The sequence below is a fragment of the Asaia prunellae JCM 25354 genome, from assembly GCF_000613885.1.
Classification (GTDB): Bacteria; Pseudomonadota; Alphaproteobacteria; order Acetobacterales; family Acetobacteraceae; genus Asaia; species Asaia prunellae.
Genome location: NZ_BAJV01000011.1, coordinates 57,672 through 115,342, shown reverse-complemented (window position 1 = coordinate 115,342; position 57,671 = coordinate 57,672). Strand labels below are relative to the sequence as shown.

General features: G+C 56.3%; 48 protein-coding genes and 11 pseudogenes (2 of these 59 cut by a window edge). 26 read left to right on the top strand and 33 right to left on the bottom strand.

Going from position 1 to position 57,671, the window contains the following annotated elements; translation table 11 throughout:
- Positions 1 to 785: the 3' portion of an arabinose transporter gene (locus JCM25354_RS10725; RefSeq protein ID WP_025886017.1), read on the top strand. 406 nt of this gene lie to the left of the window's left edge; only the last 785 of its 1,191 coding nucleotides appear in the window; its start codon lies off the left edge, out of view; its stop codon occupies positions 783 to 785.
- Between the two features lie 44 nt (positions 786 to 829).
- Here JCM25354_RS10725 and JCM25354_RS10720 read toward each other — a convergent pair whose 3' ends face one another.
- A complete protein-coding gene (locus JCM25354_RS10720; protein ID WP_025886016.1) occupies positions 830 to 1,630 on the bottom strand; it encodes a hypothetical protein in 801 nt (266 codons plus the stop codon).
- Positions 1,631 to 2,088: 458 nt separating this feature from the next.
- On the opposite strand from JCM25354_RS10720, the pseudogene JCM25354_RS18300 reads away from it, so the two are divergent.
- The 11 genes and pseudogenes from JCM25354_RS18300 (at position 2,089) to mtnK (ending at position 14,098) form a co-directional block, all read left to right on the top strand.
- Positions 2,089 to 4,376, top strand: a pseudogene (locus tag JCM25354_RS18300) (TonB-dependent receptor).
- Entirely contained in the window at positions 4,376 to 4,963 is a 588-nt protein-coding gene (locus JCM25354_RS18295) for a phosphotransferase enzyme family protein (protein WP_051537358.1), read from the top strand. Before JCM25354_RS18300 ends, JCM25354_RS18295 begins: the two are co-directional and overlap by 1 nt.
- Positions 4,960 to 5,556, top strand: a complete 597-nt coding sequence (locus JCM25354_RS18290) for a phosphotransferase (RefSeq protein ID WP_084294735.1) — start codon at positions 4,960 to 4,962, stop codon at positions 5,554 to 5,556. Before JCM25354_RS18295 ends, JCM25354_RS18290 begins: the two co-directional genes overlap by 4 nt.
- Positions 5,556 to 6,152, top strand: coding sequence for a nicotinamide riboside transporter PnuC (gene pnuC, locus JCM25354_RS10705; RefSeq protein ID WP_025886015.1), 597 nt, complete (start codon positions 5,556 to 5,558; stop codon positions 6,150 to 6,152). Before JCM25354_RS18290 ends, pnuC begins: the two co-directional genes overlap by 1 nt.
- A gap of 85 nt (positions 6,153 to 6,237) precedes the next feature.
- Positions 6,238 to 6,744, top strand: coding sequence for a GtrA family protein (locus tag JCM25354_RS10700; RefSeq protein ID WP_025886014.1), 507 nt, complete (start codon positions 6,238 to 6,240; stop codon positions 6,742 to 6,744).
- 90 nt (positions 6,745 to 6,834) lie between these two features.
- A complete protein-coding gene (alaS, locus tag JCM25354_RS10695; RefSeq protein ID WP_025886013.1) occupies positions 6,835 to 9,486 on the top strand; it encodes an alanine--tRNA ligase in 2,652 nt (883 codons plus the stop codon).
- A 136-nt stretch (positions 9,487 to 9,622) separates the two neighbouring features.
- Positions 9,623 to 10,297 (top strand): carbonic anhydrase, encoded by a 675-nt coding sequence (locus JCM25354_RS10690; protein WP_025886012.1) that lies wholly within the window; start codon positions 9,623 to 9,625, stop codon positions 10,295 to 10,297.
- Positions 10,266 to 11,141 (top strand): endonuclease/exonuclease/phosphatase family protein, encoded by an 876-nt coding sequence (locus JCM25354_RS10685; RefSeq protein ID WP_243444030.1) that lies wholly within the window; start codon positions 10,266 to 10,268, stop codon positions 11,139 to 11,141. The genes JCM25354_RS10690 and JCM25354_RS10685 overlap by 32 nt, the downstream gene beginning before the upstream one ends.
- An 86-nt stretch (positions 11,142 to 11,227) precedes the next feature.
- Positions 11,228 to 12,208, top strand: coding sequence for an aldo/keto reductase (locus JCM25354_RS10680; protein WP_025886010.1), 981 nt, complete (start codon positions 11,228 to 11,230; stop codon positions 12,206 to 12,208).
- Positions 12,205 to 12,777 (top strand): NUDIX hydrolase, encoded by a 573-nt coding sequence (locus JCM25354_RS18285; RefSeq protein WP_051537357.1) that lies wholly within the window; start codon positions 12,205 to 12,207, stop codon positions 12,775 to 12,777. Before JCM25354_RS10680 ends, JCM25354_RS18285 begins: the two co-directional genes overlap by 4 nt.
- Before the next feature lie 46 nt (positions 12,778 to 12,823).
- Positions 12,824 to 14,098 carry an S-methyl-5-thioribose kinase gene (gene mtnK / locus JCM25354_RS18280; RefSeq protein ID WP_243444027.1) on the top strand — a complete coding sequence of 425 codons (1,275 nt, stop codon included), beginning with the start codon at positions 12,824 to 12,826 and terminating at the stop codon, positions 14,096 to 14,098.
- Between the two features lie 53 nt (positions 14,099 to 14,151).
- Here mtnK and JCM25354_RS10665 read toward each other — a convergent pair whose 3' ends face one another.
- Positions 14,152 to 14,715: a flavin reductase family protein gene (locus tag JCM25354_RS10665; protein ID WP_243444026.1), complete on the bottom strand. Its 564-nt coding sequence runs from the start codon at positions 14,713 to 14,715 to the stop codon at positions 14,152 to 14,154.
- Between the two features lie 129 nt (positions 14,716 to 14,844).
- On the opposite strand from JCM25354_RS10665, the gene JCM25354_RS10660 reads away from it, so the two are divergent.
- The 3 genes and pseudogenes from JCM25354_RS10660 (at position 14,845) to JCM25354_RS10650 (ending at position 17,216) form a co-directional block, all read left to right on the top strand.
- Positions 14,845 to 15,162 carry a DUF2849 domain-containing protein gene (locus tag JCM25354_RS10660; protein WP_025886008.1) on the top strand — a complete coding sequence of 106 codons (318 nt, stop codon included), beginning with the start codon at positions 14,845 to 14,847 and terminating at the stop codon, positions 15,160 to 15,162.
- A pseudogene (locus JCM25354_RS18275) lies at positions 15,159 to 16,828 on the top strand (nitrite/sulfite reductase). The gene JCM25354_RS10660 and the pseudogene JCM25354_RS18275 overlap by 4 nt, the downstream one beginning before the upstream one ends.
- Entirely contained in the window at positions 16,815 to 17,216 is a 402-nt protein-coding gene (locus JCM25354_RS10650) for a DUF934 domain-containing protein (protein ID WP_025886007.1), read from the top strand. Before JCM25354_RS18275 ends, JCM25354_RS10650 begins: the two are co-directional and overlap by 14 nt.
- A 57-nt stretch (positions 17,217 to 17,273) precedes the next feature.
- Here the strand turns inward: JCM25354_RS10650 and JCM25354_RS18270 are convergent, their stop codons facing one another.
- From JCM25354_RS18270 to JCM25354_RS10630, 5 genes and pseudogenes are all read right to left on the bottom strand, one after another.
- Entirely contained in the window at positions 17,274 to 18,554 is a 1,281-nt protein-coding gene (locus JCM25354_RS18270; RefSeq protein WP_051537356.1) for an alginate export family protein, read from the bottom strand.
- Positions 18,555 to 18,567: 13 nt separating this feature from the next.
- Entirely contained in the window at positions 18,568 to 18,783 is a 216-nt protein-coding gene (locus JCM25354_RS21700; protein ID WP_199899943.1) for a hypothetical protein, read from the bottom strand.
- A gap of 30 nt (positions 18,784 to 18,813) precedes the next feature.
- Positions 18,814 to 20,159 (bottom strand): annotated as a pseudogene (gene dctA / locus JCM25354_RS18265) (C4-dicarboxylate transporter DctA).
- A 303-nt stretch (positions 20,160 to 20,462) separates the two neighbouring features.
- The gene (glk, locus tag JCM25354_RS10635) at positions 20,463 to 21,437 is read right to left on the bottom strand and encodes a glucokinase (protein ID WP_025886006.1); all 975 of its coding nucleotides are present in this window, start codon (positions 21,435 to 21,437) and stop codon (positions 20,463 to 20,465) included.
- 127 nt (positions 21,438 to 21,564) lie between these two features.
- Positions 21,565 to 22,371 (bottom strand): SDR family NAD(P)-dependent oxidoreductase, encoded by an 807-nt coding sequence (locus JCM25354_RS10630; protein ID WP_025886005.1) that lies wholly within the window; start codon positions 22,369 to 22,371, stop codon positions 21,565 to 21,567.
- A 238-nt stretch (positions 22,372 to 22,609) separates the two neighbouring features.
- On the opposite strand from JCM25354_RS10630, the gene JCM25354_RS10625 reads away from it, so the two are divergent.
- Positions 22,610 to 23,761, top strand: a complete 1,152-nt coding sequence (locus JCM25354_RS10625; protein ID WP_035447478.1) for a hypothetical protein — start codon at positions 22,610 to 22,612, stop codon at positions 23,759 to 23,761.
- Here the strand turns inward: JCM25354_RS10625 and thiL are convergent, their stop codons facing one another.
- Genes thiL through nrdR form a run of 3 tightly spaced genes read right to left on the bottom strand, consistent with a single transcriptional unit; the run spans position 23,762 to position 25,756 of the window.
- On the bottom strand, positions 23,762 to 24,766 hold the full coding sequence (gene thiL, locus JCM25354_RS18260) for a thiamine-phosphate kinase (protein ID WP_408734993.1): 1,005 nt from the start codon (positions 24,764 to 24,766) through the stop codon (positions 23,762 to 23,764).
- The gene (gene nusB, locus JCM25354_RS10615; RefSeq protein WP_025886003.1) at positions 24,735 to 25,247 is read right to left on the bottom strand and encodes a transcription antitermination factor NusB; all 513 of its coding nucleotides are present in this window, start codon (positions 25,245 to 25,247) and stop codon (positions 24,735 to 24,737) included. The genes thiL and nusB overlap by 32 nt, the downstream gene beginning before the upstream one ends.
- Positions 25,244 to 25,756 carry a transcriptional regulator NrdR gene (gene nrdR / locus JCM25354_RS10610; RefSeq protein ID WP_025886002.1) on the bottom strand — a complete coding sequence of 171 codons (513 nt, stop codon included), beginning with the start codon at positions 25,754 to 25,756 and terminating at the stop codon, positions 25,244 to 25,246. The genes nusB and nrdR overlap by 4 nt, the downstream gene beginning before the upstream one ends.
- 74 nt (positions 25,757 to 25,830) lie before the next feature.
- On the opposite strand from nrdR, the gene JCM25354_RS10605 reads away from it, so the two are divergent.
- The gene (locus tag JCM25354_RS10605; protein WP_159103480.1) at positions 25,831 to 26,313 is read left to right on the top strand and encodes a copper chaperone PCu(A)C; all 483 of its coding nucleotides are present in this window, start codon (positions 25,831 to 25,833) and stop codon (positions 26,311 to 26,313) included.
- A 23-nt stretch (positions 26,314 to 26,336) separates the two neighbouring features.
- On the opposite strand, the gene recQ is transcribed toward JCM25354_RS10605, so the two are convergent.
- The 17 genes and pseudogenes from recQ to JCM25354_RS18235 form a co-directional block, all read right to left on the bottom strand.
- On the bottom strand, positions 26,337 to 28,178 hold the full coding sequence (gene recQ / locus JCM25354_RS10600) for a DNA helicase RecQ (protein ID WP_025886000.1): 1,842 nt from the start codon (positions 28,176 to 28,178) through the stop codon (positions 26,337 to 26,339).
- A gap of 29 nt (positions 28,179 to 28,207) precedes the next feature.
- Positions 28,208 to 28,603, bottom strand: coding sequence for an OmpA family protein (locus tag JCM25354_RS10595; protein WP_025885999.1), 396 nt, complete (start codon positions 28,601 to 28,603; stop codon positions 28,208 to 28,210).
- Between the two features lie 96 nt (positions 28,604 to 28,699).
- Complete coding sequence (gene cydC, locus JCM25354_RS10590) at positions 28,700 to 30,340, bottom strand: thiol reductant ABC exporter subunit CydC (RefSeq protein ID WP_025885998.1); 1,641 nt, start codon at positions 30,338 to 30,340, stop codon at positions 28,700 to 28,702.
- A 58-nt stretch (positions 30,341 to 30,398) separates the two neighbouring features.
- A pseudogene (cydD, locus tag JCM25354_RS18255) lies at positions 30,399 to 32,104 on the bottom strand (thiol reductant ABC exporter subunit CydD).
- 206 nt (positions 32,105 to 32,310) lie between these two features.
- Complete coding sequence (locus JCM25354_RS10580) at positions 32,311 to 32,631, bottom strand: hypothetical protein (protein ID WP_025885997.1); 321 nt, start codon at positions 32,629 to 32,631, stop codon at positions 32,311 to 32,313.
- A gap of 133 nt (positions 32,632 to 32,764) precedes the next feature.
- Positions 32,765 to 33,226, bottom strand: coding sequence for a type II toxin-antitoxin system RatA family toxin (locus tag JCM25354_RS10575; RefSeq protein WP_025885996.1), 462 nt, complete (start codon positions 33,224 to 33,226; stop codon positions 32,765 to 32,767).
- Positions 33,227 to 34,210: a lipoyl synthase gene (gene lipA, locus JCM25354_RS10570; protein ID WP_408734994.1), complete on the bottom strand. Its 984-nt coding sequence runs from the start codon at positions 34,208 to 34,210 to the stop codon at positions 33,227 to 33,229.
- Between the two features lie 8 nt (positions 34,211 to 34,218).
- The gene (lpdA, locus tag JCM25354_RS10565; RefSeq protein ID WP_025885994.1) at positions 34,219 to 35,622 is read right to left on the bottom strand and encodes a dihydrolipoyl dehydrogenase; all 1,404 of its coding nucleotides are present in this window, start codon (positions 35,620 to 35,622) and stop codon (positions 34,219 to 34,221) included.
- A 3-nt stretch (positions 35,623 to 35,625) separates the two neighbouring features.
- The gene (locus tag JCM25354_RS10560; RefSeq protein ID WP_025885993.1) at positions 35,626 to 36,876 is read right to left on the bottom strand and encodes a pyruvate dehydrogenase complex dihydrolipoamide acetyltransferase; all 1,251 of its coding nucleotides are present in this window, start codon (positions 36,874 to 36,876) and stop codon (positions 35,626 to 35,628) included.
- 12 nt (positions 36,877 to 36,888) lie between these two features.
- Positions 36,889 to 38,234 (bottom strand): annotated as a pseudogene (locus JCM25354_RS18250) (pyruvate dehydrogenase complex E1 component subunit beta).
- A 3-nt stretch (positions 38,235 to 38,237) separates the two neighbouring features.
- A pseudogene (gene pdhA, locus JCM25354_RS18245) lies at positions 38,238 to 39,259 on the bottom strand (pyruvate dehydrogenase (acetyl-transferring) E1 component subunit alpha).
- A gap of 104 nt (positions 39,260 to 39,363) precedes the next feature.
- On the bottom strand, positions 39,364 to 40,275 hold the full coding sequence (trpC, locus tag JCM25354_RS10545; RefSeq protein WP_084294732.1) for an indole-3-glycerol phosphate synthase TrpC: 912 nt from the start codon (positions 40,273 to 40,275) through the stop codon (positions 39,364 to 39,366).
- Entirely contained in the window at positions 40,272 to 41,390 is a 1,119-nt protein-coding gene (gene trpD, locus JCM25354_RS10540; protein WP_025885991.1) for an anthranilate phosphoribosyltransferase, read from the bottom strand. The genes trpC and trpD overlap by 4 nt, the downstream gene beginning before the upstream one ends.
- Positions 41,391 to 41,987, bottom strand: coding sequence for an anthranilate synthase component II (locus JCM25354_RS10535; RefSeq protein WP_025885990.1), 597 nt, complete (start codon positions 41,985 to 41,987; stop codon positions 41,391 to 41,393). It lies immediately after the preceding gene.
- A gap of 41 nt (positions 41,988 to 42,028) precedes the next feature.
- Positions 42,029 to 43,499: pseudogene (trpE, locus tag JCM25354_RS18240) on the bottom strand (anthranilate synthase component I).
- Complete coding sequence (locus tag JCM25354_RS20210) at positions 43,496 to 44,143, bottom strand: peptidylprolyl isomerase (RefSeq protein WP_051537354.1); 648 nt, start codon at positions 44,141 to 44,143, stop codon at positions 43,496 to 43,498. Before JCM25354_RS20210 ends, trpE begins: the two are co-directional and overlap by 4 nt.
- Positions 44,140 to 45,414 (bottom strand): peptidylprolyl isomerase, encoded by a 1,275-nt coding sequence (locus tag JCM25354_RS18235; RefSeq protein WP_051537353.1) that lies wholly within the window; start codon positions 45,412 to 45,414, stop codon positions 44,140 to 44,142. The genes JCM25354_RS20210 and JCM25354_RS18235 overlap by 4 nt, the downstream gene beginning before the upstream one ends.
- A 235-nt stretch (positions 45,415 to 45,649) precedes the next feature.
- On the opposite strand from JCM25354_RS18235, the gene tpiA reads away from it, so the two are divergent.
- The 6 genes and pseudogenes from tpiA (at position 45,650) to JCM25354_RS23455 (ending at position 49,796) form a co-directional block, all read left to right on the top strand.
- Positions 45,650 to 46,399 carry a triose-phosphate isomerase gene (gene tpiA / locus JCM25354_RS10515; protein ID WP_035447457.1) on the top strand — a complete coding sequence of 250 codons (750 nt, stop codon included), beginning with the start codon at positions 45,650 to 45,652 and terminating at the stop codon, positions 46,397 to 46,399.
- A 34-nt stretch (positions 46,400 to 46,433) separates the two neighbouring features.
- Positions 46,434 to 46,787: a preprotein translocase subunit SecG gene (secG, locus tag JCM25354_RS10510; RefSeq protein WP_025885988.1), complete on the top strand. Its 354-nt coding sequence runs from the start codon at positions 46,434 to 46,436 to the stop codon at positions 46,785 to 46,787.
- A gap of 92 nt (positions 46,788 to 46,879) precedes the next feature.
- Positions 46,880 to 48,510, top strand: a pseudogene (locus JCM25354_RS18230) (CTP synthase).
- Positions 48,507 to 49,334: a 3-deoxy-8-phosphooctulonate synthase gene (gene kdsA / locus JCM25354_RS10500; protein ID WP_025885987.1), complete on the top strand. Its 828-nt coding sequence runs from the start codon at positions 48,507 to 48,509 to the stop codon at positions 49,332 to 49,334. The pseudogene JCM25354_RS18230 and the gene kdsA overlap by 4 nt, the downstream one beginning before the upstream one ends.
- Positions 49,324 to 49,611, top strand: coding sequence for an OsmC family protein (locus JCM25354_RS23460; RefSeq protein ID WP_369345761.1), 288 nt, complete (start codon positions 49,324 to 49,326; stop codon positions 49,609 to 49,611). Before kdsA ends, JCM25354_RS23460 begins: the two co-directional genes overlap by 11 nt.
- Entirely contained in the window at positions 49,611 to 49,796 is a 186-nt protein-coding gene (locus JCM25354_RS23455) for an OsmC family protein (RefSeq protein WP_369345760.1), read from the top strand. Before JCM25354_RS23460 ends, JCM25354_RS23455 begins: the two co-directional genes overlap by 1 nt.
- On the opposite strand, the gene JCM25354_RS10490 is transcribed toward JCM25354_RS23455, so the two are convergent.
- On the bottom strand, positions 49,784 to 50,272 hold the full coding sequence (locus JCM25354_RS10490; protein ID WP_025885986.1) for a DUF3429 domain-containing protein: 489 nt from the start codon (positions 50,270 to 50,272) through the stop codon (positions 49,784 to 49,786). The genes JCM25354_RS23455 and JCM25354_RS10490 overlap by 13 nt on opposite strands.
- Positions 50,273 to 50,371: 99 nt before the next feature.
- Here JCM25354_RS10490 and eno point away from each other — a divergent pair.
- Positions 50,372 to 51,651, top strand: a pseudogene (gene eno, locus JCM25354_RS18220) (phosphopyruvate hydratase).
- Positions 51,652 to 51,763: 112 nt separating this feature from the next.
- On the top strand, positions 51,764 to 52,093 hold the full coding sequence (locus JCM25354_RS10480) for an FtsB family cell division protein (RefSeq protein WP_025885985.1): 330 nt from the start codon (positions 51,764 to 51,766) through the stop codon (positions 52,091 to 52,093).
- Between the two features lie 136 nt (positions 52,094 to 52,229).
- Here JCM25354_RS10480 and rpmG read toward each other — a convergent pair whose 3' ends face one another.
- On the bottom strand, positions 52,230 to 52,397 hold the full coding sequence (gene rpmG / locus JCM25354_RS10475; RefSeq protein ID WP_023977387.1) for a 50S ribosomal protein L33: 168 nt from the start codon (positions 52,395 to 52,397) through the stop codon (positions 52,230 to 52,232).
- Positions 52,398 to 52,631: 234 nt separating this feature from the next.
- On the opposite strand from rpmG, the gene lexA reads away from it, so the two are divergent.
- Positions 52,632 to 53,348, top strand: coding sequence for a transcriptional repressor LexA (lexA, locus tag JCM25354_RS10470; protein WP_025885984.1), 717 nt, complete (start codon positions 52,632 to 52,634; stop codon positions 53,346 to 53,348).
- 106 nt (positions 53,349 to 53,454) lie between these two features.
- Here lexA and JCM25354_RS10465 read toward each other — a convergent pair whose 3' ends face one another.
- The 4 genes and pseudogenes from JCM25354_RS10465 to JCM25354_RS18210 form a co-directional block, all read right to left on the bottom strand.
- On the bottom strand, positions 53,455 to 54,012 hold the full coding sequence (locus tag JCM25354_RS10465; RefSeq protein WP_243444024.1) for a YdgH/BhsA/McbA family protein: 558 nt from the start codon (positions 54,010 to 54,012) through the stop codon (positions 53,455 to 53,457).
- An 82-nt stretch (positions 54,013 to 54,094) separates the two neighbouring features.
- The gene (pgsA, locus tag JCM25354_RS10460) at positions 54,095 to 54,700 is read right to left on the bottom strand and encodes a CDP-diacylglycerol--glycerol-3-phosphate 3-phosphatidyltransferase (RefSeq protein WP_025885982.1); all 606 of its coding nucleotides are present in this window, start codon (positions 54,698 to 54,700) and stop codon (positions 54,095 to 54,097) included.
- Between the two features lie 99 nt (positions 54,701 to 54,799).
- Positions 54,800 to 56,664: pseudogene (gene uvrC, locus JCM25354_RS18215) on the bottom strand (excinuclease ABC subunit UvrC).
- 327 nt (positions 56,665 to 56,991) lie between these two features.
- A pseudogene (locus JCM25354_RS18210) lies at positions 56,992 to 57,671 on the bottom strand (dipeptidase) (it continues 309 nt past the right edge of the window).

Genomic DNA, 57,671 nt, shown 5'->3' with positions numbered 1-57,671 from the left:
GCCCTCAAGGCGCGGGAAAAGTGCTCACTTGGACGGGGGCAGCCATGTATGGTGCTTTCGCCTTCGGTGGCCCAATCGGGCTCAGCCTTTATCATCTCGCCGGCTTCTCCAGCCTGATGGCCATCTGCATCATATTGCCTCTTGTCGGTCTCGCCATCGTCCAGGGCGTACCCGCGGCCCCCATTCTGGCAGGAAAGCGCGAATCCTTCTGGCCTGTTCTCGGTGTTATTCGCCCCTACGGTATGGTGGTTGCCTTGCAGGGTGTCGGATTCGCCGTGCTGGGTGCGTTTCTCTCGGTCTACTTCCTTGCCGAACACTGGCGTTTCGGCAGTCTGGGCCTGACCTGCTTCGGTCTGGCCTTCGTTGCAGGGCGTATATTCTGCGGCCATCTGCCAGAGCATATGGGCGGTATTCGGGTTGCCATGCTCTCCCTCACGATCGAGGCCCTGGGTCAGGGCTGTATCGCGTTCGCACCCTCGCCGGTTCTGGCTCTGGTGGGAGCAGTGCTGACGGGTGCAGGGTGTTCGCTGATCTACCCTTCGATGGGCGTCGAAGTCGTCAAGCGTGTACCCGCATCTATCCGGGCCACGGCGCTAGGGGGATTTGCTGCGTTTCAGGACCTCTCCTATGCCGTAAGCGGACCAATCGCAGGAACGCTTTCTGACTGTCTGGGCTACAAATCCATCTTCCTGATGGGCATGGCCTGCGCAATAGTCGGCCTTGTTCTCGTTATGACCTTGCAACGACGCGATCTGGCTGCCACTGATAATATTCAATCGAGCTGACAGACGCGTCAGCTGCCTGTCAGCCACTGATCAGGGATCAGGGATCAGACACCGTACTCCAGATGAAAAAGCGCCATATCGAGCTGAGCGTAGCGAGGCCCTCGCTCCGGAACCTCCTCACTATGGGTTTTTTCAGGCTCGGAAGGGGCTGCCGGTTCATTCTTCTGAGGCTCTGTCACGATAGTGTGGGGAATCCCGGTCTCCCCGGAAGTAACCACGTCCTCAGGCGCACGTATCCCTGGCTCGGGCAGAAGAGCGCACAAAGCCAGAAAATCAGTTTCATTCAGAGGCGAAGGTCTTTGGCCCCTGCACCGCTGCACGATCCACCCGGCGAATGAAGCGTCAAGGGCCTTGATCGCCCCATCACGCGTCTTTCCTGCCTGCTCTTGCAAAATCCACTCAATAAAAGTCCGATCTTGTAACGAAACACGGCGCGGCACCGGATCAGCCGGAGTCTTGATCACCCAATCCTCGACATATCGGGCAATATCCAGCTTGGGCGTCCCACCATTTTCCTCAGGATCGAGCTGAGCGCAGCGAGGCCCTCGCTCCGGAACTGCCTCACTATGAGAAGGTTTTTCAGGCTCGGGCAGAAGAGCGCACAGAGCCAGAAAATCAGTTTCATTCAAAGCCGAGGGTCTTTGGCCCCTGCCCCGCTGCACGATCCATCCGGCGAATGAGGCGTCAAGGGCCTTGATCGCCTCATCACGCGTCTTTCCTGCCTGCTCTTGCAGAATCCACTCAATCAAAGTCCGATCTTGTGACGAAACGCGACGCGGCGTCGGATCAGCCGGGGTCTTGATCACCCAGTTCTCGACATATCGGGCAATATCCGGATCGAGCATCCCACCATTCTCCTCAGGTTTCTGGCCTCTCCCTGAAACGCTTTTTTACGGCTGGCAGGGGAGAAATCTTGTTTTTCAGTTACCATGCGATCGTCAGAATTCACCGAAATACAGAAAAACGCCTTGTGCAGATTCTGCGGAACAGTTTTCTCCGAAGACTGGTACTCATCCTACCGACAAAACGAGACACTATCGAGTAGGGCGAGATCCAGAAACACGCGATCCCATCGCTTTCCTGAGAAAGAAGAGAGGGTTTCTGCTTCATCTCACGACAGAAAGAATGGAAATTCGATTGTTTCGATAGCGAGGATATGAGAACTGCTCTCATACAGGGGCGTGCCCTATCGTTTTTTCATAACTGGATCATGACATTGGCACACGCTTTGGCTTGCTCGCATCGATCGGTCAGACGGTTCTGGCTTCTCTCCACGATCTCGACGCTCTACATGATCTCCTGGATGAGCGCAGAGGCAGCTGAAGGATCAGCCAGGCAGAAAAAGAGCGAACATATTACCGTTCGGGCAACTGAACCCGAGAAACGCAATGCCGAACGTGGTGGCGGGCTGATACGGGCTCAGCATGAGATCCGCTCGGTCAGTAGTGTCGATAGTACCTTCATCGCCAAACAGGCTCCCATCGCCACCGCCTATCAGCTGGTATCGCTATTGCCTGGTGCCAATGTCGCAGCGTCGGATGCGATGGGGTTATCACCGCAGACCACAATCTCAGTGCGCGGGTTGAACACGGATTCAATTGGCTATGTGCTGGAAGGCATGCCGCTCAACGATCTGGCTTTCTATTCCGGCTATCCCAGCCAGTTTGCCGATGGCGAGAACTATCGTCAGGTAGCGCTGAGCCAGGGCGCTGCTGATCTGGACAGCCCCGTTCTGAATGCTGCAGGCGGGTTGATGAGTCTGAGCTTTCGCGATCCTGCGCGCAAGGCAGGTGGCATGGTCGAAGCTTCGTATGGCTCCTATAACAGCAACCGTGAGTTCATCCGGTTCGATACCGGTCTGATAGGGCACACAGGATTACGCGGTTTTGTCTCCTATTCTCACACCAGTGCCGAAAACTGGCGTAGCCCCGGTCATGACATGCGGCATCATATCGATTTCAAACTCGTCCGCGATATCGGCGAACAATCGCATGCAGCTCTTGTCGGAAGCTTCAACAGTACAGTCACGAGTTACTACCCGCAGGTTACAAAAGATCTTTTCAGACAATATGGCGTCTCGGCAGGCAATGCTCTGAACAGCCGGTACGATCCACAGAACCCGGACGAGGCTCAGGATTACCAGCGCTTGTGGCGTGCACCCGAGCGCACACTATACATGGGTGCGCCTGTGAACCTGGCCCTGACCGACCACATCACCTTGCGGGCGACACCTTATGCACAAGGCGCTTACGGTAATGTGCCCAGCGGCTCGACACTGCCACTTACGGATCTTTACACGGGTACACAACCACTCAGTGATACGCTTACCCTGCCCAGCACACAGGATGGTCAGGCTCTGGTACGTGCGAATTACACGCAGCGTAGCACCCGCTCCGGCTTCACTTCTGAACTCGTCTGGAAAAAGAGCTGGAACGAGCTCATTCTCGGTTATTGGTTCGACTATGGCGACGATCACGAAGTACAGTCATTCTCCCCGATTAGCACAAACGGAACATCCGCCAACATCTGGGGCAGCGGCACACGTAATTTCGTCAGGCTTTCCAATGGCAGCGTGTATCTGGCGGGCGACAATCATACGATCAGTATGACCAATGCACTGTTCATCGGTGACCGGATGAGTTTTCTTTCGGATCGTATGCTCATCGAACTCGGCTTCAAGGAAGTCATGGTCAACCGGACAGGCACCAACGCCGTACCGGGACCACAATATCATGTCGGCAGCAACAGCGCGGTACCCCTGCCCCGTCTTGGTATGCGTTTTCAGATCACGCCACAGCACCAGTCTTCCTGAATGCCACAACCAATTTTCGTGCCCCTTCTTTCACCGCACTCTACAACGTGTATGATCCTACCAGCGGTGAAACCAGCACAAATGGTGCAACCAGTCTCCGCAACGAATACTCGATTTCCGAGGAACTGGGCTATCGTTATACCGGGCCGCTCGTAACGGGCAGCCTGACCTTCTTCAATTACAATTTCACGAACCGCCAGATCGAAACCCAGATCCAGATCAACAACACACCGATTTCCTCGACCATCAATGCAGGTGGGCAGACTTCACGAGGCATTGACATCGAGCTTGGCCTAAGGCCCTGGCATCATTTTGCACCCTACCTCTCCGGCGAATATCTCCACGCCACGATCGACAATGATATTGCCAGCAATGGCGATCTGCTCCCGACACGAGGCAAGATCGCAGTTCGTAGCCCAAGCCTGCAGGCTTCGGCTGGTCTGACTTATGATGACGGTCATGTTTTCGGGTTTGCCTCAGTGCATTATACCGGTCGGCAGTATTCAACATTCATAAATGACCAACGGATAAGCGATCGTACAACCGGTGATCTTGCAATCGGTTATCGCTTCTCCGACCTCAAGCGCCTCAAGGCGCCCTCTCTGCGCCTCAACCTGATCAACATCACCAATGAACATTATCTTTCAGGCGTGGCGGACCCCACACTGAATGCCAGGAATACCACTGGTCGTTATGGCACAACCATCGCAGGGTCATCTCCTGACTATTATATCGGGGGCGGATTCTCGGCTCTTGCAACTGCAACCGCCGGTTTCTGATGTCAGTAAGGCCAAAGCTCACCTCACCTGGTCAATTCGGGCTTTGGGGCAGAGAGACAAAGCGTGACTGGCCGCTGATCACACAGGACGAGGCATCTCTTGTTCTGGCAGCGTTTGATCTGCCTGATATCACCCCCATCGAATGGCACAGTGCACGACCATTCTCCGCAGTCTCGCGTCTGAGCGATTGCGACGGAAAGAACTGGTTTCTCAAACGTCACCATCGCTTCCTGCGTGATGAATCAGCTCTGGCAGAGGAACATGATCTGATCGCCCACCTTGCCGGACAGGGTCTCTCCGTTGCCTGCCCATTGGAGGCATCATCGGGAAAGACCAGCCTGAGCCTTGGTGAATGGTGCTATGAGTGCTTTCCCGCTCTCGGAGGAAACGATCTTTATCGCGATCGCCTGTCATGGGAACCGTATCTTACGCGTCATCATGCTCAGGAGGCCGGATATGCCCTGGCCTGCCTCCACGAAAAGGCACAAAGCTGGAATGCGCCGTCCCGCTCAACACGCCCCCTCGTCTCGTCGGTGATTCCCCTGCTTGATCGCCACGGCCCGGAAACAGGTCTGAAAGATGGATAGAAGACAATCCGGCCCTCAGGCAGTCTGTCGAGATCCACGGAAATATTGACGATATTCTGGCCACACTGACGCCTTTGTTCCGCAACGCAACAGCCTCTCTGGCCCGTGCCGAGCTGCAATGGGGACATGGCGACTGGTATGGATCAAATCTCATATGGCAAGGACCATCAGGCAAGGAGACAGTTAGTGCCGTCTTCGATTTCAGCATGGCGGACAAGACGACGCGCTGCTTCGATATCGCCGTGGCACTTGAACGAAGCATGATCGACTGGATGAAGCCAAGGCGTACTCTGGCGCATTCACCTCCGTTTTTCAGGACCGAACCAGAACAGATCGTGGCTTTCCTTGCCGGATACGAACGGTCTCATCCTCTCACGATGCAGGAGCGCGAGGATATCGCGGCCTTTCTCCCTCTCGCTCACATCACCTTTGCCTGTTCGGAAATCTGGTACTATCAGGCCCTTCTCAACGCACCTGAACTCGCAAAAACGACCTACGAAACCTATCTTCTGGGTCACGCACAATGGTTTGGCACGGCTGAAGGCAAATCATTGCTCAACCGTATCGTCAAACCAGAGAGAGCCGACATATAATGTCGCCCGTCGAAGCTCTGGCCGTTCTTGTCACCATGACGGGAATATGGCTCATGGCACGCAGGCGCGTTCTGGGATGGCCATGCTCGCTTCTGGCTTCCCTGCTCTATCTGGTCGTGTTTGCAAGATCACGACTCTACGCAGACTCAGCTCTTCAGCTTGTTTTCTGCCTCTTCATTCTCAAAGGCTGGTACGAGTGGCATAAACTGCGTCTGGTGACGGCAGAAATTGTCGTGCAGCGCGCATCTGGTCGTATCCTAATGCGCGATCTCCTGATCGCCGGCTGGTGCAGCCTTACTCTGGGAACATTTCTGAGGCTCTGGACGAGCGATGCTGCTCCCATGACTGACGCCACGCTGAGTGTCCTCAGCGTGGTCGGACAAATCTGGACAGGGAAACGATTCATGGCCTGCTGGCTGCTCTGGATCCTGGTCGATGGCGCCTATATCATGCTGTTCATCGAACGCGGACTATGGCTGAGTGCAGGACTCTATGCAGGACTGATTGTGATCGCCCTGTATGGCTGGCGGAGCTGGCATATCTCGGCAAAGTCCCCTGCCGTCATGGAAAAACCGATACAGCGCCAGCCTGACTGACGCTTAGGCAGCTTGCATCCTGCGGGTGATCGCCCTACCAGCTTGTCGCCAGTTTTCCAGAAACGTGCGAAAGGCAGGGCTCTCAGTGCAGAAGAAAAAGATCTTCTATCCACGGGCACCACAGCAGCTCCTGAGGCAGTTCATGCGCTTCGGTGTGATCGGGGCCATGGGGCTGGTCTGGGATATTTTGCTGGTAACCGTTCTGCGACCGTATATCGGACTGACTGCCGCAACACTTCTTTCCTATTTTGCGGTCGCCAGCCTGAACTGGCTCCTCAACCAGCTCTGGACCTTCAGAAATGTAGCACACAGGGACCATCCCATTCTGCAATGGCTGCGTTTTCTGGCGGCCAACAGCTTCGGATTTCTGCTGAATCGCGGAACGGTCTATACGCTATGCTTTACCGTCCCCTTTTGCGCCCAGCATGTGGCCCTGCCTCTGGCTGCCGGCTCCCTGATGGGGCTGCTGGCGAATTTCAACCTGTCACGCAAGCTTGTTTTCCGCGCAAAAGTGCCCGAGACGCCTCTTGAACTCGCAAAAATGACAGTCGATCTGAATGTCGATCCAACCGACAAGGATCTGGAATCCTGAACCCTCACGCGCAAAACATTCCCTTTACCGTCTCTTTGCTCTAGTGGAGATGCCATCTTCACGCCGCAATCGGGATTTTCTGCTCGCGCCATGACCACTTCGATCCATAACACCACAACAAATGAGCTGCGCAGCGCGTTTCTGAAGTATTTCGGAGACCATGGCCACAAAATCGTTCCGTCGGCCCCTCTGGTGCCGCAGAACGACCCGACCCTGCTTTTTACCAATGCTGGCATGGTGCCGTTCAAGAACGTGTTCACCGGACAGGAAACCCGTCCCTATTCCCGCGCAACGACGGCCCAGAAGGTCGTTCGTGCGGGCGGCAAGCATAACGACCTCGACAATGTCGGTTATACTGCCCGCCATCTGACCTTTTTCGAAATGCTCGGCAATTTCTCCTTTGGCGATTATTTCAAGGCCGAGGCGATCGAATTCGCCTGGAACCTGCTGACCAGGGGCTATGGTCTGCCGAAAGAAAAACTGCTTGCCACAGTCTATGCCGAAGATGAGAAAGCAGCCGGTCTGTGGCGCAAGATCGCAGGCCTGCCTGAAGAGAAAATCATCCGTATTCCGACTTCAGACAATTTCTGGCGCATGGGCGATACCGGCCCCTGCGGTCCCTGTTCGGAAATCTTCTTTGATCACGGCCCCGATGTCTGGGGTGGCCCTCCGGGTTCGCCTGAAGAAGATGGCGATCGCTTTGTCGAGATCTGGAATCTCGTCTTCATGCAATATCTCGAGGGACCTCCGGGCACGCGCGCGCCGCTGCCACGCCCCTCGATCGATACGGGCATGGGGCTAGAACGTTTTGCCGCCGTCATGCAGGGCAAGCGCGATGTGTATGATACTGACGTGCTGCGCAGTCTGGTCGAAGCGACGGCGAATGCACTCAGCACTGACCCAGATGGTGCGCTGCGCGCCAGTCATCGCGTCGTGGCTGACCATCTGCGTTCGACGGCCTTTCTGATTGCCGATGGTGTCATGCCGTCAAAAGACGGTCGCGGCTATGTGCTGCGTCGCATCATGCGTCGCGCCATGCGTCATCTTCAGCGTCTGGGCGCAACCGAACCGGTCTTTTACCGCCTCCTCCCTGCCCTGATCCGTCAGATGGGTTCAGCTTATCCCGAACTCGTGCAGCATCAGTCGCTCATCGCCGAGACCATGAAGGGTGAGGAAGAGCGGTTCACCGCCCTTCTTGAGCGTGGCATGTCGCTGCTTGAGGATGAAACCGCCCGTGTAGCCGAAGGCGGGGCTCTACCGGGTGACGTAGCCTTCAAACTCTATGACACTTTCGGCTTTCCGCTTGATCTGACGCAGGATGCGCTGCGCGAACAGGGCCGTACTGTCGATGTGGCCGGATTCGAAGCCGCCATGGCAGAGCAGCGTGCCCGTGCCCGCGCCGCCTGGGTGGGCTCTGGCGATGCCGCAGCAGAGACAATCTGGTTCGATGCCCGCGAGCGCTTCGGAGCCTCCGAATTTCTTGGCTACAGCTCTGAAAAAGCAGATGCCGAAGTAATCCTGATCGCCAAGGCCGGAATCGAAAGCGAGAACGCCTCAGCTGGCGAGGACGTGGCCATTCTCCTGAACCAGACCCCCTTCTATGGCGAAAGCGGTGGTCAGGTCGGCGATCATGGTGTGCTGCTGGGCGACAAGTTGCGCGTTGAAATTACCGATACCCAGAAGCGCAACGGTGATCTGCTGGTACATTATGGCCGCATTGTCGAAGGCACATTACGCCCCGGTATGTCGGTCACAGCAGAGATCGACCATACACGGCGCCAGGCAGTACGCGGCCATCACTCGGCTACTCATCTGCTTCATGAAGCACTGCGTCGCCAGCTTGGCGACCATGTCGCCCAGAAAGGCAGTCTGAACGCCCCGGAACGCCTGCGTTTTGACGTGTCGCAACCACGCCCGATCACCGCGGAAGAACTGGCGCTGGTCGAACGTGAAGTGAATGCGCGTATCCGCGAAAACAGTGCCGTTGAGACCCGCATCATGACACCGGAAACGGCTGTGGCAGAAGGTGCCATGGCATTGTTCGGGGAAAAATACGGTGACGAAGTGCGCGTGGTCTCGATGGGACTCGGGGACGATTCCCGAAACGCCTATTCAATCGAACTTTGCGGCGGCACCCATGTTGGTCGTACCGGCGAGATCGGCCCCTTCCGCATCGTGTCCGAAAGTGGTGTCTCCGCCGGCGTGCGCCGGATCGAGGCGGTATGCGGTATGGCTGCCGACCGTCTGGCCACCGAGGCAGACGAGCGTTTGCGTCGCATGGCCGATCTCCTGAAATCGACGGTTGCCGAAGCCCCTGACCGTCTTGCGGCTCTGGTTGAGGAACGTCGTTCTCTGGAGCGTCAGGTTTCCGAACTCCAGAAGCGTCTTGCAACCGGTCAGGCCGATTCTGCCAGCGAGACCATCAACGGCATCACTTTCGTACCGCGCGATCTTGGGGATGTCGCCCCACGGGAGCTCAAGAACGTGGCCGAGGCCATTACCAAGCAGATTGGCAGTGGCATCGTGGCTCTCATCTCGACCGCAGAGGGTAAAGGCAGTGTGGTAGTCGCTGTTACCAAGGATCTGAATGATCGTTTCAGCGCGGTCGATCTGGTGCGTCTGGCCGCCGCAGAAATGGGCGGAAAAGGCGGCGGCGGTCGCCCCGACATGGCACAGGCCGGTGGGCCGCAGCCCAATAGTGCCGCCGTGTTCGATTCACTCAGAAAAACGCTTTCTGCCTGATCATTCATGACAAAGGGTGAACCATGCCGTTCAGGCATGGACACCTCATCAAATCCACGGCATCGGAGTCATCTGACTTTCAGGTGTGGCGTAAAGCTCACAGTAAGCCATGCCCTATTCACCAGATGAGGTCTTGATGAAAACTGAAATCGAAAACAGCTTGATCACCCTGCTCAAGGGCGTACAGCATTTCGACGACGAGGTTTATGAGGAGCATCGCGAACTCTTTGAGAGCCTCGCCGATAGCCAGTCACCCTCCACCTTGTTCATCACCTGCTCCGATAGCCGCATCAATCCGAGCATGATCACCCAGACCGCACCGGGTGACCTGTTCATTGTGCGCAATGTCGGCAATATCGTGCCCCCGCATGGTGAGATGCTCGGAGCTGTATCGTCGGCCATCGAATATGCCGTGCTCGTACTCAAGGTGAAGCATATTGTCGTATGCGGGCACTCGAATTGCGGTGCCATGGGCGCACTCTGCGACCTCAACAATCCCAAGTTCGACGCCATGCCGACAGTTCAGCGCTGGTTGCGTAATGCCGAAGCAGCGCGTGCAGCACTGGGACCATTCAAGGCCGAGGATGCCGGTCCGGAAACCGTACGTGAACTCGCCCAGCAGAACGTACTGCTCCAGCTCGCTCATCTGCGCACCCATCCTGCTGTCGTTGGCGCGCTGGCTGCAGGCGAACTCGCTCTGCAGGGCTGGTTCTACGATATCGGCACCGGTCAGGTCGTCGTAATCGATGAGCAGACCCGCAAGGAACGCACAGTGCGTGATGTGCTCGGCGATCTTGGCATTACGGGCTGATCGCCTCCCTTTACTGCTTCTCATCGTCTGGGCACTGTCCCGGACGGTGGAAGCCGCGCCAGTCAAGATCGCGACCTGGAATCTCGACTGGCTGACTCTTCTTCCTACCCCGGGATTACCGCGTGATATTCCGCACCGGTCTTTGCGTGACTGGTCAGAACTTGCCGCAATCGGTCAACGTCTGAATGCTGATATCCTCGCCGTACAGGAAGTCAGCGACCTTGCCGCACTCAGACGGCTCTTTCCCTCTCGAGACAAGACACTGATCCTGAGTCAGGCACCTATTGCCCAGAATATCGGCCTGGTACTCCAGCCCCCGTGGCATATACTGGCTCATGATGAATTACCGGCTTTCGACCGGTCTCCCATTCACGGTGGCCACGCCCTGCGTCCCGGGCTCGATGTCCTGATAGGCAATGGCATTCAGACCCTGCATATACTGGTGGTCCATCTCAAATCAGGCTGCTGGGATCGGCTCTGGAACGAAAACGGTCATTCCTGTCCGATTCTGCGCGAGCAGATCGCCCTTGTTTCCGACTGGATGGCAGCACGTGAGAACAAGGGAGAGGCCTATGTCGTCCTTGGTGATTTCAACAGACGTCTGACCCTGCACGATCCCTATTTCCTGAAAATGACCGGAAGCCTGAAACCGGTCCTGACAACGAGCGGATTTGCCAGTCCCTGCGAGGGTGGAAACTACTTTATCGATCACATTCTGCTTGGTGGGGCAGCACGTGCCTGGCTGGTCAGGGATAGTCTGCGTGTTCTGATCTACCCACCTCGGGATACAGCTCTGACTCTCTCGGATCATTGCCCCGTTTCTGTCAGACTCTCTCTACCCTGACTTCTGGGCACGGCACTTGTTCGAAAAGCGATTTTGCAAGCAGGGACGGCTGATCTAGACTTTACCTGAAAGATGAGGAGACTGGCATGCGTTATCGCTCTCTGGGAAGATCAGGCCTGATCGTGTCAGAACTCGGGCTTGGCTGTAACAATCTGGGCGGTCGCATCGATAATGTCCGATCGAGCCATCTTGTCGATGCCGCAATCGATATGGGCGTTACCCTGTTCGATGTGGCTGATATGTATGGCCGTCGCGACGCCTATCCCGGCGCCTCCGAAGAGGCGCTGGGTAATGCCCTCGTCGGCAAACGGAACAAGGCTGTTCTGGCCACAAAATTCGGCATGAAAATGGTCGATGGACCAGATGAGGCGGGAAACGCCTCAGGCGCGTCGCGTCGCTATATCATGCAGGCAGTCGACGCGAGTCTGAAGCGGCTCAAAACAGACTGGATTGATCTCTACCAGTTGCATTGCCCTGATCCGCGCACCCCGATTGAAGAGACGCTTCATACGCTGGATGATCTCACTCGCGCCGGAAAGATCCGCTATGCAGGCGTATCAAATCTTCCCGCCTGGCAAGTGGCCGATGCCTGCCATATTGCCCGCCGCGACAGACTGGCCGGGATCATTTGCTGTCAGGATGAGCTCTCTCTCATTGAACGCAAGGCCCAAACCGACCTCCTGCCTGCCCTGAGACGTTTCAGCCTTGGACTGCTCCCGTATTTCCCCCTCGCTTCGGGACTGCTGACCGGAAAATACCGACAGGATGCCTCTCCTCCGGAAGGATCCCGCCTCGCCGCCTGGACCTATCTGCAGGAGCGTTACCGTAATCCCTCGGTCTGGACGCTTCTCGACACACTGACGGCTCTTGCGGAACGTCACGGCTGTGGCCTTGCAGATCTTGCTTTCGGCTGGCTGTTACGACACGACGCCACAGGCAGCGTAATTGCTGGCGCCACCTCTGAACTTCAGCTGCAAGCCAATGCCCGTTCATGCGCCCGCAACATGAGTGAAGCTCTTTATGCCGAGCTGGATGAATTGCTTGGCGCCAATGAGGCACTCTCATGAATCCTACCGAACAGAACTGGCATCTCACGCCGCTTTCTGCGGATCTGTCGATCACCTGTCATTCTGCTCCCGCCCTTCTGGACACGGCAGTAGAACAGGGGATCGAAGCTGTCTGGCAGCAAACGCTGCAAAAGCACCCCAGGCTCTATAACGGGCGCGTCTTCTGCCTTTCGGAGCTGAGAGAAAGCTCTCTCTCAGGCTTCTGGTGCGAATATCGTTGGGTTCTGGCGCAAATGCGCTCGCCCGAGCTTGCCACCCGACTGAATTTGCGGTCGCTCGCCGTAACCGCTCTTCTGATCTGTCCCGAAGGAATTGTTCTGGGGCGACGCCATCCGGACTCCCTTTATCTTCCCGGTTTCTGGCAAGGCGTACCTGCCGGAAGCGTCGAGTCCCGTCTGGGAAACGAGGGCGTGGATCTCAAGACGCAACTTCTCACAGAACTGGAAGAGGAAATCGGCCTGACCGGGGAAGTCTCAGTGACGGGGCCCTTCTGGCTTGCGAACACGATACAACCCGGATCGTTGATCTCGGTTTTACCATCCACACGAACCAGAGTTTTGCTGCCATAGAAACTGCATGGCGATGCAACGCCAATGATGAATATGACATGCTGGAATGTCACGACCTGCAGGCGATTACCCTGCTCAAATCGCGCGTTCTACCAACGACACGCGCCCTGCTGAAGCAACTGGTCCCATGAGCGCCTATCGCCCCTTCACAGCCTCGACCCTGATCGCTTATCTCGCGACGCTGCCTTCTGTAAAATCCCGTCTCGGTGGTGAAGCGATCGACTGGACCGCGCGCGAAGTCAGCGACGGCAATCTCAATACAGTCTTCATCGTATCCGGCCTGTCAGGAAGCGTCTGCTGCAAGCAATCCCTGCCCTATGTCCGTGTTGATCCTGCATGGGCCATGCCCCTTGAACGCACATTGTTCGAAGCCCGCTGGATGCAGGCTGTAAGCCCGGCTATCGGCCACCAGATTCCTGAACTCTACCATCTCGATGAAGGGCTTTTTCTGATTGTGATGGAAAATCTTGCGACCCATCACGTGTTGCGTCATGCGCTGATCACCGGAATCGCCCCCGCCGGTTTTGCCGCACGGATCGGTGAGTTTGTGGGACATGCAGGCTACGCGACATCATGGCGCGCCCTTCCCTTCGAGGATGTCCATGCGATACGGGATCTCTTCTCGCGTAATCTGGCACTGACCCGTATTACAGTTGATCTGGTTCTTACCGACCCCTATCGCAGCGAGTGCTCCCGTAATCGCTGGATCAGCCCCGATCTGGACGATCTGGTTACAGCCTTGCAGGAAGACGGCACACTTCATTCAGCCGTAGAGCGTCTGCAGGAACGCTTTCTTGCAAACAGCCAGTCTCTTCTTCATGGCGATCTGCATACAGGATCGGTCATGATCTCGGGAGATGACGTCCGGATCATCGACGGAGAATTTGCGCTTTATGGTCCAATCGGATTCGATCTTGGCATGTTTCTCGCCAATCTGGTCATGAATGCCTATGCTCAACCGGAGCATGAAGACTGGATGCGTGACGAGATCGCCCTGTTCTGGTCAAGCTTCCGGCACGCCTATCTCGAACGATGGGAGACCGGAACAGGACGTGGTGACATGGGCTCGCTTACCGGATCCGCTGCAAGCGCTGCAGAACGCAAGCGTTTCTTGCAGCAGGTCATGCATGACAGTGCCGGATTTGCCGGACTTGAACTGGTAAGACGAACAATCGGTTTTGCTCAGGTTGCCGATTATGAGGCTGCCCGGGACCGGGAGAGTGAAATCGAAGCGCGACGTCGTGCCCTGATCACAGGGCGCAGCCTGATACAGAAGGCTTTTCAGATCGACACGATCGAAGCTCTGTTGGAGCATATCTGAGGAATCGAGCCTGTTTCACAGGCTTGTCTCCCATAGTCTCACATCCTGTCAGCTCAGGCGCGGCGATAGGCCCGGTCAAACCATACAAGCCCCGATGCCTCTTCCTGGGTAAATTCAGCGCAAAGCGGTTCAACAAAGAACACGCTGTGCGTACCGATTTCCTGAGTGAGACTGATCCGGCATTCGAGAGAAACCAGAGCACCCTCAAGCACTGGCATGCCAATCTCTCCCTTACGCCAGGAGCCCGAGGCAAAGCGGGTCTGCATATCAAAACGCGAGCTGCCGAAAAGCGTCGAGAGTTCCTCCTGCTCATGGGCGAGAATATTGATCGCCAGAAGCCCGTTCTGCACCAGATGGGCGTGAGTCGATGCAGTGCGATTCACACACACAAGCAGGGTCGCCGGCTCATCGGATACGCTGCAGACTGCTGAAGCCGTAAAGCCGTGACGCCCGTTTTCGCCATCAGTGGTGATGATCGTTACCGCACTGGCCAGGCGTGCCATGGCATTGCGAAAAATTTCTTTCGACAGGGGTGAGCGATCCTGCATCGATTCAGCTCCACAGAAGTTCAAGGCACCGGTATGCGAGAATTTTACCAGGCTGCAAGAGGCTATCATGCAATTTCCTGCAAAAAGGCGTGGATTAGCGCCTTGCTCCTGACACGGTTTCCTGTGATATAAACACACGATTATCGTGGATAGTTTATAATCCACTCAGTGAAAAGCTCAGACAGGGCGGGAGCGACCATGAAACGGGCGATACGCATAGGCGCTGGCGAGGCACTCGTGCTGACGGCCAACAGATTGCTCGACGGACATATTGTCTGGCGCGACAGCCATGGCCTCTGGCAGCGTTCGATTGTTCATGCCGCCATTTTCTCTCCTGAAACATACGAAGCTGAACTCGAAACTGCCATAAAATCAGCGCAGAGTGATGGTGTGGTCGGTGTCTACGAAGTTGTGGTCCGTCCCGGAATACCAGCTGAGCCTGTCAGTGTGAGAGAGCGAATCAGGGCCTTTGGCCCGACTGTGCACCCGCAATTTGCTACGGAGTTGGACGCATGAATGCGCCTGTCGGCCACTACCAGTATCAGACTGCCGATCGCGAGTTTCTGGCTTCGCGTATTGCTGAATTCGAGGGGCAGGTTCAGCGCCGCCTGAGCGGTGAACTGACCGAAGACGAATTCAAACCCCTGCGTCTAATGAACGGCCTCTATCTCCAGCTTCATGCCTACATGCTGCGCATTGCCATACCTTATGGCGTGCTGGATTCCCGCCAGATGCGTAAACTTGCCCATATTGCACGCCATTATGATCGTAATTACGGGCATTTTACGACCAGACAGAATATCCAGTTCAATTGGATCAAGCTGGAAGAGACACCTGAGATCCTGCGACAGCTTGCCGATGTCGATATGCATGCCATCCAGACCAGCGGTAATTGCATACGTAATGTGACATGCGATCAGTTTGCGGGCGCAGCTGCTGACGAGTTGATGGATCCACGCGTTCACGCTGAGATCCTGCGTCAGTGGTCGACCCTTCATCCCGAGTTCACCTTTCTGCCCCGCAAATTCAAGATCGCGATTTCCGGCAGCCCGCATGACCGTGTGGCGGCTCGCTTCCACGATATCGGTATTCTGGCCCGCCCCGGTGAGCACGGACCGCTCTTTCGCATTTTCGTCGGCGGAGGGCTTGGTCGCACCCCCCTTGTCGGGCACGAACTGTTCGACTCCGTACCCGAAGCCGATCTGCTGATGACACTTGAAGCCGTACTCCGTGTCTATAACGCCTATGGCAGACGTGATAATATCTACAAGGCACGTATCAAGATTCTCGTTCAGGCGCTCGGTATCGAGGGCTACCGCAAGGCAGTCGAACACGAACTTTCCCTGATGAATCCGGCACATTATCGCCTTGCACCCGAGACAGTGGCCGCGATCAGGGCACGTTTTGCAGCGCCTGATCTGACAGCTTCACCCGACGCGGAAGCGCGCCTCAGAAATGACAGACAGGGCAATATCGCATTTGACCGGTGGGTGCGCAGCAATACGCATCCGCATTTTGCACCTGGCCGTATTGCCGTAACGGTCTCGATCAAACCTGCTGGTGGAATCCCCGGTGACGCCACATCAGATCAACTCGACCGGCTGGCGGATCTTGCTGACCAGTTCTCCTTTGGTGAGCTGCGTGTCACCCATCTCCAGAATGTCGTCCTTGCCCATGTAGCACAGGACAAGTTGCTGGAGCTGTGGGAGGTACTCAATGAAATCGGACTGGCCGACGCCAATCATGAACTGATTGGCGATATCGTCGCATGCCCTGGTCTGGATTATTGCGCACTCGCCAATGCACGTTCCATTCCGATCGCCCAGAAACTGAGTGCACGCTTTGGGATAATGCGTTGCAGGAAGAGATCGGCAAACTGCGCATCAATATCTCGGGATGCATCAATGCCTGTGGCCATCATCATGTCGGGCATATCGGCCTGCTTGGTGTTGACAAACGTGGTGAGGAGTTTTTCCAGATCACTCTGGGTGGTCGCGATGATGCACTGTCACGTACCGGTGACATACTCGGGGCGGCCTTGCCGGAAGATGATATGGTTGATGCCATCGCCCGTATCGTCGATCGCTATCTGAGTGTGCGTGAACAGGGCGAGCAGTTTCTCGACACACTGACACGTCTTGGCGACGCCCCCTTCAAGGAAGCGGCTTATGAAACAGTTTGACCTTGCTCCGGCCAGACACCCCGCCCCTGCGAACCTGGAAGTCGTGCCAGTCGCCGAGATGACAGAATCAACCCGTGCCATCCGTCTGACACCGGATTTCGATGTTGAGACGCTGGGTACAGCACTTGACCATCTTGATCTCATCATCGTGACTTTTCCAATATTCCGCGACGGGCGCGGCTTCTCCCAGGCTCGCGCCCTACGCGAATATTACGGGTTTTCTGGGGAAATCCGGGCTGAAGGTCATCTCATCGCGGATCAGGCGCAATTCCTGCGCAGCTGTGGTGTCGATAATGTCCTGCTGGATGACAGAGCTGACACAACCCCCTGGCTGCGAGCCCTTTCACTTTTTCCGGTTACTTACCAGACACGCCTTGGCTTGCGCTGATTCATTTGCGCAAGCCACTTGGCATGGAGCCGGTCGGATCTTGCAGGAAAGATTGGCCTAGAACCGGTAATTTGCCCATCCCGCCACGAAATCCGAGCTGCAATACCCCGCACGTGTCAGTGCCGGTCCAGCCTGGAGATGTTCGTAGCGCCCTGTAAAACTCAACCGGGGCGTCCAGGTCCAGACGCCCTGCACACGGGTCGATTGTGCGACCCGACGGGCATGGGTTTTCTGGGTACCGGCAAAAGCAGAACCGTTGGCGCGATAGACCGCATCGGTCAGACTGGCTCGCCAGGCGAATTGATGTTCGAATGTCAGACGTAGGCTCTCTATCGGAGAGACCGTCACGTTCGGCGCCAGAGCAATCAGGTTGGTCGGCGTCAGAAAGAGCTGATAACTGTAGTAAATATTATTACCAAAGGGCGCATAGGCGTTTCTCAGGGTTCCCTTGCCAAAACCGCCTCCGCCACTGGCATAATCACCATGCAGGCCAAGACGTGGCGCCGTACTCTTGCTGCCCAGACGCCAGGTCTGGGCCAGAAAGACCTGAAACGCTTCTATCTTTCGACTATCATAACGGCCACCCTGATAATTGGCGACCCAGTCAATAGTCAGCCGGTCGATATTTCCCCATAACCGGACACCGTAATAGAGGCGCTCCTCCCGCGCCGCAGCACCGCCCCATAAGGCATGCCTGTTACGCAGGCGCCATATGAAGGGGTCAAGGTACAGCCTGGATTTACCTAGGAAATTTTCCGGGATCACGAGCCCGGCCGTACCGCCGGAAAACCGGATATCACGGTTGAGCACATCGTCGCGAACCCCGCCGCGACCAAGACGCGTATAATGAAAATCAAAGAAATCTCCCCTGATTTTCTTGCCACGTAGCCAGAAACGCGTGCCATTGAGAGCAAAGCGCAGCGTGTTGTTGTCGCGCTGTGACGTCAGGAGATTGGCACCGTCGGTGAACTCCTGACGCCCATAACGTATCCCGGCATGCAGACCAGGAAACGGCGCATCAGCCTCGGCAAAATATTGCTGTAGCACGAGCTTGTTACGCATGCTCGCCGCTGGAACACCGATATTCGGCCCAGAGATACCACCATGAGCCAATTCGCCAAATGCCCGAAAATACCGCGTGATATGAAGGTCGGCACCCCCAACGAGGCGCATGATATCCTGACGCTGTGCTGGCCCTTTTTTCAGATTCGGATTGCCTGTCTGATTCAGACGTAATCTCATTTCGCCGGAGAAGGTCAGATAGATGTTCTGCGCCTTGCTGAGCGGAATGAATTTGAGTCGATCGAGAATATCACGGCGATTTTTGGCGTCGCGCATCTTCGTCCAGTCTTCAGCAGCGTGACAGGTTATAACCCGATGTCGTCAGCCCGTCGCCCGCCGCTGGTGCCGGATAGGCACTGACCGCAGGTTCAGCGGGAGCCCGTGTCTGGGATGGCAATTCGGGAGCCGGATTAAGACCCTGCGCATGACCCGACGACCCGCCAGTCATGATGCAGAACGCAAGCATTGCCACCTTCGGCGCGCTGGACCGTTGGACATACCGCATCCAGTTTTCCATCAGATCAGATCCTGCTCTTCACTCGGCCGTCAAGGACGGCGCGCCGGGATCTTCACCATGACCGCTGAGAGCGTATGCTAGGGCTTTACGGTCCAGTACGCCCTCCCATCGGGCCACAACAATGGTCGCCACTGCGTTGCCTATGAAATTTGTCAGGCTTCGGCACTCGCTCATAAAGCGATCGACACCAAGAATCAGACCAATACCGGCAACCGGAATCGTCGGCAGGATTGAAAGCGTAGCGGCCAGGGTGATGAACCCTGCCCCGGTGACACCTGCTGCCCCTTTTGAGGACAACATCGCCATGCCGAGAAGCAGGGCCTGCTGACCAAGACTGAGATGGATGTCATAGGCCTGAGCAATGAACAATGCCGCAAGCGTCATGTAGATATTCGTACCGTCCAGATTGAAAGAATAACCCATCGGCACGACAAGCCCGACGATGCTTTTGGGGCACCCGGCTCGTTCCATTTTGTTCATGAGGCTCGGCAGAGCACTCTCCGACGACGATGTCCCCAGAACCAGAAGCAGTTCACCCCGCAGATAGGCAATCAGGCGCAGTATCGAAAACCCTGCCATCGCCCGACCAGTCCCAGAACGACCACGACGAAAATGATAGCGGTCAGATAGAAAGTGACGATCAGCGTCGCAAGATCAGCAAGGCTACCTGCCCCGTATGTTCCGACCGTATAGGCCATGGCGCCGAAAGCACCGATCGGAGCGGCTTTCATCAGAATAGAGACAATGCGGAACGCAACTGCCGAGACTTCCTCAAGCACGCCATAGATACGCGCGCCTCGCTCACCCATCAGGGCAAGACCAATTCCTGTCAGAATGGCAACAAAAAGCGCCTGAAGAATATTTCCACTCGTAAATGCGGAAACAAAGGTGTCAGGAATGATATTAAGGACAAAATCCACGACATTACTATCGTGCGCCTTACTTATATATTTATCCAGCTTTTCTGCATGATGACCTGCTTCGCCAATCTTCGCATGAATGCCAGATCCGGGACGGATAACGTTTGCAGTTACGAGGCCAACAACCAGCGCCAGAGTTGAAAAGAAAAGAAAATAGCAAAACGTTTTTCCTGCAACGCGGGCCACGGCCCCCAGGTCGCGCATCCCGGCAATGCCAGTCACAATCGTCAGGAAAATCACCGGGGGAATGATCATTTTGACAAGACGGATGAATCCGTCGCCAAAGGGCTGCAAAGCCTGGCCGGTATGGGGTGCGTAGTGGCCAATCAAAGATCCTGCCACAATGGCCAAGATCACCTGGAAATAGGTGTGATAATAAAAGGGCGTGGCTCTGGCTGTCTTGTGTGCAGGATCCACCAAATCAGTGTCCGGAACGATTTTCATATCTGGCCTTTATGTCCATTCACCTGGTGGAGATACCGGATTACATAATTGTAATTTTTTACGGTATAAACAAGGTTTGTGGCTTTGCACAAGTACTCTTGCCCGCTTAACATCAAGACGCGTTCAAAAGAACTATTGTCTCGCCTGACTCTGCCTCACGCAGTTATGAACAACCTGCCAAATAAAAAGAGCCCGACCTATAGCCGGGCTCTTCACACATACTGAATAGCTGTGTTTTCAGAAACTCTCGAATTTTTTTTGTCATATTCCCTTGTTATTAGGATGACACAAAATATTCTGTCCTCAGAGCTCCGGATGCTCGGAGGCGAAAGCGGCCGCAGCCCCGAACAGGCCGGGCTGGGGATGGGTTATAATTTTCACAGGCATATCGCTCATCATGGTCTCAAACCGACCCTTGGCGATAAAACGCTCTGCAAAACCGGAATGCGGCAATCTGTCAGCCACACGCAGTCCAAGCCCGCCCGCAATCACCACCCCTTGCGCGCGATGGGCCAGAGCCAGATCACCTGCAACAGCGCCAAGAGAAAGGAAGAAGCGTTCCAGTGCGGCAGCTGCCATAGAATCCCGCCCCTCCATCGCCATTTCCCACAAGGCCTTGTTGTCACGCATGGTGATAGGCAGCCCCTGCATTTCAGCGATGATTTCATAAAGATTGGTCAGACCGGGACCTGATACAATCCGTTCTGCAGACACACGCCGAAAACGACGGCGCAGGGCACGGAGAATCTTGTCTTCAAATTCATCCAGAGGTGCGAAATCGATGTGGCCGCCCTCAGTCTCTATCACGAAATACTGGCCCTTGCGACGCAAGAGACAAGCAGCCCCGAGCCCGGTCCCCGGACCGACAATTGTTGTCGTTCCTTCACTGGGCAAAGGCCGATCTGGACCGCAGAGATGACGGAGATAACGGTCATCGATCTGGGCCACAGCATGACCGACCGCACCGAAATCATTCACAAGGGTAAAGTCATCCAGATGAAGACGCTCAGCCAGCATGGCTGGCTGGATAACCCAGGGGTTATTCGTCATCTTGAGGGTTTCACCCTGGATGGGACAGGCTATGGCGATGCCAGCATAGCATGGCAGCTCGCGATCGATCGCACGACCGAAAGCTTCCCAGGCAAGAGCAAGGCTTGCATGATCTGCCGTGCGGAGAGTCGTTGCTTCACCAAGCTCGACGACACGCCCCTGATCGACCCTGGCAATCGCAAAACGTGCGTTTGTGCCTCCAATATCGACAGTGACAATATCCTGCATGACATGCTCCATTTCACAGGGGGCAATACCCGAACGAGAGTCAGGTTTGATTGAAAATCCGGCAATTCGTGACGCAGAACTTGCAGGCAATAGGGTCTGCGTCAACACCTGGCATCACAAATATCCCTTACGCAGCGTTCTGTTTGACCCGTGCGAGACGCAACAGACGATGAGCAATTGCCCGCGGTACCAGAAGCGACACCAGCTTGAGCAAAGCAAAGATACCGGGAAAAATTACAACAGCACGTTTCGACGCCGCCGCCTGAGCAATAAGCGCTGCTGCTTTTTCAGCAGAAACAAGAAATGGCCGCGCACCTTCAAGGCGACGGCTCATCGCCGTATCAATATACCCGGGCTCGATCAGCGTTACCCCTACCTGATGGGGTGTCATTGCTGCATGAAGACTGGTGGCAAATCGTGCAAGACCGGCCTTTGAGCTGCTATAGGCGGTGGCAAACGGCAGATCATGATGTGCTGCGACAGACCCGATCAGCACAATACGTCCACAATGTCGCGGCGCCATAACAGAAGCAGCCGCAGTCGCCAGCGTTACCGGCGCGGCATAATTGACCAAGGCGGCCTCTTTGACGCTTTCAATACTCTCAGTCAACGCGCCATAGGGGCGTATATCAGAGACACCTGCATTCAGAATGAGCAGATCGACAGGTTTTCGGGTGTCGTCCTCCCGGAAAAGAGCGATCCCGGCATCGAGATCCGTCAGCGGCAAAGCATGAACGGTAACGGTGCTCCCCTTGGCACTACAGGCAGCAGCAAGCTTTTCAAGTTTTTGCAGATTGCGTCCCCAGAGTGTGAGATGGGTTCCGGAACGCGCATAATGCAGGGCCAACGCCTGACCGAGACCACCTGAGGCCCCCGTGATAAGGGTATGACCAGGAACAAACTCTGGCTTTGCAAACCGTTCTGGACGTGACATTCAACGCGCTTTCGTCAATTAAGATATGTTCCGGTCAAGCCATCAGGTCCAACCGGCCTATTGCAACAGAGAGTTCACCTTGCCGGACGCAGCAGATTCCCGCCAGATTGTCACTGATGTGCTTATCGCTGACCGATCGGTCACCCCTCGTTCTTTCGGTGAGGCAAAAGCGGTCAGGCCGCGGCATGACGCTCCGGTCGCAGCCCGCTCTCCAGATCATGATCATGAAGATGACGGCCTGACAATTCGCCCGGTGACGTCACGGAGGGATCTCAAGCTCTTCATCCGGCTTCCTCGCCTGCTCTACAAGGGGCAGGACGGCTATATGCCACCTCTCGATATGGAGCAGAACGACCTTCTGAATCCGAAACGCAATGGCATCTTCCGCCATGCGTCCGTTCGCTACTTCATGGCCTGGCGCAACGGCATGCCGGTCGGGCGTATTTCAGCTGTCGTGGATGGCAAGGCGCTCGAAGCCTGGGACGAAAAAATCGGCTGGTTCGGCGCACTTGATGCCCTGCCCGAAGCGGAAATCGTCAAGGCGCTTCTGGATACGGCAGAGCTCTGGCTGCGCGATCAGGGCATGAACCGCATGCGTGGTCCTGTCACGTTAGGCTATCATGGTGAATCGGGTCTCATGATACAGGGGCAGACGCAATCGCCCATGATTGGTACCCCATGGCATCCGCCTGAGTTGCATGGCCTCATCGAGGCCCTTGGCTTCGAACCCACACGGGATCTGTTGACATTCAAGCTTGATCTTACTGATGACCTCGATGACCGCCATATCGTTCCCGGTGCGCTCAAACCGGGGCAAGGCAAGCTCGGGGATGTCACAGTATCGCACCTCTCCAAAAGGGAAATTACAGCGCAAGGTGAGGTGCTTCGCTCTCTTTATAATGATGCTTGGGCAGGCACCTATAACTTCGTCCCGCTTCAGTCCTACGAGATGGCGGGGTTGATCGAACAGCTCAAGCTGGTCCTGCGCCCCGAACACTACGTTCAGATCGATCATGCCGGTGAGCCTGCTGCCATGGCACTGGTGGTCCCGAATATCTTTGATATCATACCGGATATCGATGGTACCCCTTCCCTGCTCGGCTGGGCCAGACTCGGAACACGCCTGCTGTCGCATCGCTTCGACTCAGCACGGGTCATTTTGCTCGGTGTTTCACACAAGATGCGCGGTACAGTTCTTGGCGCACTCATGCCCTCACTGGCGATTGATGAGCTGATACGCCGGCGTGCAACGCTTCCCTACAAATCCGTCGAGCTTGGCTGGATTCTTGATACCAACACGCCCATGCTCAATCTTGTGAAGAGACTTGTTCCCGAACCGAACAAGATCCATCGTCTTTATGAAAAGGACATTGATCGGGCCTTGTCCTGATCAACCGGCCGTTCTGACCCGGTCAGGGTCAGAAATGTTGCCAGCCCTTGCGGGAAAGAGACATTTCTCTCCCTCATCATCGAGCAGAGACACGCCCTGTCCGTCACTCACACGCCCTATGGGCGTGACGGCCAGACCAAAGGCTTTTCCGGCCTCCCTGATCTGCACGGTCTTCTCGCAGGGAGCCGTAAACAGAAGTTCGTAATCATCGCCGCCTGTCAGACAGGTCTCAAACCAGGCAACGCCTGCCGCACGGGCATGAGAGGATAGCGGCACGGAACAGGCATTAATCTCGATTTTCACGCCGCTTTCATGGGCCAGATGCCCTGCATCCTGGATCAACCCATCAGATACATCCATGCCGCTGCTTGCAAAATCCGAGAGCGGAAAACCGACACGAGGCTGGGGAATACGATAACGGGCCGCAAGATACCCGTCAGGATCGGTGATCTCGCCCAGAAGAGCCTGCAATCCGAGTGCCGAATCCCCGATTGTCCCCGTTACCCAGAGAGTGTCGCCCGGCTGCGCACCAGAGCGGCTGACCGCCTTCCCGCGTCCCACCTCGCCCAGAACAGTAAGGCTCAGCACAAGCGGACCGCGTGTACCCGTGGTGTCACCTCCGAGCAGCCGCACACCATATTGTGCCTGATCAAGAGCAAGCCCCGTGCTGAAACTGGCAAACCATTGGTCATCAAACGCACTGGGGCGACTGATGTTCAGCAGATAGGCTTTCGGTTCCGCCCCCATCGCTGCACAATCGGAAAGGCTGACACGCAGCAATTTGCGACTGATCGTCTCGGCCGGATCATCAGGCAGGAAATGCACCGCCTCGACAAGCGTATCGGTCGAGAGGACCAGCTGTCTGTCAGGAGACACCTCATACAGCGCTGCGTCGTTGCTCAGTCCAAGCGCTCCTTCGCCAGCAAGCGGCTTGAAGAAACGCTCAATGAAGTCGAATTCGCCGCCGCTCATTTCAGGAAGCGTCGGCTCCGCCCTCTTTCGCACTGTCTTTTCCGGCATCACGGGCCTTGCTGAGCGTGTCAAGCACACCATTCACAAGACGAGCCTCATCACCCGAGAAAAAACCGTGAGCCACATCGAGATATTCGTTGATCACAACGCGTGACGGAATATCCTCCCCCAGCTCCCACACCCCTGCGCGCAGAAGCGCACGCAGCACTGGGTCAAGACGCGATAGCGGCCAGTTGGTCGGCAGAGCGCCCAAAAGAGCCTGATCAATGCGATCCTGGGCAAGAGTCGTCCCTTTGACGATAAGGCCAAAGAGACGGAAGTCGGCGTCAGGAACATACCCTTCCTCAAAACCGTCGCCCACGCTGCCCCCAAGACGATGACGCTGAAACTGATTGATGACCGTTTCGGCGTTTTCACCACCCTGTTCGCACTGGAACAACGCCTGAACGGCCGCAACGCGTGCGACAGTGCGCGAGCGCTTGGGCGGGTTCTTGGTCTGGGCTTCGTCGGTCATTTTCCTGCTTCCTTGTCTTTCTCGCGCTCGCCAATAGCGGGAAGGAGACCTCCCTCCTCGCCTGGACGCATATCCGTCAGGAGCTTCGAGAAAGCTTCTACTTCGCGAAAATCGCGATATACACTTGCAAAGCGCACATAAGCGACACCATCGATGCTGCGCAATGCATCCATGGCCAATTCGCCGATACGCGACGAAGAAATTTCTGCCTCACCCGAAGCTTCGAGCTGTCTTACCAGCCCGTTCACAATACGCTCCTGTCTTTCTTCCTCAACCGGGCGCTTGCGCAGCGCAATACGGATCGATCGCGCCAGCTTGTCCCTGTCGAAAGGCACGCGTCGGCCATCCATCTTGGTCACCACAAGTTCACGCAATTGCACACGTTCAATTGTCGTAAAACGCTGGGCACAACCCGCACAGACACGACGGCGGCGTATTGCCGCACCATCATCTGTCGAACGACTATCCTTGACCTGCGTATCTTCATGGCCGCAGAACGGACAATTCATGAGAGTTTCCCCCTGATGGGCAGATAATGGTGCGAACCCGGCCCTGCGGACCGGGGGCAGAAAGGAGCGTATTGGTGAGAAGAGTGCAAGCTATTCTGGCATCACTCGTGTCGGTTTGCATGACAGGAGCAGTAATTGCCCCGTCTGCCGGACACGCCCAGACCGACGACAACAATCTGCCGGGGCAGAAAAATGCCAATCGCGACATTACGATTGAGGGCTGGATGCGTCGCGCCCCTCATTACCCGGGCCTGGCAGCCGCGTACTTCACCATCGTCAATAAAAGTCATGAGGCGCATCTGATTTCAGGAGTAACCTCACCCGACTGCGCTGATATCGACGCCTTTCATAGCGAACAGGAAGTCACGAGTCATACGGCGAGTCTCTTCTCACATTTCACCATACCCGGTGACATGACGATGGTCTTTCCCGAAGGGGGCTACCATCTGATCTGCCGCAATTTTCCGGATACGATCAAGGTGGGTGACACTGTTCCCATGACATTCAGATATCTTGGCGGCAGCTCGACAACCGTCAATTTCAAACTCAAGGAATAGGACCGGTCTGACTGGCTACTGCGTCAGGACTCCTCGAGAGCGGCGATCACGGCATCGCCATAGCGTTTGAGTTTCGACGCACCGACGCCCTTGATAACCGAGAGCTCTTCGACACTCTCCGGATTCTCACGGGCGATCTCGGTCAGCACGGCATCATGAAAAATGACGTAGGGCGGAATCTCCTGCTCCCGCGCCTCGTCGCGTCTCCAGCGACGCAAGGCCTCGAAACGATGGCGCTCGTGTTCGTCCAGCGTATCGACCAGCGTCGTCGCTGACGGAGCTCTTGCTGAGCCTGTTGACGGCTTGAGAGGATCCATGCGCAGACGCAGACTTTCCTCACCACGAAGAATGGGACGGGCAGCCTCGACATCGAGTCCCAACGCACCATGCTCACCGCTCATCCTGATCGCTCCTCGTGCAATCAACTGACGGATCACACCACGCCACCATTGCTCGGAATGCTCCTTGCCGACACCGAATACGGTAAGATGCTGATGGGCATGGCGTTCAATGGCTTCGGTCAGCTTGCCACGCAGAACAGTTGTAAGGTGAACCGCACCAAAGCGCTGACCGGTCCGGTAGATGGCGGACAATACTTTCTGTGCGGCTTCAGTACCGTCGAAAGTCTGGGCCGGGTTACGGCAATTGTCACAATGACCGCATGGGGCAGAGAGCGCTTCACCAAAACAGGCCAGAAGCGCCTGGGTACGACAGCCAACTGTTTCGGTCAGGGCAATCATGCTTTCAAGACGCGCCTGCATCACGCGCTTTTCGGTGTCAGGTGCACTTGACTGTTCCAGCCAGTGGCGCGCGCGCGCCATGTCCTCACCGCCATACAGCAGCAGCGTATCTGCAGGTTCACCGTCACGTCCGGCCCGACCGATCTGCTGATAATAGGCTTCGGGCGAGGCTGGCATATCGAGATGGACGACGCAGCGCACATCGGGGCGATCGATGCCCATACCGAAAGCGACTGTTGCAACAATCACCATTGGCTCGCCGCTTCTGAAGCGCATGAGCGTGGCATGTTTTTCCTGGGAAGACAGCCCTGCATGATAAGACAGGGCATTGAAACCACGCTCCCTCAGGCTCCTGGCCATGCGTTCGGTACGGCTCCGGCTGCCGCAATAGACGATCGAGGCCTCCTCACGATGGGGCGCGAGCGCCTCCTGCACCTGTCTGGTTTCGGACCCCTTCGGTGAAGCTGCAAGAAACAGGTTTGGACGATGAAAACTTGATGTCAGACGTTTTGCATCGGGCATACCCAGAGCAAGCAGGATATCATCCTGCGTGCGCGAATCTGCGGTTGCAGTCAGCGCAATCCGGGGGACGCCGGGGAAAATGCTCGGCAGATCGGCCAGAGAACGATATTCCGGCCTGAATTCATGCCCCCATGCCGAAACGCAATGGGCTTCGTCGATGGCCAGAACAGAGACAGGATTACGCGCCAGCCAGCGCGCTGTGCCGGGCGAGACAAGACGCTCGGGTGAAATATATAGCAGATCAATACGCGCTTCACGCAGATCAGCGCGTGTCTGGTCCAGGCGGTCCGGAGCAACTTCGGAATGAAGTGCAGCGGCATTGACGCCGAGCTGGCGCAGGGCTGCAACCTGGTCATCCATCAACGCAATCAGCGGCGAGATAACAATCCCCATACCGGGCCTGCACAATGCAGGCACCTGGTAGCAGAGACTTTTGCCACCGCCCGTTGGCATGATCACGAGCACGTCTTCACCGCCCATGACCGTATTGATGACTTCCTCCTGCTGCCCCCTGAAAGCGGTAAAGCCGAAAACGCGGTGTAACACCGCGTCAGGAGTTTCGCAGGTTTCCTTAGTCAGGGAAGAGAGATCAGTATCGGTCAAAGAGCGCTGCGAACCATCGGATTGACGCTTCAGGGCGTCGAGGGATCGACTTCAATCGTCACCAGTCGTGAAGCAATACTTGCATCTTCGTTATTCTTGGGAGGATGCGCGATCTGAGTGATCTGGGCGTCACCAACACCAGCCTTGGTCAGCGCTGCCGCCACAATTTTGGCACGTTCGACAGACAGCATCTCATCGGTAGAAAGATTGCCATGAGCACCGGCGTGCCCAATCACCTCGACCGTCTTGGCATGATTATTGCGCGCCTCAGCAGCCGCCTTGTCGATAATCCCCTGCGCCGTCGGCGAGATTGCCGTCGATGCGGGCTCGAAAAAGACCGGGTAGCGGTCACGATCAGAGCCGTTTGTACAGGCACCAAGCCCTGCAAGGGCGCAGACCGACAACATCACAGGCAGACGACGCATCTTTTATTTCCTTTTCGAATCGCCGTGACATCCACGGAGCTGTAGCTCTGTCACTGCCGTGTGACTGTTCTTGCGTCAAGCAAAGCCCTTACGCCCTCAGAGAGGCAAAGGATGCAATTCTCCGTTTTCCAGTCGCCAGGCACGATCGAGACTCTCGATACCAGTCAGGCGATGCGCAATCAGAATGACTGTGCGGCCCTGCATGGTGCGACCCAGAGTTTCGAGAAAGGATCGTTCGGTGGCTGAATCCAGACCGCTTGCCGGCTCGTCCAGAATAACAATGGGGGTTTCCTGCAGCAGTGTACGCGCCAGAGCGATACGGCGCCCCTGCCCGCCCGATAGTCGGGCCCCTCCTTCGCCGACCCAGCTATCGAGACCATCTGGAAGAGCCTGAACGGTTTCAGCTATTTCGGCCCGCTCCAGTGCCTCCCAGAGACGGGACTCCGGAATATTTTCCTGCCCAAGCAGCAGATTGTTCCGGATTGTATCGCTGAAAAGATGCGTTGCCTGCGAAAGCCACCCGATGCGCGCACGAAGACTATCCGTATCAAGCGTTGAAATGGAATGACCACCAAAGAGGATATCTCCGCTCTCCGGTACTGCGACCTTGAGCAGCAACGCCGCGAGACTGGATTTTCCTGCGCCTGAAGGGCCAATAAGCGCCACATGCTCGCCAGCATGAACGGTCATGTTCAGACGATGCAAGACAGCGGCACGCGCGCTCTCCCAGCGAAAGGTTACATCCCGCAAAACAATATCGCCTGCCTCCGGCGCGGCACAGCCTGCTGCACCAGACGACTGATCCTGGTCGGCCACACCGACCACACGGCGGGCAGCCTGTCCGACCTGACTGGCAAGCACACTTGTTCGCGCCAGGGTTCCAACTGATTCAAAAACTGTACCCGTCAGAAAAACGAGAGCCACGCCAGACAGAAAGCTGAGACTAAAACCGGCAATCCCTGTAAGGGCAAGCAGCACCAGTACGAGTGCGGCCTGACCGCAGAGATAGGACATGGCCCCAGCTCCGGCCATTGCACGCGCCTGCACCAGCTGAGCCTGGTGCAGACGTGACTCTTCGCTGATTATCCGTTCGGCAAGACGGGCTTCGCCGGAAAAGGCACGTGCCTCACGCAATCCAGTCGCAAGATCCAGTGCCGCCACACGCAGTGAGGCTTCGGCATGCAGGATCGCGCCGCTACGACGCGAAGCCATACGCGCAGCAGCCAACGGAACAATACAGGCAGCGAGCAGGAAGAGTACGCCTAAGATCATGCCCAGACGCCAGTCTTCGTAACCTGCAACAAGGGCAAGTACGGGCAACGATATCAGAATGCCCAGTACAGGCATCGCAATACGCAGATAGAGATTATCCAGCATCTCGACGTCGCCGACCAGACGGTTCATCAGGTCGCCAGCACGCCGAAAACCAAGACCAGCCGCAGCGCCCTTCGCCAGATGGCGAAAGAACCAGACACGCAGGGCTGCCAGAGCCCTGAACATGGCATCATGGGCAAAAAGCCGCTCTGCATAGCGCAGGACAATACGCGCCGCACCAAAACCACGTAACAGACCGAAAGCCAGGCCGGTACCAAGTGCAAGTGCTGACACACCAACACCAGCATTCCACATCAACGCAAGACCACTCAGCAGAGCCAGTGCAGAAAGCAGAAGGCCGGTAGCAAGTCGCACATAGAACGGACGCCAGACGCCCAGAATACGTCCCAGAGCCAATGTCACACCGGGCTCTGCCTGCTGAGACTGCCCGTCATTCCCGGATTTCGGTTCGGAGCAAGACTCATGACTGAGCCTCCTGCAATGATGCCCTGCCCAGTTGAAGATATCTGGTACCAAGTGCCTTCATGGCTGCGGAATGAGAACTGAGAATAACTGTCCGCCCCTCTGCCAGTCGCTTCAGTGCTTCTATGATCCCGTTTTCGGTCTGGGGATCGAGATGAGCCGTTGGCTCATCAAGCAGGAGAAGCGGCGCATCCTTGAGATAGGCGCGAGCAATAGCACTCGCTGTGCCTGGCCACCCGAGAGACCAAAGCCCCCCTCTCCAATCTGCGTATCGAGGCCCAGAGGGAGATCCTTGAGAAAATCGTCGATAGAGGCAGCTGCGATAACGTTATCAAGTGTTTCCTTATCCGCATCCGGACGGGCAAAAAGAAGATTATCACGCAGTGTTCCCGCGAACAGCACCGGTTTCTGACCTATCCAGGCAAGATGCCGGGCGATATCCCGACCACGCATCGTCGCGATATCCTGTTCATTGAACAGGATACGTCCCGAGCTGGGTCTGACGAAGCCGAGAAGCAACTCGATAAGGGTCGATTTTCCGGACCCTGAAGGGCCGTCAAGCACGAGTACCTCACCCGGCCCTACCGAGAAATCAAGATCCTCGAAGATCCAGGGCGCCGTATCATTCCAGCGATAGGAGAGAGACCGGGCCTCGATGGTTGCGACAGGGTCAATCTGCTCAGGCGTTTCTGACGTTTCCTCTCCCGCTCTCTGTTCACCATCGCCGATATTTCCCATGGCTTCGGCGGCACCTGCAGCATGAGCGCGGTCCTGATATGCCAGAGCCAATCCCCTGAACGGGGCAAAAAATTCAGGTACCAGGAAAAGTGCGAACAAGGTCTCGGTGAAATGAGGTGCAGGATAGATGTTGGGCATCGAAAATGCATCGAGATGTACAAAATGTCCCTGCGTCAGAACGACAAGAATAATCGCAGCCACCATGGCCATATCGATTGCTGCAGAGGAAAAAAACGCGATACGCAGAATTTTCATCGTGCGTCGACGCAGGTCATCGGCAGCAGACGAAAGCGCCTGCGCCTCGCGGTCGGTTGCGTTCGAGAGCACAATTGTTGCAATGCCCCGGATCCGATCAAGAAAACGCGCCTGCAGCCTGACCATCGCCAGAAACTGGTTACGTGAGGCGAGCGCTGCCCCGATCCCGAACACAGCCTGAGCGACCGGCACCAACATACCGCAAACGGCGAGGATGAGTGCTGAACGCGGGTTGACCACGAAAACGGCAACCAGCACGACGAGCGGAAAGAGCATCCATGTCATGGATGCAGGAAGCCAGCGCGCGAAATACCCATCCAGCACTTCAATACGATCGACCAGCAAAGCCGCTATTTCGGCGGAATGCTGTCGACGCAGCAAGGCGGGTCCAATCCCGATAACCGTATCCAGAACCGAACGACGCAGACGTTCGCGTGCCACGATCCCCGCGCGTGCGGCCAGACTTTCCTGAAAATACAGGCAAAGCGCCCGACAAAAGGCGAGAGCGGCAAATTCAGCGATCAGTCCCAGAACCTGCAGGCCGCGTGTTTGCAATAACGAGCCAATAACAGAGGCGAGACACCATGCCTGGGCAATGCCGATCAACGTGCCAAGACACCCCAACATGACGACAGGCAGGACTGCACGTCTGGCCGGACCGGATTGTTGCCGGACCCAGGCCCGTACCAGTTTCTTATCTACACCGCTCATAACCGGGGGATATAGGTAATCCGGGCAGGAAACGGTAGGGACTCACGCGTGAGATTGCAGAACATTTAGTCAGCTACGCGTGGAAAAAGAAAGCATCAGGCCGAAAACAAAAAACCCCGCCGCATTGCGACGAGGTTTTTCTGAAATCTTCAGTTCAGGCAGGAAACAGAGACCAGAGGAATCTGTCCCTTCCGGATCGTGATTTCTTACTGCCCTGCAGGTGCAGGCATCGAAGAAGCCGGCATCTTCATGGAAGGGTCCATCGGCATGGGAGCCGGAACCGGAGCCGTTGCATTTGCAGCTGGTGCCGCAGCCGGAGAAGATGCCGGAACCGGCGTCTGTGCCTGCTGCAGGCTGCGTGCGTTCAGGTCTTCAGTCGCGTCAGAGCCCTTGGCCGCTTTGGAACCCTTCTTGTGCATTTCGCTCTTGCTTGCATGAGACTTGTGCGAAGCATGCTTGGCAAAAGCCGGGGTCGCAACAACAAAGGTGGCGGCCGTCAGCGTGGCACACAGTTTGGCAAATTTCATGTTTCTTCCTTCCGATAATCCCGGTTCTGAAAGCCCCTGCAAGGCATTTGCTCCATGCAGGATTCTTTTTTGACCAGGAGAGAACGTAACGAAGACGTTGCAGTTGCGGAAGCTCAAAAAAACGACCGCGTGATCACTCTCGAATTACCGCACCAGGCTGAGTAGAGACCCCGTAGATATCACGTGCTCTCTTTATGAATGCCGAGACCATCAGTCGCACGCCTTCGTTGAAGACCACACCAATCGCATTTTGCAACAGACGTGACCGGAACTCGAAATCAACAAAGAAATCGACCAGACAGCCACGGGGATCAGGGGTAAATGTCCAGACATTGTTCAGATAGCGGAATGGTCCTTTCTCATACCGGACCCTGATACGATCTGGACGTTCCAGCGCAACCCGACTGGTAAATGTTTCGCGAAAAGGACCAAAACCCACTGTCAGATCCGCGACCAGCTCCTGGTCTGTTTGTGATTTGATAGTCGCCTTGACACACCAGGGCAGAAATTGCGGATAGGCCCCCACATCGGCCACGAGATCAAAAAGCTGCTCAGGAGTATAAGCGATCAGCCGTTGTTCAGCATGGGTGGGCATTCACTGATTCTCCGACTGAAGCGGGGTTTGCTTCAATCTGTTCTGCCGTGCCTCTCTGAGCGCAGCGAAGTCAGAATCAGCATGATAGGAAGAACGGGTAAGCGGGCTCGCGCTCACCTGCAGAAAGCCCTTCGCACGAGCCAGTCGGGCATATTCATCAAATTCGTCAGGTGTAACAAATCTGGCAACACCGGCGTGTTTGGGTGTTGGCTGCAAATATTGCCCCATCGTGATGAAATCGACATCAGCAATGCGAAAATCATCCATCACCTGCGCTACCTCCATCTTTTCTTCGCCAAGTCCAAGCATGAGGCCTGATTTGGTGAAGATGGACGCGTCGAATGCCTTCACATCATCCAGTAGCCGGACGGACTGAAAATAACGCGCGCCTGGGCGGATAGACGGATAAAGACGGGGAACAGTTTCAATATTATGATTGAATACGTCGGGTCTCGCCTTCACCACCACTTCCAGTGCGCCAGGCTTGCGCAGGAAATCCGGCGTCAGGATCTCGATTGTGGTGGCAGGAGAGGCGTTACGTATGGCTGTAATAGTATGGGCAAAATGCAAAGCACCTCCATCGGCCAGATCGTCACGATCAACAGACGTGACGACGACATGACGGAGCCCAAGCTTGGCAACAGCTTCGGCGACACGCTGGGGTTCATCATGATCCAGCACATGAGGCATGCCTGTTGTGACATTGCAGAACGCACAGGCGCGTGTGCAGATTTCACCCATGATCATCATGGTTGCATGACGCTGGGACCAGCATTCCCCAATATTCGGACAGGCCGCTTCCTCACAGACCGTTACCAGCCTGTTGTCACGCATCAGTTTGCGTGTCTCCTGATAGACCGGGCTATTTGGTGCCCTCACCCGGATCCAGTCAGGCTTGCGCTGGACCGGGTTGTCAGGCCGGTTGGCCTTTTCAGGGTGACGGAGTGACGTCGGCTTCCGATGATCGATGGTGATGCGCTGCATGGTCATGACTAGAAGTGGAGCGCCCCACCCCAGGCTGCAAGGACCGATTCATGCATTGTCTCCGAAATGGTCGGATGCGGGAAAACGGTTTCCTTCAGTTCTGCCTCCGTCAGCTCGGACGTGCGCGCAATCACATAGCCCTGGATCATTTCCGTCACCTCGGCGCCGATCATATGCGCGCCGAGCAACTCGCCGGTTTCGGCGTCGAAAATGGTCTTGGTCAGGCCATCGGGCTCGCCCATGGCCAGTGCCTTGCCGTTTGCCATGAACGGGAAGCGTCCGATCTTGAGCTTGCGCCCTGTCGCTTTCGCCTTTTCTTCCGTCAGCCCGACAGACGCCACTTGCGGACGGCTATAGGTACAGCCCGGAATGTTGAGGGGATGAAGCGGCTCGGGATCATGGCCGGCGATCTTCTCGACGCAGATCACGCCCTCATGGCTCGCCTTATGCGCCAGCCAGGGGGCACCCGCCACGTCACCGATAGCCCAGAGTCCCGGCTCACCCGTGCGGCAGAACTCATCGACGATGATATGCGTCTTGTCGATTTTCACCTTGGTCTTTTCCAGACCGAGATCTTCGACATTGCCAACGATACCGACAGCGAGAATGACCTTATCGACCACGAGATCATACGTGCCAGAGACCGTAACGATCTGGGTGGAGACCGTGCCGTCCTTCTTGTTCAACGGGCCGACCTTGGCCCCGGTCAGCACCTTGATTCCCTGCTTTTCGAAGGATTTCTGCGCCATGGCGCTGATCTCGGCGTCTTCGGCGATCATGATGCGGTCGGCGACTTCGGCAATGGTCACTTCCGCGCCCATATTGCGATAGAAAGACGCAAATTCCACACCGATCGCCCCGGAACCGATGACAAGCAGACGCTTGGGCAGTTCCTTGGGCACCATCGCTTCGCGATAGGTCCAGACCAGCTCGCCATCGGGCTCAAGCCCGGGGAAATGACGGGCGCGGGCGCCTGTCGCCAGAATGACATCGGGGGCCGCAATGCGCGTCAGTTCCGCGCCATCCTTGGTGACCGACACCACATGGGCGTTTCCGTCACGCCCGGCCAGTTTGGCTCGGCCATCATAAACCTTGACCTTGGCTTTCTTGAGCAGGCCAGACACGCCGCGTGAAAGCTGACGCGAGACTGCACGCGAACGGGCAACGACCTTTTCGAGATCGAAGCTCACTTTCTCGGCACTGAAACCGAACTCGGCCAGATTATGCAGCTGGTGGTTCAGTTCGGAAGCGCGCAAGAGCGCCTTGGTCGGGATGCAGCCCCAGTTGAGGCAGATACCGCCCAGATGAGTGCTTTCGACAACGGCAACATTCTTGCCGAGCTGTGCGGCACGCAGGGCGGCGACATACCCGCCCGGACCGCCGCCAACGACGATCAGATCGAATTTGTCCATGGCTCAGATCACCAGACGATAGGGGTTTTGAACGATGTCGCGCAGCGCGTTCAGCCACTGGGCGCCGAGCGCCCCATCGACTGCACGATGATCAACGGAGAGCGTGGCCGTCATCACGGTCGCAACCGCCAGCTCGTCTCCGCGCACGACAGCGCGCTTTTCACCTGCCGCGATGGCCAGAATACCGGCCTGAGGCGGGTTGATGATGGCTGAGAACTCACGCACGCCGAACATGCCCATATTCGAGATCGAGAACGTGCCACCCTGAAACTCTTCGGGCTTCAGCTTGCCGTCACGCGCGCGCTTGGCCAGATCGCGCGCCTCTGCGCTGATGTCGCGCAGCGATTTGCGGTCGGCCTGACGGATGATCGGGGTGATCAGACCATCAGGGATGGAAACAGCCATCGAGATGTCGATATCGGGGAAATGCAGTGTCTCGGCTTCGGTGAACTGCACGTTCAGACCAGGGCAGCTGCGGAGCGCAAGCGCCACGGCCTTGATCATCATGTCGTTAACCGAGATCTTGAACTGCCCCTCGCCTTCACTCGGCGATGCGGCGTTGAGCTGGGCGCGCAACGCGAGCAGCGCGTCAAGTTCGATATCAACAGCCACATAGAAATGCGGGACGTTCTGCTTGGACTCGCTCAGGCGACGCGCGATGACCTTGCGCATCGTGGAGTTGGCAACACGTGTCACTTCTGCCGGTGCCGATATTGCCATTTCGGCTTTGGCGGGTGCTTCGACCTGCGCATTCTCGACATCGCGACGCAAAATACGGCCATTGGGGCCTGTACCCTTCACGCCAGACAGATCGAGCCCCTTCTTTGCAGCGATACGGCGCGCGAGAGGTGACGCAAACACGCGCTTGCCCGACGATGTCGCGGCAGGTGTAGCATGCGAGGGCACAGTCGGCGCAGAGGAGGCCGGGGCAGAAGCTGGCTGGGCTGCCGTTTGCGGGGCAGGCTCGGCCTTCTTTGCAGGCGCCGCCTCAGCCGTTTCCGGCACGGCTTCGCCCTCTTCGACGAGGATGGCGATGGGCGAGTTGACCTTCACCCCTTCGGTCCCTTCCGGCACGACAATGCGGCCGAGAATGCCCTCATCGACGGCTTCGACTTCCATCGTTGCCTTGTCGGTTTCGATCTCGGCGATCAGATCGCCGGACTTCACCGTGTCGCCCTCTTTCTTCAGCCAACGCGAGACCGTTCCTTCGGTCATGGTCGGCGAAAGCGCGGGCATCAGGATATTGATAGCCATGGTCGCAGCCCCTCAGAACAGTTTGCGAACCGCGTCCACCACCCAGTCAGGCTGCGGAAGCGCATGTTTTTCGAGATTGGCGGCATAAGGCAGCGGGATATCGAGACCGCAGACGCGCGCGGGCGGGGCATCGAGATAATCGAAGGCCTGTTCACACGCTACGGCACAGATCTCGGCGCCGATACCGGCCACGGGCCAGCCTTCCTCGACAGAGACGATGCGGCTCGTCTTCTTCACACTGTTGACGATGGTCTCGGTGTCGAGCGGACGGATCGTACGCAGATTGATGACTTCAGCCTCAATCCCCCGCTCGGCCAGCTTGGCCGCGGCTTCGAGCGCCACACCAACCATGATCGAGAAGGCAACGAGGGTCACGTCCTTGCCTTCACGCTCGATCTTCGCCTTGCCGATCGGCAGGATGAAATCCTCATCGACCGGGCAAGGGAATTTCTGGCCGTAAAGAATTTCGTTTTCGAGCACGATCACCGGGTTCGGGTCGCGAATGGCGGCACGAAGCAGGCCCTTGGCATCTTCAGACGACCAGGGAGCAACCACCTTCAGGCCCGGCACATGGGCATACCAGCTTGCATAGCACTGCGAATGCTGGGCACCGACGCGCGCAGCCGCCCCATTGGGACCGCGGAACACGATCGGACAGCCCATCTGGCCACCCGACATGTAGAGCGTCTTGGCTGCGGAGTTGATGATATGATCAATGGCCTGCATCGCGAAGTTCATGGTCATGAATTCGACAATGGCTTGAGGCCGGTCAGCGCTGCACCAACGGCCATGCCGGTAAAGCCATGCTCGGTGATCGGCGTGTCGATGATACGCTTATCGCCGAACTCGTCGAGCAGACCCTGGCTGACCTTGTAGGCGCCCTGATACTGGGCCACTTCCTCACCGAGCAGGAACACGTCTTCGTCGCGACGCAGCTCGGCGGCCATCGCATCGCGAAGCGCCTCACGCACGGTGATGACCGAAGTCTCACCCCATTCGCGATCCGGTGTTGCCACCAGTTCCTGCGGCTTCAGGGGAGCCTTTTCTTCTACAGCGGTCTGCGCTGGTACGGCCTGAGCCGCTGCAGGACCGTTTTCCAGCGCGGAAATGTCTTCACCCTCTTCGGCGATAATCGCGATCTGCGTATTCACGGCGACATTTTCCGAGCCTTCGGGCACCAGGATCCTGGCCATGATACCGCTATCGACGGCCTCGACTTCCATCGTTGCCTTGTCGGTCTCGATCTCGGCAATCACATCGCCCGAGTTGATCTTGTCACCCTGCTTCACCGTCCATTTGGAAAGCGTGCCTTCGGTCATGGTAGGCGAAAGAGCCGGCATGAGAACAGGAGCGGCCATAACTTACGCCTCCACCAGAATATCGGTCCAAAGTTCGGAGAGATCGGGCTCGGGGCTGTTCTGGGCGAACTCGGCAGCGTCGTTGACGATCTGCTTCACCTCGACATCGATCTCCTTGAATTCCTCATCGCTGGTGCCTTTTTCAGACAGCAGCTTGTGCAACGCCTCGATCGGATCACGCGTGCGGCGCATTTCCTCGACTTCCGAACGGTCGCGGTAGCGCGCCGGATCGGACATCGAATGACCGCGATAACGATAGGTTTCCATCTCGAGCAGGAACGGCCCCTTGCCTGCACGGCAATACGCCACAGCTTCCTGCGCAGCTTCGTGCACCGCGAACAGATCCATGCCGTCGACCTTGCGCCCCGGGATCTTCCAGGGTGCCCCGATCTCTGAGAGATTATGAGCGGCAGCACTTGAGCGCTCGACGCTCGTGCCCATGCCGTATCGGTTGTTCTCGATTACATAGATGCAGGGGAGCTTGTGCAGGGCGGCGAGATTGAAGCTCTCATAGACCTGGCCTTGCTGAGCCGCCCCCTCACCGAAATAGGCCACGCCTACTTCATCGGTACCGCGGTATTTATTGGCAAATGCCAGACCCGTGCCAATCGCCACCTGCGCACCCACGATACCATGACCGCCGTAGAAATTCTTCTCGCGCGAGAACATGTGCATTGAGCCGCCCTTGCCGTGCGAATAACCGTCCTTGCGTCCGGTCAGCTCGGCCATCACACCACCGGGCTCATGCCCATCATCAGCATATGGGCGTGATCGCGATAAGAGGTGACAATCTTGTCGCCTGGCTTCATGGCCAGAGACATGCCGACAATTACGGCTTCCTGACCGATATAGAGGTGGCAGAACCCGCCGATGAGCCCCATGCCGTAAAGCTGTCCGGCTTTCTCTTCAAAACGGCGGAGCAGCAGCATATCACGATATGCCGTACGAACTGTCTCCAAAGGCAGGATCGGTCCGTTATGATCCGCGAGCGGCTGAGCCGCCCCCTTGTGGGCTTTACCGGACATGCTGAGTATCTCCTGAGCCTGGCAGTTGCGACGAGCGCAATTCAGGGACCGGTATTTACCAGTCCCGTTGCGCAAGTCCACAACCTAAGCTGTTAATATGTGCGTTAGAGCGTCCCGAGAAGTCGACGGGCTGCATGGCCCGGATCTTCTTCTCTCAAAAGACTTTCGCCAACGAGAATACCGCTGGCGCCGACTTCGCCAACACGCTTCACATCTTCGAGGGTGCGAATACCGCTCTCTGAAACAAGAATGCGATCGGGTGGCACCAGAGGTGCGAGTCTGGCTGTTGTGTCCAGATCCGTCACCAGGCTGCGCAGGTTGCGGTTATTGATCCCGATCAGGGAGGTATCGAGCGCCAGCGCCCTGTTGAGTTCCGCCTCGTCATGCACTTCACAGAGCACGTCGAGATCAAGCCCTCGTGCGAGGGCGATCAATTCTGCGGCCTGGGCATCTGTCAGCGCAGACAGGATAATGAGAATACAGTCAGCCCCGATGAGACGGCTTTCATGCACCTGCCAGGGGTCCAGTATGAAATCCTTGCGCAGAATCGGGAGTGAACAGACTTCCTTTACAGCGGTCAGATCCTCGATCGATCCATGAAAGCAGGATCCCTCAGTCAGGATTGACAGGCATATTGCACCGGCAGCCTCATATGATTTCGCAATGGCTACAGGATCATAGTCCGGGCGCAGAATACCCGCTGAGGGAGACGCCTTCTTGATTTCAGCAATCAGGCCAACGCGGCGATCAGCGGCCATTTGCTTGAGAGCCTGGCCGAAACCACGGGTGGGCACATTCACTTCGCGCGCACGGGCAGTGATTTCCTTGAGCGGCATCAAAAGCGCACGCTGCTCGACATCAATTCGTGTACGCGCGCAGATACGAGCCAGTACGTCCGGCATATCAGCCCCTGAGACAGGAAGAGCCGTTTCTTCCTGCACGATCGTGCCAGGGACCTGCACATCCGGATAGCCGGAAGGTGTGTCGTGAATCGGACTGGACGGTTGATCGGTCATGTTAGTCCTGACGTCTGGATCAGATGAGATGAATTAATCGGCTCTGCAGGTCGCTTGACGCCCTGCTGGGCATGTACGAGTGCTGAAAGAGCAAGGCCACTGTCGATGGCGCTTGCCGCCATATCGATATTTCTGCGCAGAAGAGTGGGAACGATCTCACCGTTTTCAAGAATACCTGCACGCCCTGAAATATGAAGCGCAACGGCGGCATTCAGGAGAACCGTGTCCCGGTAAGGGCCTTCCTGGCCTGACAGCATTTCAAGCAGCTGATTGGCATTATGAGCCGAATCCCCCCCCGCGATAGTGGCGATCGGTCTGCGGGAAAGGCCCGCCATGTCAGGCGTCAGTTCAAGCTCGAGAAAACGGTCGTAGTTCCAGGCGCGAATATGTGAGACGCCCGCAAGCGTGATCTCATCGCTCCCACCCAGATCGGTCTCACCATGCACAGCCCAGACACATTCAGCCCCGAGAGATGCCAAGGTCTCGACTACAGGACGCAACCACCGTTCATCATAGATGCCGATCATCTGCCGGCGCACCTGGGCCGGATTGCAAAGCGGACCTATAAGATTGAAAATAGTACGGAAACCCAGCGTGGCGCGCACTGGTGCAGCAAAACGCATGGCCGGATGATGCAGGGGGGCAGCCAGAAAAGCGAGCTTGCCGTCACGCAGACGCCTCGCCTGTTCTTCGAAATCATCACAAGGAGCGATGCCCAGCGCCATAAGCGTGTCAGTTGCCCCGGAACGGGAAGAAAGCGCTCTGTTACCGTGTTTGGCTACAGGCACGCCCAATCCCGCCATGACAAAGGCAACAGCAGTGGAGACATTGAGCGTACCAAGCCCGTCCCCCCCTGTTCCGCATACATCCATGGCATCGGGTGGTACAAAAGGCAGACTTGTCATACAGGCACGAACCGCCCTTACCGCACCACTCAACTCGTCTACTGTCTCACCACGGATCTTTAATGCCATCAGAATGGCAGCAAGATGTTCGGCAGGGACGGAACCCTGCATGATCATGGTAAAAAGCGTTTCGGTTTCGTCCCTTGTCAGCCGCCTGCCCTCGGCAAGATAACGCAATGTACCTGTCAGGCTGCCTTTTTGCGTCTCCATTCAGGCCGCCTGCCTTTTCTGGCGAGCGGCGCGAGCAATGTTGATAAAATTGGCCAGCATCATCTGACCATCTTCGGAAGCAATACTTTCGGGATGAAACTGCACACCATGCACATCAAGCGTACGATGATGTACGCCCATGATTACACCATCGGCAGAACGTGCATTGACGACCAGACTGTCAGGAATGGTTTCCGGCGCCAGGGTCAGGCTGTGGTATCGAGTCGCCTGGGTCGGAGAGGTGAGCCCTTCAAAAACACCCGTTCCATCATGATCGATGGCATCGACCTTCCCATGCATCGGACGTGGCGCCCGTACGACTTGGGCACCAAAAACCTGCCCGATTGCCTGATGGCCAAGACAGACTCCCAGAACGGGGAGTGTCGGTGCCGCCGCTTCAATCAGTGCACAGCATATTCCTGCCTCATTGGGGGAACATGGGCCGGGCGAGATCACGATCGCCTCAGGCTTGAGAGCGAGAGCCTGATCCACGCTCAGCGCATCGTTACGCCAGACCTCGCAGGCTTCGCCAAGCGCCCCGAAATGATGGACGAGATTGAACGTAAAACTGTCGTAGTTGTCGATCAGCAATATCATGTCACTAAGATGGCGTTGTCTTGGTTGCAGGTCAAATCCGGTTACATTTCGCCATTGTCGCATGCCTGTGCAACAGCGAGCTCTGCTGCGCGGAAAATGGCGCGCGACTTGTGACGCGTCTCCATTTCTTCACTCGCGGGATCACTATCAGCAACAACGCCGCAACCAGCCTGTACATACATGCGCCCCTTGTTAAGAACCGCCATACGCAGGCCGATGCAGGTATCCATATCTCCGTCAGCTCCGATATAACCGATGCACCCGGAATAAGGACCGCGGCGGGTAACCTCCAGCTCGTCAATGATCTCCATAGCCCTGATCTTGGGCGCACCTGTCAGTGTGCCCGCAGGGAACGCGGCAGAGAGCGCGTCAAGTGCGTCACATCCAGGCCTGATATGGCCCTGAACCGTCGACGAGATGTGCATGACATGACTGTAGCGCTCGACCACAAAAGAGGACGGCACTCTCACCGAGCCCGTTCGCGCCACACGACCAACATCGTTGCGACCGAGATCGATCAGCATCAGATGCTCTGCGCGCTCTTTCTGATCGGCCAGCAATTCGGCCTCAAGACGCTCATCTTCCTCACGGTCAGCTCCACGGGGACGGGTTCCGGCTAGGGGACGCACCGTGACTTCCCCGTCACGCAAACGCACCAGAATTTCCGGTGACGAACCTACCAGCGAGAAACCATCCATCTCGACTAGAAACAGGAATGGCGCCGGATTGACTCGTCGCAACGAACGATAAAGCGCCAGTGGCGGTAAAGGAAATTCTGTTTCAAATCTCTGACTTGGCACGATCTGGAAGGCATCACCCGCAGCGATATATTCTTGTGCCTTGCGCACCTTGCTCATGAAAGCGTCGGCCGAAACAGTCGAGACAGGCGTTTTGAGCTGCGTCCCTGCTGGCAGGGTGGGCGAGGCATCAAGCGGCGCCTCAACCAATGCCCTGCGCGCACGATCCAGAAGAGCTCGGGCAGAATCAGGTGACAATCCCCCTTCACGCATCGGCACGGCAAGATAAAGCTCGTCACGTACGGAATCAAAGACAGCAAAAAGGCTCGGACGGATCATGACACCATCGGAGATGAAGATCATCCGGCGGAGCCTCTGGTAAAACCTCGATCTGACGCACCATGTCATAACCGAGATAGCCGAATACACCACCAATCATGATCGGTAGACCGTCAGGCAATTCGGCACGGCTTTCTTCGACCAGGTGCCGCAGCGATGCAAACGGCCCCTCGGCACAGTCATGAAACCGGGAGTCCGGCTCAAGAGGTGCATTGTTGATTGAAGCGACACCATGCACGCAACGCCATATCAGATCAGGCAGCAGCGCAATGACGGAATAGCGCCCCCTGGCGGCACCGCCTTCAACGCTTTCAAAAAGTAGCCGATAGGGCCGTCCCTCCATCCCCTCAGGAACGAGGGATGAAAGCTTCATGAACGCGGCGACGGGCGTCAGAAGATCAGCGGCCTCAACACTATAGAGAAACCGGGTCGTCATTGTTGCCCCGCGACATCGTTCATGACCTGTTGAAGAACTGGCATATTGGGCACGGGCTTGATGTCATTTTCCAGACTGCGCACAAAAACGGCAGGGACATCCGCCTGCAGCGTTTCCTGCAACTGCCCACGCATATTGTCGCGCAATGCCTTCGTACTCTCGGGGCTAGCTGCTGCAACCCCTGTCACGGTGAAGACGTAGAGCGAATCACCCACCGCTACCATACCTGTCTTACCGGGGGCCGTTGCGAAGATCTCCGAAAGCAGTGCCGAAGGCAGATTGCCGTTCTGCATACGGGAAACCAGCAGATTCTTCTGCATCGCTGCCGCATCGGTTGTTCCAGTCACGGCTTTCTCAAGACCGCCTGATCTGCGCGCAGCCAGCATGATCGTGGTCGCACGCTCATCTGCCTGATGCATTTGCTGGGCCTTGAGCCAGTCATGACCGACCTGCTCGCGTACAGTCTCGTAAGACTTCACATGGCCCGGTTCGACTTCGTCGACCAGCACAGCAAAACCGCTATTACCCGGACCATTGACGAGCGTCGGTTTCTCACCCTTCTTCTGGGAAAAAATACGCGCAATGATCGCCTTGCGTAAGGTGTCATCACCCGGCAGAGGAGCAAGCTCACCGTCTTTGGTCATACCTTGTGCGTCAAGGGATCCCTGTGCCGGAACTGCCCCGAGATTGGTCGGAACCTGATCAAGATCCGAACTGCCGGCAATTGCATCCTGCAATGCTGCAAAACGCTGGGCCAGAAGCTGAGGCGCCTGTGATCGGGCAATTTCGTCACGAATCTCTGCCTTGGCCTGGTCAAACCGGTTTTATGAGGAGGCGTGATGGCCGTCACCTTGAAGACAACCCAGCCCGTCGGAGTTTTGAGTGGCCCCTCAACTGTATTCACACCGGCAGCAAACGCAGCCTTGGCAAGTTCAGGGCTTGGAATATCGGTCTCACGCGCATGCGGAAAAGAAACAGATGCTGCGGACGGGTTGCTTTTCTGAAGAGCGTCCCAGTCCGCATTGTTTTTCCAAGCAGACGCCAAAGCTGATGCAGGCTCCTGCTCAGGTACAGTCATCACCTCGATATCACGCGTTTCCGGAACATCATATTTCTGGTTCTCGAATTCATAGACCTGCTTGAGCTGGGCATCGGGCACAACCAGATCACGCGCAATACTTTCCGGCGAAAGCACGACAATCTTGGCATGACGGTACTCTGCTGAACGATAAAGCCATGGATGCGTGTCGTAAAACCTACGAAGCTGAGCTTCTTCCGCTGCAGCAGGAATCGTAACATCCGCACTGTCCAGGCGCAGGAGGTCGGTCTTGTACTGCTTCGTATTATAGGCAAGCAGCTGATCAAGCACCGAATCCGGCACAATCATCGTCTTGCCCAGACCATCGAGCAGACCACGTGCACCCAGATCATCACGTACGGATTCTAGGAAGACACGTTCCTGAAGACCGAGCTGCCTGAGCTTGGCATCAAAAAGCTTGCGGTCAAACTGCCCGTCAGTGCCCTGAAAAACACGAAAACCGAAGATTTCCTTGCGCACGAGAGTATCGGGCACCTTCATGCCGTTACGATCGGCCAGTGCCAGAACCTCTTTCTGAGACAGCAGATGCTGCAACACACTCTGTGCCACTTCGCGACGGGTAGCAGGCGTCAGCTGTGACGGATCGCTTACGCCCATCTGCTGGGCGATGGCGGGAAGCTGCGAGCGTATGTCTCGCTCGAATTCCTCTGCAGTGATCCGACGTGTACCAATCGTCGCGACGGTATCGGCCTGGCTCCCGTTGTAGGAACCCAGCATGTCGCCCACGCCCCATCCCACAAAAGCGAGAAAAATGAGGAGCGCGATCACACGCCCGATCCAGGAATCGACAACAAAATGCCGCAAAGTCGAAATCATACGCGCTTGAAATCCGCAATTCGCCAAGGATTGAAGGAGCGGACCATAATGCTACATGCCCATCTTGACCAGACAGACGCGCCAGACAGGCATTTTCCGGGTCGTGCCAGAAAGCAGATCACATATCCTGTGACAGAACTGACAGGAAGATGATGTGTATTTCACTCTCAGCCCCTGTTCGGCTCTCAAAGACCTGAGCTAAGCAGGTCCAACGCCGGGGGAGGAAAAGACCATCATGCGCCAAATGATTATCGGCAACTGGAAGATGCACGGCCTGCTTGAGTCAGGCACCGATCTCGCCAGAGAGATCACATCAGCAATAGAGCCGGTTCTGGCGGCGCGCGATGTCGTTCTGGCACCGCCTTTCACACTCCTTGGTCATCTTGCACCGCTCCTGAGCCGGCATGCTGTCAGACTCGGCGCGCAGGATTGCCACGCTGAGCCGGAGGGCGCCTATACCGGTGATATCTCCGCCGTGATGCTGGCCGATCTGGGAGTCAGCCATGTCATTCTGGGTCACTCCGAGCGACGTGAGCATCATCACGAGACCAATGCCGGGATCCGAAAGAAGGTACAACGAGCACGCGAGCATGGCCTCTGCCCCGTCGTCTGCATTGGTGAAGGCGCTCATCAGAGAGAAGACAAACGCGCAGAAGCCTGGCTGACAACCCAGATCGTCGAATGCCTTCCCCCTGAATTCGACGGAATACTCGCCTATGAGCCAATCTGGGCCATAGGAACAGGGGTTGCAGCGACACCTGAGGATATCGAATCCCGTCTGACTTTTCTGCATGGCGCTTTGTCCAGACATCTGGAAACGGATGACAAATCACACCGTGTCCTGTATGGCGGCTCAGTCAAGCCCGAAGATGCCGCGTCCATCCTCGCTGTTTCCGGTGTGGGGGGCGTGCTCGTCGGCGGGGCCAGTCTGTCTGCAAAATCGTTTCTCGGCATTGCACAGGCAGGTCTTTCGCTGGCGCCCTGACGGCATATTTATCGTGTTTACCTGAAAGCCGGACATGACCACGCTGCTGCTCGTTCTCAATTTCTTCGTGACCATTGCCCTGATAGGCGTCATCCTTATCCAGCGTAGTGAAGGTGGCGGCCTCGGTATTGGCAGCAGTCAGGGAATGGGCTCGTTCATGACCGGTCGTGGTACCGCAAATCTCCTGACACGAACCACCGCGGTTCTTGCTGGTGTATTCATGGTCCTGTGCCTTCTTCTTGCTGTTCTGAACCGAGGGGCAGCCACAAACACTGGCAGCGACATTCTCGCTCAACCTGCTCCGGCACCAGTAGCCCACACCCCATCAGCAACGGCTCCGACCACCACAGCCCCGGCACCTGCTCCGGCTGCCCCTCCGAAGCAGTAAGGCAACAAGACGAAAAATTTCTGCCGTCAGATACGCTCTGACGGCATTCTTCTCGTTCCAAATGATTGCGATCCACTGTAGGAGAGCCTTCCATGACTCGGTTCGTATTCATCACCGGCGGCGTGGTTTCCTCTCTCGGCAAGGGCATTGCATCTGCTGCCCTTGCGGCTCTCCTCCAGGCGCGTGGCTATAAAGTCCGCATGCGCAAGCTGGACCCCTATCTCAATGTCGATCCGGGGACCATGAGCCCCTATCAGCATGGCGAGGTATTCGTAACGGATGACGGGGCCGAGACCGATCTCGATCTCGGTCATTACGAACGCTTCACCGGGGTTCATGCCCGCAAGGCCGACAATGCAACAACTGGCCGTATCTATTCAGAAGTGATCGCCCGCGAACGTCGCGGCGATTATCTTGGCGCGACGGTTCAGGTCATTCCGCATATCACGGATGCCATAAAGGAAGCCGTCGTTGCCGGCACTGACGGTTATGATTTCGTACTGGTCGAGATTGGCGGCACAGTAGGCGATATCGAAAGCCTGCCCTTCCTCGAATCGATCCGTCAGCTGCGCAATGATCTGGGCCACAACCACACCATGTGTGTGCATCTCACCCTCCTGCCCTATATTCCGGCAGCAGGCGAGCTGAAGACAAAACCGACGCAGCATTCCGTCAAGGAATTACAGAATGTCGGCATCCAGCCGCAGATGCTCATCTGCCGATCAGACCGCGCGATCCCAACCAATGAGCGTCGCAAGATCGCAAGTTTCTGTAATGTCCGCCCTGAGGCAGTAATTGCAGCCCTCGATGTCGACACGATCTATGCCTGCCCGATTTCCTACCACAAGGAAGGCATGGACGATGAGGTTCTGCGCTATTTCGGCCTTCCTGTTGAAGGCGAGCCCGATCTGAGCCGCTGGACCAAAATTGTCGAAACGCTGCGCCACCCCGATGGCGAAGTACGGATCGCTGTAGTGGGCAAATATACGGCCCTGCTGGATAGCTACAAATCGCTCATCGAAGCCCTCCTCCATGGCGGCATTGCCAACCGGGTAAAAGTGCGCCTCGAATGGGTCGAATCCGAGACGTTCGAGAAAAACCCAGACTCTATCTCGGCACTGGGTCGCGTCGATGGCATTCTCGTGCCGGGCGGCTTTGGCGAACGTGGCTCTGAAGGCAAGATTGAAGCAGTCCGTTATGCCCGAGAGAATGGCGTACCCTTCCTGGGGATCTGCTTTGGTATGCAGATGGCCGTCATCGAATGCGCCCGCTCTCTTGCCGGCCTCGAAAAGGCCTCTTCAACCGAGTTCGGCCCTACCGATGAACACTTGTTGGTCTCATGACCGAATGGGCCCGTGGCAATGAGATGCTGCGCCGCCGTGAGCATGGCGAAATGGGCGGCACGATGCGTCTGGGCGCCTATCCTGCCAAACTGAAGCCGGGTTCGCGCGCTGCCGAACTCTACGGTACAACCGAAGTTCGTGAACGTCACCGTCACCGTTATGAAGTGAATGTGCATTATCGCCAGCAGCTCGAGGCAACCGGCCTTGTTTTCTCGGGGATGTCCCCCGATGACGTGCTGCCGGAAGTCGTGGAATATCCGGACCATCCCTGGTTCGTCGGTGTGCAGTACCACCCCGAATACATGTCCAAACCCTTTGCACCGCACCCGCTTTTTGCAGGCTTCATCGAAGCCGCGGTCAAGAAGGCCCGCCTCGCATGACCGATATCACCCTTGGTTCCCTCACGATCGGCAACCGCAAGAATTTCACCCTGATTGCAGGCCCCTGCCAGATCGAATCCCGCGCTCATGCGCGGGAAATGGCTGCAGGACTTGCCGAGATCTGCGACGCACTCGGCATTGGCTGGATTTACAAAAGCTCGTTTGACAAGGCCAACCGAACGTCGCTGAAAGCTGAGCGTGGCATTGGCCTTGCCGAAGGGCTCGCCATTCTGGCTGGCATTCGTGAAGAATTCGGCTGCCCTGTTCTGACAGACGTGCATGACGCTGCCCAGTGCAAACCCGCAGCTGAAGCCGTGGACGTGCTGCAGATCCCTGCCTTTTTGTGCCGTCAGACCGACCTGCTTCTGGCTGCCGGTGAAACGGGACGTGCGATCAATGTCAAGAAGGGTCAGTTTCTTGCCCCTTGGGACATGGCCAATGTTGCTGCCAAGATTGCATCGACAGGCAATGACAGGATCATGCTCTGTGACCGCGGCACAAGCTTTGGATACAACACTCTTGTAAGCGACATGCGCGGCCTGCCTATTATGGCTGAAACCGGCTATCCGGTCGTGTTTGATGCAACGCATTCCGTACAGCAGCCAGGTGGTCTGGGCGGCTCCTCGGGCGGTCAACGCCAGTTTGTGCCCCCTCTCGCACGCGCTGCTGTTGCGATCGGTGTGGCTGCGGTTTTTATCGAGACGCATGAGAACCCCGACCAGGCCCCGAGCGACGGCCCGAATATGGTGCCGATTTCGGAAATGCGCAGTCTGCTCGCCACGCTTCAGGCTTTTGACAAGCTCGCGAAATCCGATGGGGTCTAAGCGGCATTTCTATTCGGTCGATACCGAATGGACCGGCAATCACGGGCTCGGCACCCAGTCCTGGCATGTCTATGGCCGTAACCACGATATCTCGGCGGAAGGCAAACCCGTGATTCACGGCTCGGCCGATCCGAGCTTTCATGGCGACCCGACAGGCTGGAACCCTGGCGAACTCCTGCTGGCCTCACTCAGCGCCTGTCACAAGCTCTGGTATCTGGGCCTTTGTGCAGCGCCGGAATTGTGGTCACCGCCTATCGTGACTCAGCAGAGGCCATAATGGTGGAAAACCCACAGGGTGATGGCGAATTTGAAAGCGCCACCTTGCGACCTGTGATCACCCTCGCAAGCGGCAGTTCCATACCTCACGCGCAGGCCCTGCATGAACAGGCCCATGCGCATTGCTTCATCGCACGCTCGGTCAATTTTCCGGTCATCTGTGAGCCGGTATTTCAGATCGTATAAGGCTGAAGCGGCGCGCTGAGGCACGCAGCAAGGCTCAATATGACAATTACTGTCAGCAGGGTACGAAACGGGAAATATCCTGCTGGCAACGCACCTTTGCGATAGGCTGCACGCTCGGCAAGCAGTACCAGCACAAAGCCAACCATTTCCATCAATATCCCGCCACGCGGTGCCCAGACAACTCCAGCATAAATCGCGATCCAGCTCCATAACGCTGGCAGCACACCAAGGAACAGTCGACGCCTGTTGATAGCGCCCATTCCCTGTGCCGGCATAATGGCCGGCTGCTCCAGTGCAAATCCCCAATGGACTGCACCGAGAAAGGACAGGATGCAGCCGCCATAAGCCAGCATCGCTACGCCGATATGGGTAATCGGCCCGAGACTGCCCCAGAACAGAGCGGCCATGGCAAGACCAACAAAGGGAACCAGTCCGGCAATTCCGAGAAAAATGACAAGTGGCGACAGGGGTTTCACAGAATATCCATCCTCATTTCACATAACGCCAGTTGACAGCGTCGGTGTCTCGACGCCTTGTGATGCCCGAAGTTTGAACGTTCAAACAGGGAGCCCCCAATGAGCGCCATTATTGATATCATTGCTCGTGAGATTCTGGATAGCCGTGGCAACCCGACCGTGGAGGTCGAGGTCGAACTGTCTTCCGGTGCCAAGGGCCGCGCAGCGGTTCCGTCCGGCGCCTCGACCGGTGCCCATGAGGCGGTCGAGCTGCGCGACGGCGACAAGTCACGCTACGGTGGCAAGGGCGTTCTGAAGGCTGCCTCTTTCGCCGAAGGCGAAATTCTTGATGCCCTTCAGGGCGCTGAGTCCTCCGATCAGATCGCTATTGACGAGGCGATGATCGAACTGGACGGCACGCCTAACAAGGCACGTCTGGGTGCGAACTCCATTCTCGCCGTCTCGCTTGCCACGGCCAAGGCCACAGCAATCGAACTCGATATTCCTCTTTATCGCTATGTCGGCGGCGTATTTGCCCATACCCTGCCTGTGCCGATGATGAATATCGTCAATGGTGGTCAGCATGCTGACAATCCCATCGACATCCAGGAATTCATGATCCAGCCAGTCGGCGCACCGACAATCATGGACGCCGTGCGCATGGGTTCGGAAATCTTCGCTCATCTGAAGAAGAACCTTGCCGCTGCCGGTCACAACACCAATGTCGGCGACGAAGGCGGTTTTGCTCCCGGCCTGAAATCGGCTGATGAAGCCTCGGCTTCATTTCGAAGTCGGTCGAAGGCGCTGGCTATCGCCTTGGTGAAGACGTCACTTTCGCGCTCGACTGTGCCGCCACCGAGTTTTATCGCGACGGCCGCTACAAGATGGAAGGCGAAGGCCGCGACCTCGATTCCACGGGTATGATCGACTATCTGGCCGATCTCGCAGCACGCTATCCGATTGTATCGATTGAAGACGGTCTGGCAGAAGATGACTGGGAAGGCTGGGCAGAGCTGACGGCCAAGCTCGGCCACAAGCTTCAGCTCGTTGGTGATGATCTGTTTGTAACCAATACCGAGCGTCTGGTGCGTGGCATCGAGAGCAACACAGCCAATGCGCTTCTGGTAAAAGTCAACCAGATCGGCACGCTGACCGAAACACTCCGCGCCATGGAAACAGCGCATCGCGCAGGCTACAAATGCGTCATGAGCCATCGTTCGGGTGAAACCGAGGATTCAATCATCGCCGATCTCGCCGTCGCTACAAATTGCGGCCAGATCAAAACCGGTTCGCTGTCGCGTTCTGATCGTACGGCCAAGTACAATCAACTTATCCGCATCGAAAACGAACTGGCCACGGCTGCCCGTTATGCAGGTCGCTCTATTCTGCCGCGCACCTGATCTGACGAAGAGGGAGCGTTTTTTCGCTCCCTCTTTGAAATGCACGATTGTAAGCGATGCTTTTACGAGGGTAGGATCAGGATATCCGGCTATCTGACATCGTGGAGATCCTGTGCAAATCGTTCGTACCATCCGTCGCATCGTACGTGCTGTGGTTCCCCCTGCCCTCTTTCTGGGATTGACCGCTTATTTCGGGTGGAACGCCCTTCAGGGTGATCATGGCCTCAAAGCCTATCACCAGCAGCTCAAGCTCATGGATCAGGCTCTGCAGGCACAAAAAGACGCTGATGCAGAACAGGCTGTCTGGAAACGTCGTATTGCCAGCCTCAACGAGCGCGCTCTTGATGCCGACATGCTTGATGAACGCTCACGCGCCATGCTGAATCTTGCGCGCAGTGGTGATACGATCATTCCTTACGGCCCTCATGAAAAACTCTACTGAAGGGCGCCTCACGGGAACCAGGTCCGCTCACAGCTGAACGGCCTCTCTATACCCATATCTCATTCAAGTCATTCAGAACCGGACATAAAAAAAGCGGCTTTAATGAGCCGCTTTTTTCTACCGAAGAAACCTGACCTTACTTGATCTTGGCTTCACGGAACGCAACATGCTTGCGGACAACCGGATCGTACTTGCGTACTTCCATCTTGCCGGTTGCTGAACGGGCGTTCTTCTTGGTGACGTAGAAATATCCGGTATCCGCGGTCGAAACGAGACGGATCTGGATGACGTTGGTCTTTGCCATGTGGTCCTCGCAAACTGATCTGTCGCTGCGCGCGACATGAACGGCAGCGTTTTCAAGCTGGGCGCTTAAATGCGTGTATTACGGGTTCAGGTCAAGTCTTTCCCGTCAATCCGGGGATTAATTTTGATGTTCCGGGGAAAAAATCTTGAAGAGACCGAAGCGAGAACTTAAGAAGAACATAATGATTCCGGGATAGGGTGGTTTCTGCTGCCCTGCCCAGGGGAGAGGAACCCTATGCTCACACGCAAGCAACATCAGCTCCTGCTTTTCATCGATTCCTATCTGAAGCGAACCGGGTTCTCCCCCTCTTTTGATGAGATGAAAGAAGCCCTCGATCTACGTTCCAAATCCGGTATCCATCGGCTGATCTCGGCACTGGAGGAGAGAGGCTTCTTGCGCCGTCATCATCACCGTGCACGAGCGCTGGAAATCATACGCCTGCCCATTATCGAGAACAGTAAGATATCGGCATCACAGGCTGAGGGACCGGTAACCGGCAACTTTCCGCAGCTCGTCCATAATCAGGATCGCTTTCCAGCCACAGTATTGGAAACAATTCATCCTGCTGTAGTGGGTGTACCTCTTTATGGACGCATTGCTGCCGGCTTACCCATTGAAGCCTTTCGTGACTCCGGTGAACAGATTGATCTTCCGGCTGGCCAGTTGACCAAGGGACAACATTACGCCCTGCACGTCTCCGGTGATTCCATGATCGATGCAGGCATTCTGGACGGCGACACAGTGATTATCCGTCAAAGCGAAACAGCCGAAAACGGTCAGATCGTCGTTGCCCTGGTTGATGATCAGGAGGTGACTCTCAAGCGCCTGAGACAGAAAGGCAATTCGATCGCTCTGGAACCAGCCAATGCTCTATATGAGACACAGATATTTCCGCAGAGCCGGGTACGCATCCAGGGCGTTCTGATCGGGCTTTACCGACAATACGCATAAGCTCGGCACAACTTTCTGCATGCCGGCAAAAAGCCGGGATGCAAGTGCGGAAGTGCCCGGGAATACCCTCCAGGGCCGAAGATACAGGCTTTATAACCCATAATGCTTAATGGGTAGCGGGTTTATCCTTGATAACCCGCACTGTACCGTCAGGGTCAATCTGTGTGCTCGTACCATCGCCATTAGGGATGACGATCGTGCCACTGCGTGCAGGTGAAATAAATTTATGAGCATTATCCTCAACAGAGGAAGAAAGTGACGGTCGTTGGGTACTCCGTACGCCATTGACTATTCCGTCATGCTCCCCGATCGCAAGACTGCCGCCATCGCCAAGCTGTGATCCGCCTGCATCCAGCCCCTTGGTCATTGAGCCAAAATAGCTATTTGTATCGGAAAGAGCATCTCTCAGGCCATTGGGTGATGCCACGACATCACGCAAGGTCGGTAGTGGCTGAGGTGCGCCTGGCCAGATATTACCGTTTTCAGGCAGAATCGGCATAGCCACATAGGTGTGGCCCTTCACCTTCTCAAGATTCTCTGACTGCCCTTCAGGTATATTCGGATTATCGCCAGGAAGGGTCGCTGTATCCTGCACAAATTTTCCCAAACCGGAACAGCCACTCAAGAAGAGAGGGATCGCCAGAAGAGCGGCCTTTCGCATCATTTACTCCAGAGATATCTGATCCGTTCTTTTTAATCGCAAAGAAGACCCAAGACCAGATACAGAACATGTATAGACAATAATACTAATGTCCGACCTCAGCTGAAGGGGTACTCTTGCGGTTACCCATCATTCTTGACAGACCTTTTACAAGATATCCCCACCCGCTCAATACGGTAGGAATAACCGAGAACCAAAGCAAGATCGCTCCAATGGTCGAAAACGACAAGACACCGAGCCCGATCATTCTTGGCATGGCATCCCCTGCCAGAAGACACCCGATCGCCACCATCTGTATCCCTGTTTTCCATTTGGCAAGGCGCGTTGAGGGAAGTGTAGTACTCTGGCTGGCCATGAATTCGCGCAGACCACTGACCATGATTTCACGTATCAGAATGATGACAGCTGCAAACAAGGCACCATATACGAGACGCCCATAACCTGCCAGCGTCAGAAGCAGGGCACCGACCAGCAGCTTGTCAGCAATCGGGTCCATCATACGCCCCAGCTCGGAACCCTGCTTCCACCGGCGGGCCAGCATGCCGTCAAAATAATCCGTTATACAAGCAGCGATATAGACAAGACAGGCAATGCCATCTGTCACAGGGTTACCGATTGCAATCAGCGCTATCAGCAGCGGTATGGATGCGATGCGGAGCAGGGTCAGGATATTGGGCAGGTCTGTCAGCATGAATTATTCCTGGAGCCGCCGAAAGGATTACCGATATGCGAAACTGCTTGATCTCCCATAACAGGATGCTGCCGGTCCGTCATCATAGCTGTCAGAACATTACTGCGGATGAAAAAATGTATGGATTGTCCGGGCAATTTCCGAATTGATTCCTGCCACTGTCGTCAGCTCCTCGATACTGGCTCCCTTGACCCCCCGAACGGAGCCGAACCGGTTGAGCAAGGCGCGTTTTCTGACAGCCCCAATCCCGGGCACAGCATCCAGCTCCGAGGTTCTTATGGCCTTGCTGCGACCAGCTCTGTGCGTCGTGATTGCAAAGCGGTGCGCTTCATCACGCAAACGTTGAAGATAATAGAGAACGGGATCATTGGGTGGTAACTGAAACGGGGAACGCCCCTCCTGAAAGAACCATTCACGCCCTGCATCCCGATCCGGCCCCTTGGCAATGGCCACAATCGGAATATCACGCACATTCAGCTCTTCAAGCACAGCACGTACTGCGTTGAACTGCCCCAATCCACCATCGATTAGAAGCAGATCCGGCCAATCCTGGGGACGCTCCTCTGCCATCTCGGTATCACGCTTGCCGAACCGACGTTCCATTACCTCGCGCATCATGCCGAAATCATCACCGGGTGTAACTGGCCCCTTGATGCTGAATTTGCGATAGGCACGCTTGGTAAAACCCTCTCTCCCCGCAACAACCATTACACCATAGGCATGCTGTCCCATGATATGGGAATTGTCGTAGGTCTCTATACGCTGCGGGGGAGCTTCCAGATTGAACACGGAAGCCACACCATCAAGCAGTTTGCTGACTCCGGCAGATTCGGCAAGCCGACGCTCGAGCGCCTCACGGGCATTGGTTTCTGCATGCCGTACAACATCACGTCTTTCGCCGCGCTGTGGCTGAAGCAGTTCAACCTTGCGCCCTCGCTTCAGACTGAGCGCTTCTGAAACCAGGTCGAGCTCTGCGGGATCGCAGTTGAGCAGGATTTGTGGCGGTGGCGGCTTGTCATCGTAGAATTGCAAAAGAAAGGCCGACAGGATATCGGCTGCCTGATCATCTTCTGCATGCTCGGGATAAAATGCCCTGTTGCCATTATTACGGCTGTTTCGAATAAAGAAGACCTGCAGACAGGTTTTACCTGCCTGCTGCCAGAGCGCGATAATATCGGCATCACCGATCGAGGCGGGGTTGATGATCCCCGATTCCTGCATACTGGAAAATCCTCTTATCCGGTCACGGATCGACGCCGCCCGCTCAAATTCCATGGCTTCCGAAGCCCTTTCCATCTCCTCAACCAGAGCCTGCTGCAGATCAGTACTCTTGCCGGAGAGAAACTGCTTGGTCTCATCAACCAGAGCTACGTAGTCACTTGGTGTCACCCGCTCCACACAAGGCGCAGAGCAGCGACGGATCTGAAAAAGAAGACACGGACGCGTTCGTGAGGAAAGCACAGCATCACTGCACGAGCGCAGGAGAAAACTGCGCTGAATCAGATTGAGTGTCTGATTGACCGCCCAGGCCGACGCAAACGGCCCCCAATAGGTTGCATCCTTGATCGGCCTTCCCCGCTGCTTGGTGATTTGCGGATAGACATGCCCTTCTGTCAGCATGATCCAGGGATAGGATTTGTCGTCACGTAGAAGAATATTGAAGCGCGGCTTCATCTTCTTGATATAGTTTGCCTCAAGCAGCAGCGCCTCAGCCTCGGTGCGCGTCGTTACAATCTCCATCGAGTGGGTAAGGCTGACCATCCGGCGTAGTCGTTCAGGCAGTTGTGTCAGACGCAGATAGGACGAAACACGCTTTTTGAGGCTGAGCGCCTTACCGACATAAAGTACCTCCCTTTAGCCCCAAGCATACGATATACACCAGGTGACAGCGGGATTGTCCTGAGAGCTTCCCGAATAGCTTCTACACCCTCCCTCGAAGTCTCCCCCTCCTCCTTGCCTGCCATAGTACCGGCGGCTTCATCGACCTTGCTCATGCTCAGGCTCTCGCACGAGGAATAGCCAAAACTTCATCCACGGAAGATGTGGATAAGTCTGTGGGGTATCGCATGACAAATTGATGACGGGCGCAGTTTGGCGCGCTTTGCAACGCTTTGCCTATTTTTTGTGCATATAGTGGTAGAGCATTGATAATAAACAATTTTGCCAATCCGTATGGAAGAAACAGCGACAAGACATTGGAATCACAGGGTGTCAATCCCGCAACGGGCATAAAAGTGGACAAATTTTGTCTCTCGACGAACTGAACGATCCTGTTTTGTTCGAAGTTCCACTCAGGCTGTCTCTGACTGCTGCATAACGCGCAGGAAATTCCCGCCCCAGATGGCCGGGAGGTCGTCTTCACCAAATCCCGCCCGAAGCAGCGCTTCAGTAACACCGTATGATTGCGCCGCATCGGCCCAGCCCTCTATCTGGCCACCGCCATCAAAATCGGAAGAAACGCCGACATGTTTGATCCCGATACGATCGGCAACGTAACGTACATGGCCTGCCAGATCATCGACAGTCGCTCTTCCCTGACTTTTCGGCTTCAGAAAAGTGGACATGGCGGTAATCTGGATAACGCCGCCTGTATCCCGCAGCCTTCTTAGCTGCTCGTCATCCAGATTGCGCGGATGGTCGCACAGCGCTCTGACACAGGAATGACTGGCTACGATCGGCCGAGCTGACAGATCAACCGCCTGCATCATGGTCGTTTTTGCCGCGTGAGAAATATCAACAAGGATACCCAGTGCGTTCATGCGGGCGATCGCTTCTCGCCCGAGAGATGAAAGCCCACCATGCAGGCTTGCATCATTGCCCAGTGCCGGGAGAGGAATGGCCGCATCGGCCAGATCGTTATGACCATTATGGGTCAGGGTCATATACCGGACACCATAGGCAGCAAGACGGTCGAGCCTGTCGAGTTCACCTCCGAGGGCATGGCCGTTCTCAACGGCAGGTACCACCGCAA

Excerpts from the sequence above, each read along its gene's own strand:
- JCM25354_RS21700 (WP_199899943.1), bottom strand. The coding sequence starts at position 18,783 with ATGCGGTATGTCCAACGGTCCAGCGCGCCGAAGGTGGCAATGCTTGCG.
- JCM25354_RS10685 (WP_243444030.1), top strand. The coding sequence starts at position 10,266 with ATGTGCTCGGCGATCTTGGCATTACGGGCTGATCGCCTCCCTTTACTG.
- pnuC (WP_025886015.1), top strand. The coding sequence starts at position 5,556 with ATGTCGCCCGTCGAAGCTCTGGCCGTTCTTGTCACCATGACGGGAATA.
- JCM25354_RS10560 (WP_025885993.1), bottom strand. The coding sequence starts at position 36,876 with ATGGCTATCAATATCCTGATGCCCGCGCTTTCGCCGACCATGACCGAA.
- trpC (WP_084294732.1), bottom strand. The coding sequence starts at position 40,275 with ATGACCGATCAACCGTCCAGTCCGATTCACGACACACCTTCCGGCTAT.
- lexA (WP_025885984.1), top strand. The coding sequence starts at position 52,632 with ATGCTCACACGCAAGCAACATCAGCTCCTGCTTTTCATCGATTCCTAT.
- JCM25354_RS10720 (WP_025886016.1), bottom strand. The coding sequence starts at position 1,630 with ATGCTCGATCCGGATATTGCCCGATATGTCGAGAACTGGGTGATCAAG.
- JCM25354_RS18295 (WP_051537358.1), top strand. The coding sequence starts at position 4,376 with ATGTCAGTAAGGCCAAAGCTCACCTCACCTGGTCAATTCGGGCTTTGG.
- JCM25354_RS18235 (WP_051537353.1), bottom strand. The coding sequence starts at position 45,414 with ATGATTTCGACTTTGCGGCATTTTGTTGTCGATTCCTGGATCGGGCGT.
- glk (WP_025886006.1), bottom strand. The coding sequence starts at position 21,437 with ATGCAGGATATTGTCACTGTCGATATTGGAGGCACAAACGCACGTTTT.
- secG (WP_025885988.1), top strand. The coding sequence starts at position 46,434 with ATGACCACGCTGCTGCTCGTTCTCAATTTCTTCGTGACCATTGCCCTG.
- JCM25354_RS10630 (WP_025886005.1), bottom strand. The coding sequence starts at position 22,371 with ATGTCACGTCCAGAACGGTTTGCAAAGCCAGAGTTTGTTCCTGGTCAT.
- JCM25354_RS10680 (WP_025886010.1), top strand. The coding sequence starts at position 11,228 with ATGCGTTATCGCTCTCTGGGAAGATCAGGCCTGATCGTGTCAGAACTC.
- rpmG (WP_023977387.1), bottom strand. The coding sequence starts at position 52,397 with ATGGCAAAGACCAACGTCATCCAGATCCGTCTCGTTTCGACCGCGGAT.
- JCM25354_RS10465 (WP_243444024.1), bottom strand. The coding sequence starts at position 54,012 with ATGATGCGAAAGGCCGCTCTTCTGGCGATCCCTCTCTTCTTGAGTGGC.
- lpdA (WP_025885994.1), bottom strand. The coding sequence starts at position 35,622 with ATGGACAAATTCGATCTGATCGTCGTTGGCGGCGGTCCGGGCGGGTAT.
- JCM25354_RS10575 (WP_025885996.1), bottom strand. The coding sequence starts at position 33,226 with ATGCCCACCCATGCTGAACAACGGCTGATCGCTTATACTCCTGAGCAG.
- JCM25354_RS18270 (WP_051537356.1), bottom strand. The coding sequence starts at position 18,554 with ATGCGCGACGCCAAAAATCGCCGTGATATTCTCGATCGACTCAAATTC.
- JCM25354_RS10660 (WP_025886008.1), top strand. The coding sequence starts at position 14,845 with ATGAAACGGGCGATACGCATAGGCGCTGGCGAGGCACTCGTGCTGACG.
- lipA (WP_408734994.1), bottom strand. The coding sequence starts at position 34,210 with ATGCAGCGCATCACCATCGATCATCGGAAGCCGACGTCACTCCGTCAC.
- nrdR (WP_025886002.1), bottom strand. The coding sequence starts at position 25,756 with ATGAATTGTCCGTTCTGCGGCCATGAAGATACGCAGGTCAAGGATAGT.
- JCM25354_RS10595 (WP_025885999.1), bottom strand. The coding sequence starts at position 28,603 with ATGCGTCGTCTGCCTGTGATGTTGTCGGTCTGCGCCCTTGCAGGGCTT.
- JCM25354_RS20210 (WP_051537354.1), bottom strand. The coding sequence starts at position 44,143 with ATGACCAAAGACGGTGAGCTTGCTCCTCTGCCGGGTGATGACACCTTA.
- JCM25354_RS10580 (WP_025885997.1), bottom strand. The coding sequence starts at position 32,631 with ATGAAATTTGCCAAACTGTGTGCCACGCTGACGGCCGCCACCTTTGTT.
- JCM25354_RS23455 (WP_369345760.1), top strand. The coding sequence starts at position 49,611 with ATGGTGGAAAACCCACAGGGTGATGGCGAATTTGAAAGCGCCACCTTG.
- JCM25354_RS10690 (WP_025886012.1), top strand. The coding sequence starts at position 9,623 with ATGAAAACTGAAATCGAAAACAGCTTGATCACCCTGCTCAAGGGCGTA.
- nusB (WP_025886003.1), bottom strand. The coding sequence starts at position 25,247 with ATGACCGACGAAGCCCAGACCAAGAACCCGCCCAAGCGCTCGCGCACT.
- mtnK (WP_243444027.1), top strand. The coding sequence starts at position 12,824 with ATGTCACGACCTGCAGGCGATTACCCTGCTCAAATCGCGCGTTCTACC.
- tpiA (WP_035447457.1), top strand. The coding sequence starts at position 45,650 with ATGCGCCAAATGATTATCGGCAACTGGAAGATGCACGGCCTGCTTGAG.
- trpD (WP_025885991.1), bottom strand. The coding sequence starts at position 41,390 with ATGGAGACGCAAAAAGGCAGCCTGACAGGTACATTGCGTTATCTTGCC.
- alaS (WP_025886013.1), top strand. The coding sequence starts at position 6,835 with ATGACCACTTCGATCCATAACACCACAACAAATGAGCTGCGCAGCGCG.
- JCM25354_RS10535 (WP_025885990.1), bottom strand. The coding sequence starts at position 41,987 with ATGATATTGCTGATCGACAACTACGACAGTTTTACGTTCAATCTCGTC.
- JCM25354_RS10650 (WP_025886007.1), top strand. The coding sequence starts at position 16,815 with ATGAAACAGTTTGACCTTGCTCCGGCCAGACACCCCGCCCCTGCGAAC.
- kdsA (WP_025885987.1), top strand. The coding sequence starts at position 48,507 with ATGACCGATATCACCCTTGGTTCCCTCACGATCGGCAACCGCAAGAAT.
- JCM25354_RS18285 (WP_051537357.1), top strand. The coding sequence starts at position 12,205 with ATGAATCCTACCGAACAGAACTGGCATCTCACGCCGCTTTCTGCGGAT.
- pgsA (WP_025885982.1), bottom strand. The coding sequence starts at position 54,700 with ATGCTGACAGACCTGCCCAATATCCTGACCCTGCTCCGCATCGCATCC.
- JCM25354_RS23460 (WP_369345761.1), top strand. The coding sequence starts at position 49,324 with ATGGGGTCTAAGCGGCATTTCTATTCGGTCGATACCGAATGGACCGGC.
- JCM25354_RS10665 (WP_243444026.1), bottom strand. The coding sequence starts at position 14,715 with ATGATAGCCTCTTGCAGCCTGGTAAAATTCTCGCATACCGGTGCCTTG.